Source organism: Halorhodospira sp. 9628, from assembly GCF_022228075.1.
GTDB lineage: Bacteria > Pseudomonadota > Gammaproteobacteria > Nitrococcales > Halorhodospiraceae > Halorhodospira > Halorhodospira halophila_A.
Genome location: NZ_JAJNRF010000014.1, coordinates 1 through 56,629, shown reverse-complemented (window position 1 = coordinate 56,629; position 56,629 = coordinate 1). Strand labels below are relative to the sequence as shown.

The 56,629-nt window shown below is 69.6% G+C and carries 56 protein-coding genes (1 of these 56 cut by a window edge); 30 read left to right on the top strand and 26 right to left on the bottom strand.

The annotated features are described in order from the left end of the window. The 3 genes from htpX to parE form a co-directional block, all read right to left on the bottom strand. Positions 1–61 carry the 5' portion of a protease HtpX gene (gene htpX, locus LRG10_RS11945; RefSeq protein WP_201242287.1) on the bottom strand. It extends 830 nt beyond the left edge of the window, so 61 of the gene's 891 nt are visible here — the first part of the coding sequence; it begins with the start codon at positions 59–61; its stop codon lies off the left edge, out of view. Positions 62–160: 99 nt separating this feature from the next. Continuing rightward, a complete protein-coding gene (gene parC / locus LRG10_RS11940; RefSeq protein WP_238635682.1) occupies positions 161–2,413 on the bottom strand; it encodes a DNA topoisomerase IV subunit A in 2,253 nt (750 codons plus the stop codon). A gap of 85 nt (positions 2,414–2,498) precedes the next feature. Next, entirely contained in the window at positions 2,499–4,409 is a 1,911-nt protein-coding gene (parE, locus tag LRG10_RS11935) for a DNA topoisomerase IV subunit B (RefSeq protein WP_238635681.1), read from the bottom strand. A gap of 194 nt (positions 4,410–4,603) precedes the next feature. Between parE and LRG10_RS11930 the strand changes: the two genes are divergently transcribed. The 9 genes from LRG10_RS11930 (at position 4,604) to LRG10_RS11890 (ending at position 15,009) form a co-directional block, all read left to right on the top strand. Beyond that, positions 4,604–4,867, top strand: coding sequence for an exodeoxyribonuclease VII small subunit (locus tag LRG10_RS11930; protein ID WP_201172064.1), 264 nt, complete (start codon positions 4,604–4,606; stop codon positions 4,865–4,867). Beyond that, positions 4,836–5,759, top strand: coding sequence for a polyprenyl synthetase family protein (locus LRG10_RS11925; RefSeq protein ID WP_201172067.1), 924 nt, complete (start codon positions 4,836–4,838; stop codon positions 5,757–5,759). The genes LRG10_RS11930 and LRG10_RS11925 overlap by 32 nt, the downstream gene beginning before the upstream one ends. A gap of 179 nt (positions 5,760–5,938) precedes the next feature. Beyond that, complete coding sequence (gene folE2, locus LRG10_RS11920; RefSeq protein ID WP_238634003.1) at positions 5,939–6,718, top strand: GTP cyclohydrolase FolE2; 780 nt, start codon at positions 5,939–5,941, stop codon at positions 6,716–6,718. A 215-nt stretch (positions 6,719–6,933) separates the two neighbouring features. Further along, on the top strand, positions 6,934–7,554 hold the full coding sequence (locus LRG10_RS11915; RefSeq protein WP_238634002.1) for a TetR/AcrR family transcriptional regulator: 621 nt from the start codon (positions 6,934–6,936) through the stop codon (positions 7,552–7,554). Next, positions 7,555–8,709, top strand: coding sequence for an efflux RND transporter periplasmic adaptor subunit (locus tag LRG10_RS11910; RefSeq protein WP_201242272.1), 1,155 nt, complete (start codon positions 7,555–7,557; stop codon positions 8,707–8,709). Positions 8,710–8,715: 6 nt separating this feature from the next. Beyond that, positions 8,716–11,811: an efflux RND transporter permease subunit gene (locus LRG10_RS11905; RefSeq protein ID WP_238635680.1), complete on the top strand. Its 3,096-nt coding sequence runs from the start codon at positions 8,716–8,718 to the stop codon at positions 11,809–11,811. Positions 11,812–11,867: 56 nt separating this feature from the next. Then, positions 11,868–13,379, top strand: coding sequence for a TolC family outer membrane protein (locus tag LRG10_RS11900; RefSeq protein WP_238635679.1), 1,512 nt, complete (start codon positions 11,868–11,870; stop codon positions 13,377–13,379). Positions 13,380–13,390: 11 nt separating this feature from the next. Continuing rightward, entirely contained in the window at positions 13,391–13,846 is a 456-nt protein-coding gene (locus LRG10_RS11895; protein ID WP_201172086.1) for a Fur family transcriptional regulator, read from the top strand. After that, positions 13,843–15,009, top strand: a complete 1,167-nt coding sequence (locus LRG10_RS11890) for a cation diffusion facilitator family transporter (RefSeq protein WP_201172089.1) — start codon at positions 13,843–13,845, stop codon at positions 15,007–15,009. The genes LRG10_RS11895 and LRG10_RS11890 overlap by 4 nt, the downstream gene beginning before the upstream one ends. Here the strand turns inward: LRG10_RS11890 and LRG10_RS11885 are convergent. Next, complete coding sequence (locus LRG10_RS11885; RefSeq protein WP_201172096.1) at positions 14,996–15,982, bottom strand: serine/threonine protein kinase; 987 nt, start codon at positions 15,980–15,982, stop codon at positions 14,996–14,998. The genes LRG10_RS11890 and LRG10_RS11885 overlap by 14 nt on opposite strands. A 136-nt stretch (positions 15,983–16,118) precedes the next feature. On the opposite strand from LRG10_RS11885, the gene LRG10_RS11880 reads away from it, so the two are divergent. The 5 genes from LRG10_RS11880 to LRG10_RS11860 all read left to right on the top strand — a co-directional run bounded on the left by LRG10_RS11880 (position 16,119) and on the right by LRG10_RS11860 (position 19,949). Then, positions 16,119–16,427 carry a hypothetical protein gene (locus tag LRG10_RS11880; RefSeq protein ID WP_201172097.1) on the top strand — a complete coding sequence of 103 codons (309 nt, stop codon included), beginning with the start codon at positions 16,119–16,121 and terminating at the stop codon, positions 16,425–16,427. An 81-nt stretch (positions 16,428–16,508) separates the two neighbouring features. Continuing rightward, positions 16,509–17,438 (top strand): M23 family metallopeptidase, encoded by a 930-nt coding sequence (locus LRG10_RS11875; RefSeq protein WP_201172099.1) that lies wholly within the window; start codon positions 16,509–16,511, stop codon positions 17,436–17,438. Then, entirely contained in the window at positions 17,348–18,013 is a 666-nt protein-coding gene (locus LRG10_RS11870) for a polymer-forming cytoskeletal protein (protein WP_201172100.1), read from the top strand. The genes LRG10_RS11875 and LRG10_RS11870 overlap by 91 nt, the downstream gene beginning before the upstream one ends. Positions 18,014–18,128: 115 nt before the next feature. Continuing rightward, positions 18,129–19,286 (top strand): ParM/StbA family protein, encoded by a 1,158-nt coding sequence (locus tag LRG10_RS11865; protein ID WP_201242278.1) that lies wholly within the window; start codon positions 18,129–18,131, stop codon positions 19,284–19,286. Between the two features lie 189 nt (positions 19,287–19,475). Beyond that, positions 19,476–19,949 (top strand): phasin family protein, encoded by a 474-nt coding sequence (locus LRG10_RS11860; protein WP_201172104.1) that lies wholly within the window; start codon positions 19,476–19,478, stop codon positions 19,947–19,949. A gap of 91 nt (positions 19,950–20,040) precedes the next feature. Here LRG10_RS11860 and purD read toward each other — a convergent pair whose 3' ends face one another. From purD to ppa, 7 genes are all read right to left on the bottom strand, one after another. After that, entirely contained in the window at positions 20,041–21,330 is a 1,290-nt protein-coding gene (purD, locus tag LRG10_RS11855) for a phosphoribosylamine--glycine ligase (protein WP_201172106.1), read from the bottom strand. A gap of 22 nt (positions 21,331–21,352) precedes the next feature. Continuing rightward, entirely contained in the window at positions 21,353–22,936 is a 1,584-nt protein-coding gene (gene purH, locus LRG10_RS11850) for a bifunctional phosphoribosylaminoimidazolecarboxamide formyltransferase/IMP cyclohydrolase (RefSeq protein ID WP_201172108.1), read from the bottom strand. Positions 22,937–22,955: 19 nt separating this feature from the next. After that, positions 22,956–23,252, bottom strand: coding sequence for a DNA-binding transcriptional regulator Fis (gene fis / locus LRG10_RS11845; RefSeq protein ID WP_201172119.1), 297 nt, complete (start codon positions 23,250–23,252; stop codon positions 22,956–22,958). A gap of 71 nt (positions 23,253–23,323) precedes the next feature. Then, positions 23,324–24,265 carry a DUF3426 domain-containing protein gene (locus LRG10_RS11840; protein WP_238635678.1) on the bottom strand — a complete coding sequence of 314 codons (942 nt, stop codon included), beginning with the start codon at positions 24,263–24,265 and terminating at the stop codon, positions 23,324–23,326. A gap of 38 nt (positions 24,266–24,303) precedes the next feature. Then, positions 24,304–25,185 carry a 50S ribosomal protein L11 methyltransferase gene (gene prmA / locus LRG10_RS11835; protein ID WP_238635677.1) on the bottom strand — a complete coding sequence of 294 codons (882 nt, stop codon included), beginning with the start codon at positions 25,183–25,185 and terminating at the stop codon, positions 24,304–24,306. Between the two features lie 3 nt (positions 25,186–25,188). Then, the gene (locus LRG10_RS11830; protein WP_201172126.1) at positions 25,189–25,530 is read right to left on the bottom strand and encodes a hypothetical protein; all 342 of its coding nucleotides are present in this window, start codon (positions 25,528–25,530) and stop codon (positions 25,189–25,191) included. An 87-nt stretch (positions 25,531–25,617) separates the two neighbouring features. Next, entirely contained in the window at positions 25,618–26,148 is a 531-nt protein-coding gene (gene ppa, locus LRG10_RS11825; protein WP_201172136.1) for an inorganic diphosphatase, read from the bottom strand. Positions 26,149–26,370: 222 nt separating this feature from the next. Between ppa and LRG10_RS11820 the strand changes: the two genes are divergently transcribed. Genes LRG10_RS11820 through LRG10_RS11805 form a run of 4 tightly spaced genes read left to right on the top strand, consistent with a single transcriptional unit; the run spans position 26,371 to position 29,458 of the window. After that, the gene (locus LRG10_RS11820; protein ID WP_201172139.1) at positions 26,371–26,871 is read left to right on the top strand and encodes a hypothetical protein; all 501 of its coding nucleotides are present in this window, start codon (positions 26,371–26,373) and stop codon (positions 26,869–26,871) included. 12 nt (positions 26,872–26,883) lie between these two features. Then, positions 26,884–28,251 (top strand): UDP-N-acetylmuramate:L-alanyl-gamma-D-glutamyl-meso-diaminopimelate ligase, encoded by a 1,368-nt coding sequence (gene mpl, locus LRG10_RS11815; protein ID WP_238634196.1) that lies wholly within the window; start codon positions 26,884–26,886, stop codon positions 28,249–28,251. Then, complete coding sequence (locus LRG10_RS11810; RefSeq protein ID WP_238635676.1) at positions 28,248–28,856, top strand: flavin prenyltransferase UbiX; 609 nt, start codon at positions 28,248–28,250, stop codon at positions 28,854–28,856. Before mpl ends, LRG10_RS11810 begins: the two co-directional genes overlap by 4 nt. Continuing rightward, positions 28,856–29,458: an LON peptidase substrate-binding domain-containing protein gene (locus tag LRG10_RS11805; RefSeq protein WP_201172154.1), complete on the top strand. Its 603-nt coding sequence runs from the start codon at positions 28,856–28,858 to the stop codon at positions 29,456–29,458. The genes LRG10_RS11810 and LRG10_RS11805 overlap by 1 nt, the downstream gene beginning before the upstream one ends. A gap of 261 nt (positions 29,459–29,719) precedes the next feature. Here LRG10_RS11805 and LRG10_RS11800 read toward each other — a convergent pair whose 3' ends face one another. The 5 genes from LRG10_RS11800 to LRG10_RS11780 form a co-directional block, all read right to left on the bottom strand. Continuing rightward, complete coding sequence (locus tag LRG10_RS11800; protein ID WP_238635675.1) at positions 29,720–31,714, bottom strand: DedA family protein; 1,995 nt, start codon at positions 31,712–31,714, stop codon at positions 29,720–29,722. A gap of 144 nt (positions 31,715–31,858) precedes the next feature. Next, positions 31,859–33,139, bottom strand: coding sequence for a glutamate-1-semialdehyde 2,1-aminomutase (hemL, locus tag LRG10_RS11795; protein WP_201172158.1), 1,281 nt, complete (start codon positions 33,137–33,139; stop codon positions 31,859–31,861). A 42-nt stretch (positions 33,140–33,181) separates the two neighbouring features. Beyond that, the gene (gene thiE, locus LRG10_RS11790; protein WP_201172160.1) at positions 33,182–33,811 is read right to left on the bottom strand and encodes a thiamine phosphate synthase; all 630 of its coding nucleotides are present in this window, start codon (positions 33,809–33,811) and stop codon (positions 33,182–33,184) included. Between the two features lie 7 nt (positions 33,812–33,818). Next, positions 33,819–33,989, bottom strand: coding sequence for a rubredoxin (locus LRG10_RS11785; protein ID WP_201172163.1), 171 nt, complete (start codon positions 33,987–33,989; stop codon positions 33,819–33,821). 33 nt (positions 33,990–34,022) lie between these two features. Beyond that, positions 34,023–35,303, bottom strand: coding sequence for an MFS transporter (locus tag LRG10_RS11780; protein ID WP_201172562.1), 1,281 nt, complete (start codon positions 35,301–35,303; stop codon positions 34,023–34,025). Between the two features lie 149 nt (positions 35,304–35,452). On the opposite strand from LRG10_RS11780, the gene LRG10_RS11775 reads away from it, so the two are divergent. From LRG10_RS11775 to zapD, 10 genes are all read left to right on the top strand, one after another. Further along, positions 35,453–36,742: a DEAD/DEAH box helicase gene (locus LRG10_RS11775; protein ID WP_238634024.1), complete on the top strand. Its 1,290-nt coding sequence runs from the start codon at positions 35,453–35,455 to the stop codon at positions 36,740–36,742. Positions 36,743–36,827: 85 nt separating this feature from the next. Then, complete coding sequence (locus tag LRG10_RS11770) at positions 36,828–37,262, top strand: HPP family protein (RefSeq protein ID WP_201172183.1); 435 nt, start codon at positions 36,828–36,830, stop codon at positions 37,260–37,262. A 21-nt stretch (positions 37,263–37,283) separates the two neighbouring features. Then, the gene (locus LRG10_RS11765) at positions 37,284–38,183 is read left to right on the top strand and encodes a motility protein A (protein WP_238634023.1); all 900 of its coding nucleotides are present in this window, start codon (positions 37,284–37,286) and stop codon (positions 38,181–38,183) included. 15 nt (positions 38,184–38,198) lie between these two features. After that, positions 38,199–38,927 carry an OmpA family protein gene (locus LRG10_RS13290; RefSeq protein WP_201172198.1) on the top strand — a complete coding sequence of 243 codons (729 nt, stop codon included), beginning with the start codon at positions 38,199–38,201 and terminating at the stop codon, positions 38,925–38,927. Between the two features lie 62 nt (positions 38,928–38,989). Continuing rightward, positions 38,990–39,670 carry a rhomboid family intramembrane serine protease gene (locus tag LRG10_RS11755; protein WP_201172200.1) on the top strand — a complete coding sequence of 227 codons (681 nt, stop codon included), beginning with the start codon at positions 38,990–38,992 and terminating at the stop codon, positions 39,668–39,670. Positions 39,671–39,745: 75 nt separating this feature from the next. Continuing rightward, a complete protein-coding gene (locus LRG10_RS11750; protein ID WP_238635674.1) occupies positions 39,746–40,906 on the top strand; it encodes a GspE/PulE family protein in 1,161 nt (386 codons plus the stop codon). Then, positions 40,894–42,084 (top strand): type II secretion system F family protein, encoded by a 1,191-nt coding sequence (locus LRG10_RS11745; RefSeq protein ID WP_238635673.1) that lies wholly within the window; start codon positions 40,894–40,896, stop codon positions 42,082–42,084. The genes LRG10_RS11750 and LRG10_RS11745 overlap by 13 nt, the downstream gene beginning before the upstream one ends. Before the next feature lie 52 nt (positions 42,085–42,136). Then, positions 42,137–42,991 (top strand): A24 family peptidase, encoded by an 855-nt coding sequence (locus LRG10_RS11740; protein ID WP_238635672.1) that lies wholly within the window; start codon positions 42,137–42,139, stop codon positions 42,989–42,991. Beyond that, positions 42,988–43,620, top strand: coding sequence for a dephospho-CoA kinase (coaE, locus tag LRG10_RS11735; RefSeq protein ID WP_201172208.1), 633 nt, complete (start codon positions 42,988–42,990; stop codon positions 43,618–43,620). Before LRG10_RS11740 ends, coaE begins: the two co-directional genes overlap by 4 nt. An 11-nt stretch (positions 43,621–43,631) precedes the next feature. Beyond that, a complete protein-coding gene (gene zapD / locus LRG10_RS11730) occupies positions 43,632–44,417 on the top strand; it encodes a cell division protein ZapD (protein WP_238635671.1) in 786 nt (261 codons plus the stop codon). 13 nt (positions 44,418–44,430) lie between these two features. Here the strand turns inward: zapD and LRG10_RS11725 are convergent, their stop codons facing one another. Genes LRG10_RS11725 through secA form a run of 3 tightly spaced genes read right to left on the bottom strand, consistent with a single transcriptional unit; the run spans position 44,431 to position 49,416 of the window. Beyond that, complete coding sequence (locus LRG10_RS11725) at positions 44,431–45,405, bottom strand: Nudix family hydrolase (RefSeq protein WP_338018464.1); 975 nt, start codon at positions 45,403–45,405, stop codon at positions 44,431–44,433. An 11-nt stretch (positions 45,406–45,416) separates the two neighbouring features. Beyond that, a complete protein-coding gene (argJ, locus tag LRG10_RS11720) occupies positions 45,417–46,619 on the bottom strand; it encodes a bifunctional glutamate N-acetyltransferase/amino-acid acetyltransferase ArgJ (RefSeq protein WP_238635670.1) in 1,203 nt (400 codons plus the stop codon). 1 nt (position 46,620) lies between these two features. Next, positions 46,621–49,416 (bottom strand): preprotein translocase subunit SecA, encoded by a 2,796-nt coding sequence (secA, locus tag LRG10_RS11715; protein WP_238635669.1) that lies wholly within the window; start codon positions 49,414–49,416, stop codon positions 46,621–46,623. A 147-nt stretch (positions 49,417–49,563) separates the two neighbouring features. Between secA and LRG10_RS11710 the strand changes: the two genes are divergently transcribed. Beyond that, entirely contained in the window at positions 49,564–50,052 is a 489-nt protein-coding gene (locus LRG10_RS11710; RefSeq protein ID WP_201172229.1) for a DciA family protein, read from the top strand. Here the strand turns inward: LRG10_RS11710 and mnhG are convergent. The 7 genes from mnhG to LRG10_RS11675 are packed head-to-tail and all read right to left on the bottom strand — an operon-like array spanning position 50,049 to position 55,776. Then, on the bottom strand, positions 50,049–50,435 hold the full coding sequence (gene mnhG, locus LRG10_RS11705; protein ID WP_238635668.1) for a monovalent cation/H(+) antiporter subunit G: 387 nt from the start codon (positions 50,433–50,435) through the stop codon (positions 50,049–50,051). The genes LRG10_RS11710 and mnhG overlap by 4 nt on opposite strands. Continuing rightward, positions 50,428–50,700 (bottom strand): monovalent cation/H+ antiporter complex subunit F, encoded by a 273-nt coding sequence (locus tag LRG10_RS11700; protein WP_201172231.1) that lies wholly within the window; start codon positions 50,698–50,700, stop codon positions 50,428–50,430. The genes mnhG and LRG10_RS11700 overlap by 8 nt, the downstream gene beginning before the upstream one ends. Next, entirely contained in the window at positions 50,700–51,173 is a 474-nt protein-coding gene (locus LRG10_RS11695; protein WP_201172233.1) for a Na+/H+ antiporter subunit E, read from the bottom strand. Before LRG10_RS11695 ends, LRG10_RS11700 begins: the two co-directional genes overlap by 1 nt. Further along, positions 51,170–52,684 (bottom strand): Na+/H+ antiporter subunit D, encoded by a 1,515-nt coding sequence (locus tag LRG10_RS11690; protein WP_201172235.1) that lies wholly within the window; start codon positions 52,682–52,684, stop codon positions 51,170–51,172. Before LRG10_RS11690 ends, LRG10_RS11695 begins: the two co-directional genes overlap by 4 nt. After that, complete coding sequence (locus LRG10_RS11685; protein WP_238635667.1) at positions 52,681–53,028, bottom strand: Na+/H+ antiporter subunit C; 348 nt, start codon at positions 53,026–53,028, stop codon at positions 52,681–52,683. The genes LRG10_RS11690 and LRG10_RS11685 overlap by 4 nt, the downstream gene beginning before the upstream one ends. Before the next feature lie 4 nt (positions 53,029–53,032). Further along, positions 53,033–53,458, bottom strand: a complete 426-nt coding sequence (locus tag LRG10_RS11680) for a Na+/H+ antiporter subunit B (protein WP_201172589.1) — start codon at positions 53,456–53,458, stop codon at positions 53,033–53,035. Then, on the bottom strand, positions 53,458–55,776 hold the full coding sequence (locus LRG10_RS11675) for a putative monovalent cation/H+ antiporter subunit A (RefSeq protein ID WP_238635666.1): 2,319 nt from the start codon (positions 55,774–55,776) through the stop codon (positions 53,458–53,460). Before LRG10_RS11675 ends, LRG10_RS11680 begins: the two co-directional genes overlap by 1 nt. A gap of 154 nt (positions 55,777–55,930) precedes the next feature. On the opposite strand from LRG10_RS11675, the gene LRG10_RS11670 reads away from it, so the two are divergent. Beyond that, a partial coding sequence (locus LRG10_RS11670; RefSeq protein WP_238635665.1) for a hypothetical protein occupies positions 55,931–56,629 on the top strand: 699 nt, incomplete at its 3' end.

Here is a 56,629-nt window from a genome sequence, read left to right as displayed (position 1 = left end):
TGATCGACAGCACCAACACGACGGCGATGTTGGTCGCCAGCAATAACGCGATCCGGGTCAGCATCGTTGAGAACGCTCCTCTTTCGTCAGACTGCGGGATCCACTTCCTGACGCTTGGATTGGGTTCGGCGGCAAAGGTTTCAAGACCCCGTCACCACGCTCAGACGTCGACACGCAGGCCGCGGGCCTGGCGCAGGCCCCGCGGCAGCTGAACGCCACGCCGGCCCCGGGCGGCGCGGAAGGCCTCCAGGTCGTCGCGACTGAGCCGCTTGCCGGTCTTGCCGGCCTCCACCCGCAGCGCAGCGCCGGCGGGCAGCACGGCGACCGCCACCACCACCTCCTCACGGCTGCGCAGGCGCTGGGCCGGGATGCCGATGAGCTTGTTGCCCTTGCCCCGCGCCATCTCCGGGAGCTCCTCGAGGGGGAAGACCAGCAGCCGACCGTCGGAGCTGGCCACCGCCACCTCGGCCCCATCGGCCTCGGCGGGCAACGCCACCGGCGGCAGCACCGCCGCCCCCTCCGGCAGGGTCAGCACGGCCTTGCCCGCGCGGTTGCGCGAGAAGAGCTCCCGCAGGGGGACACGGAAGCCGTAGCCGGCGTCGGAGGCGAGCAGCCAGCGCGACTCCGGGTCGCCGGCGAGCACCGACTGGAAGCGCGCCTTCTCCGGCGGCGTGAGCCGCTTGGTCAGCGGTTCACCTTGGCTGCGCGCCGACGGGAGCGTGTGAGCCGGCACCGCGTAGGCCCGGCCGGTGGAGTCGAGGAAGACCGCCGGCTGGTTGGAGCGCCCCGGGGCGTGATCCAGGTAACCGTCGCCGGCTTTGTAGGACAGCCCGCTCGGATCAACCTCATGCCCCTTGGCCGCGCGCACCCAGCCCTTCTCCGAGAGGACCACGGTCACCGGCTCGCTGGGCATCAGCTCGGTCTCGTCCATGGCCCGCGCCGGGCCGCGGTGGACCAGTGGCGAGCGCCGCTCGTCGCCGTGGGCCTCGGTGTCGCTGAGCAGCTCGCTCTTGACCTGCTCGCGCAGCCGGGCCTCATCGCCGAGGGTGGCGCGCAGCTCGTCGCGCTCGCGCTCCAGATCCCCCTGCTCACCGCGGATCTTCATCTCCTCGAGCCGCGCCAAGTGGCGCAGGCGCAGCTCGAGAATCGCCTCGGCCTGGGCATCACTGAGCCCGAAGCGCTCCATGAGCACCGGCTTGGGCTCGTCCTCCTCGCGGATGATGGCGATGACCTCATCGATGTTCAGATAGGCGGTGAGCAGGCCCTCGAGGATATGCAGCCGGTCCTCCACCTTATCCAGGCGCCAGGCCAGGCGGCGGCGGACCGTCTCGGTGCGGAAGCTCAGCCACTCCGCGAGCAGGTCGCGCAGGGAGAAGACCCGCGGCCGGCCATCGAGGCCGATGACGTTGAGGTGAACCCGGTAGCCGCGCTCGAGATCGGTGGTGGCGAACAGGTGATCCATCACCCGCTCCGGATCCTGGCGCCGGGAGCGCAGCTGGACCACGATGCGCACCGGCGCATCGTGGTCCGACTCATCGCGCAGATCCTCGACCATCGGTAGCTTGCGCGACTGGATCTGGGCCGCGATCTGCTCCATGACCTTGGCGCCGGCCACCTGGTAGGGAAGCGCGTGGATGACGATCTGCGCCTGCTCCCGCTCGTACTCCCAGCGGGCCCGGGCGCGCACGGTGCCGTGACCGCGCTCGTAGATGCCGCGCAGCTCCTCGCGCGGGGTGATCACGTCCGAGGCAGTGGGGAAATCCGGCGCCGGAACGTGCTCGCAGAGTTCAGCGGTGGTGGCCTCGGGATGGTCGAGCAGATGGACGCAGGCGGCAACCACCTCGCGCAGGTTGTGCGGGGGGATGTCCGTGGCCATCCCCACGGCGATCCCCGAACCGCCGTTGAGCAGCACGTTGGGCAGTCGCGCCGGCAGGCGCTCCGGCTCCTGAAGGGCGCCATCGAAATTGGGGATCCACTCCACCGTGCCCTGCCCCAGCTCGCTGAGCAGCACCCGAGCGTAGGGCGTCAGGCGCGCTTCGGTGTAACGCATGGCCGCGAAGGATTTCGGGTCGTCCGGCGAGCCCCAGTTGCCCTGCCCGTCGATCAGCGGGTAGCGGTAAGTGAACGGCTGGGCCATGTGGACCATGGCCTCATAGCAGGCCGCGTCTCCGTGGGGGTGGTACTTGCCCAGCACATCGCCGACGGTGCGCGCCGACTTCTTGTACTTTGCCGCCGCCGAAAGGCCGAGCTCGGACATGGCGTAGACGATCCGCCGCTGCACCGGCTTGAGGCCGTCGGAGACGTGGGGCAGGGCACGATCGAGGATGACGTACATCGAGTAATCGAGGTAGGCCCGCTCCGTGAACTCGCGGAGCGGCTGGGTCTCGAAATCGGAGGCAGCGGGATCGGACATAGTTTTTCAGGATTCAGGTTTAGGGGTTCAGGGCTCAGGGGGCAGCGGTCAGGTTGAACGGATCAGGGGCAGTGGCTACTGGTCCCTAAATGACAATCTCCGCCAAGTTGCCCTTGCTCTCCAGCCACTCCCGGCGCTGGGCGGCGGCGCCGCGACCGAGCAGCATGCCCAGCAGGCGCTCGGTCTCCTCCGGGTCGTCGACGGTGAGCTGCACCAGGCGGCGGGTATCCGGGGCCATGGTGGTCTCGCGCAGCTGGACCGGATTCATCTCGCCCAGGCCCTTGAAGCGGGTCTCCTGCACCTTGCCCTTGATGCGCTCCGCCTCGATGCGGTCGAGGATGCCCTGGCGCTCGTCGCGATCCAGGGCGTAGAAGGTCTGCTTGCCGACATCGATGCGGTAGAGCGGCGGCATGGCCACGTAGACGTGTCCGCCGGCGACCAGGGCCGGGAAGTGGCGCTGGAACAGCGCGCAGAGCAGCGTGGCGATATGCGCCCCATCGGGGTCGGCGTCGGCGAGGACGCAGACCTTGTGGTAGCGCAGCCCGGAGAGGTCGTCGCTGCCCGGATCGACCCCCAGCGCCACGGCGATGTCGTGGACCTCCTGCGAGGCCATGACCTCGTCCGGCGCCACCTCCCAGGTGTTGAGGATCTTGCCACGCAGGGGCATGACCGCCTGGAACTCCCGCTCGCGCGCCTGCTTGGCGGAACCGCCGGCGGAATCGCCCTCGACCAGGAAGAGTTCACTGCGCGCCGGATCCTGCCCGGTGCAGTCGGCCAGCTTGCCCGGCAGCGCCGGCCCGCTGCCGACGCGCTTGCGGGTCACCTTCTTGGCAGCGCGCTGACGGCGCTGCGCGGCGCGCACCACCAGATCGACGATCTGCTCGGCGCTCTGGGTATGCTCGTTGAGCCACAGGCTGAAGGCGTCCTTGATGGCTCCGGAGACGAAGGCGGCGCAGTTGCGCGAGGAGAGCCGCTCCTTGGTCTGCCCGGCGAACTGCGGCTCGTGCATCTTCACCGACAGGACGTAGCTGATGTGCTCCCAGACGTCCTCCGGGGCAATCCGCACGCCGCGCGGCAGCAGGTTGCGCAGCTCGCAGAACTCCCGCAGGGCCTCGGTCAGGCCGGTACGCAGGCCGTTGACGTGGGTGCCGCCCTGGGCGGTGGGGATCAGGTTGACGTAGCTCTCGGCCGGGCCGCTGCCCTCGGGGAGCCAGACCAGGGCGCACTCCATCTCCTCGTGCTCGGAGCCGAGCCGGGCGGTGAACGGCGGATCCGGCAGGTGCTCGTACTCGGCGACGGCGCCGGCCAGGTAGTCGCGCAGACCGTCCTCGTAATACCAGCTCAGCACCTCCGGCTCCTGCCCCTCGCGGCCGGTGGCGTCGCGGAGGACGACCGTCAGCCCCGGGCAGAGCACCGCCTTGGCACGCAGCAGGTGCTCGAGCCGCGCCCGGGAGAAGCGCGGGCTATCGAAGTAGCTGGTATCCGGCCAGAAGCGCAGCGTGGTCCCGGTCTCCCGCGTCTTGCCCACCTGCTCCAACGGCTCGATGCGCTCCCCTGCGGAGAAAGCGATGGTGTGCTCGGCGCCGTCACGGCGGATGTGCACCTGCAGCCGCGTCGACAGGGCATTGACCACCGAGACGCCAACCCCGTGCAGGCCGCCGGAGTAGCGGTAGCTCTTACTGGAGAACTTGCCGCCAGCGTGGAGCCGGCCGAGGATCACCTCCACGGCCGGGACCCCTTCGGTGGGGTGGGTATCCACCGGCATCCCGCGGCCGTCGTCGCTGACCTCCAGCGAACCATCGGCGTGCAGAGTCACCTCGATACGCCGGGCGTGGCCGGCCACCGCCTCGTCGACGCTGTTGTCGATGACCTCCTGTGCCAGGTGGTCGGGGCGGTTGGTCTCGGTGTACATGCCGGGGCGCCGGCGCACCGGCTCCAGGCCGGTGAGGACTTCGATGTCGGTGGCGTCGTAGGTCTGCTGGGTCTTGGTCGTCATCGGATCACGTGGTCGCGGATCGGGCCATTGAGGGTTCGCGCTCAGGGCGAGCAGTTTCCGGCTCCCGGCGGCAACTTACAAGGGAGCCGTGCACCGGATATCCCGTCCCCCTCCGGGGCACGGGCGCGAGCGGGCACCCTGCCGGCTCGACGCTCATTTGACCACCCCTTGCGGCTCCGTTACTTTTCCCCGTCATGAGTGAGAGCGATTCGCAGGAATCCGCCCCCCAGGGCGACCTCCCCGACTTCGAGCGCTCGGTGGCCGAGCTCGAGGCACTGATCGAACGCATGGAGCGTGGCGAGCAGAGCCTCGAGGAGGCGCTGCGCGACTTCGAGCGGGGCATCCACCTGACCCGCCACTGCCAGAAGGCGCTGGGCGCCGCCGAGCAGAAAGTGGCCATCCTACTCGAGAACAGCGAGGACGGTGATGTCGGCCCGTTTCGACCCGACGATTCTTGAAGCCCTGGAGGCGGCACTGCCGCCACTGCGCGAACGCGCGGAGCGGGCCCTGGAGGCGGCCCTGCCCGCCGCTGAAGCCCACCCGACGGGCCTCCACGAGGCCATGCGCTACGCCGTGCTCGGCGGCGGCAAGCGCATGCGCCCGACCCTGGTCTACGCCACCGGCCGGGCCCTGGACTACACCGGCAGTGGGCTGGACGCCCCGGCCTGCGCCGTCGAGATGATCCACGCCTATTCGCTCGTCCACGACGATCTGCCCGCCATGGACGATGACGACATGCGCCGCGGGCAGCCCACCTGCCACCGCGCCTACGACGAACCGACGGCCATCCTGGTCGGCGACGCCCTGCAGGCCCGGGCCTTCGAGCTGCTCGCCGACGGCGAGCGGGAGGACGCCCCGGCCCCGGCCGCCCGCGCCGGGATGGTGCAGGCACTGGCCCGGGCGGCCGGCTCGCGCGGCATGGTCGGCGGCCAGGCCATCGACCTCGCCTCCGTCGGGCGCCGGCTCGACGCCGCCGAGCTCGAGGACATGCACATCCACAAGACCGGGGCCCTGATCCGCGCCAGTGTCCAGCTCGGCGCCCTGGCCAGTGGCCCGACCTGCGCCGCCACCCTCAACGCCCTCGACCGCTACGCCAAGTGCGTCGGTCTCGCCTTCCAGATCCACGACGACGTGCTCGACGTCGAAGGCGACGCCAAGGCCCTGGGCAAGGAGCAGGGCGCCGACGCAGCCCGGGATAAGCCCACCTACCCGTCAATCCTCGGGCTGCGCCAGTCGCGCGAACTGGCCGAGCGGCTGGCTGGCGACGCCATCGATGCCCTCGACGGGCTGGGCCCCGGCGCCGATGTACTGCGCGGACTGGCCGCCTACTGCATCCAGCGCCAGGCCTGAAAGCCCGCCTTCCCGGACAAAAACCCTGCCGAGACCGTCGGGATCGCCCCTTTACAAATATTTAAACTCGTTCCAAATTCAAACCTACCGCTGGAAGCCGAGACCGAGGCCGCAGAATCATGCTGAACCCCACTTGTCACCCGCCGCACACGACGGGCTCAGACACCAGGAACAAGACCATGGAAGACGTCCAGGGACGAGCCGACACCCGGCAGATCGAGATCAACAAGGTCGGCATCAAGGACATCCGCCATCCGGTGCGGGTCCGCGACCGCACGGGGCGGGACCAGCACACCGTGGCCACCTTCAGCATGTACGTGAACCTGCCGCAACACTTCAAGGGCACGCACATGTCGCGGTTCGTCTCGATCCTCGAGGGCCACGACCGCGAGGTGACCGTCGAGTCCTTCCACGAGATGCTCGCCGAGATGACCGACCGGCTCGAGGCCCATTCCGGGCACATCGAGATGGCGTTTCCCTACTTCGTGAACAAGCAGGCGCCGATCACCGGGGTCGAGAGCCTCATGGACTACGAGGTGACCTTCGTCGGCGAGATCCACGGCGACCGGCACGAAACCTGGGTGCGCGTTGCCGTGCCGATCACCACACTCTGCCCTTGCTCCAAGGAGATTGCCGACCGTGGCGCCCACAACCAGCGCTCGCTGGTCATCGTGACGGCCCTCATGGACGGTTTTGTCTGGCTTGAGGAGCTCATCGACCTCGTCGAGCAGGAAGGCTCCTGTGAGCTTTACGGGCTCCTCAAGCGCCCGGACGAAAAACACGTGACGGAGCGCGCCTACGACAACCCGAAGTTCGTCGAGGACGTGGTCCGGGACATCGCCGGCCGCCTCAACGACGATGAGCGCATCGCCGCGTACTCCGTGACCTCCGAGAACTACGAGTCCATCCACAACCACTCCGCGTTTGCGCTCATCGAGCAGGACAAGCGGGGGCGCTGACCGCGCGGCGACACCGCCCCGGCGCGGCCCGGATCAGCTGCCCCGCCCCGCCCGGGGGGCGACCTCCGCCCCCCGGGCGCCCATTTGATACCAATCAATCGCGACCCGTGCATCGACCGCCTTGAGTGCGTAGCATAGTCCTTGTAGAGTCTCTGACCGTTCGGTCGGTTGGCGAGATGACCGCACCCCGGAACCCGACGTAGGACGCGGAGCCCATGCCCGACAACACCGGTCGCACCGAAGCTGCCGAACGGATCGTCGCCGCTGCCAAGCAACTGTTCGCCCGCGAGGGCTACAGCTCGGTGTCGATCCGCGACATCGCCGAGGCCGCCGAAGTCAGCAAGGCCAATGTCTTCCACCACTTCGCCTCCAAAGAGGAGCTCTACGTGGAGACGCTGCGCCGCTGCTGCGAATCGGCCCGGGCGCTGATCCACGCCTTCGCCGAGGAAGAGACCCGTGACCCGGCACAGCAGCTGCGGGCCTTCGTCCGCGCCGACCTGCACCGCGCCCTGGACGACCCCGATGCCACCCGGCTGGTGCTCGCCGAGGCCTTTGACGCCAATCCGTGTCGCGCCCGGACCCTGGTCGACGAGGTCTTCGGTGCCGACTTCCAGCGCATGACAGAGATCTTCTCGCGCGGCCAGCACACCGGCTCCTGGCGCCGGGACACGAACCCGGCGCTGATGGCGTCACTGATGCTCGCCGCCAACACCTTCTACACCGCTCACCGCGAGGTCCTGCGCCAGCTTCCCGGCGTGGACTTCGCCGACGACCCTGATCAGTACGCGGATCACGTCGTCGACATCCTGCTCGACGGGATCCAAAAGGAGGCCTAAGTGACTGACTGGCACATGCTCGATTCGTCCCCCGAGGCGCCGGCCCGGCCACGCCGGCTGCGGACGGTGGTCGCCATCATCGCCCTGGCCCTGCTCGCTGCCGGCTGTGGCGACGATGCCGGCGACAACGACGGGAACGGCGGCGAGGAGGCGCTTTCGGTGACCTGGATCGAGGCCACCGAGGAACAGGTCCGCGAGGTCCGCAACACCGTCGGCAGCGTCGAGGCCAAGTCGCGCCCGCTGCTCGCCGCCGAGGTCGGTGGCGTCATCGATGCCATCCATGTCGACGAGGGCGCCCGCGTCGAGCGCGGCGACCTGCTCGCCGAGATCGACCGCGAGGACTACGTCGACGACCGGGATGCCGCGGCCGCCGATGTGGCCCGGCTGACGGCGATGGTCGGCGTGCAGGAGCGCAACGTGGCCCGCAACCGGGAACTCTACGAGGACGATCACATCTCCGAGGACGAGCTCGACAACGCCGAGGCCGAACTCGAGGCTCGCGAGGAGGAGCTCGCCTCCGCCCTGGCGCAGTTGCGGCGCGCCGAGCGGGACCTGGAGCGGACCCGGATCCGCGCCGTGGTCAGCGGTGCCGTTGATGAACGCCACATCAGCGAGGGCGACTACGTCACCGCCGGCGACTCGGTCTTCCAGCTCATCAATCTGGATCGGCTCAAGGTCCGCCTGCCGGTCTCCGAGAGCCTGGCCCCGCGGCTCGACAGCGGGACAGAGCTGATCCTGCGCAGCCGCTCCGGCCTGCAGCCAGAGCTGGAGACCACCATCTCGGACCTGCGACCCGGCATCCGCGATGCCACCCGCTCGCTGCAGCTGATCGCCGAGGTGGACAACCCCGGCGGCTGGCGCCCCGGGGCCAGCGCCGAGGCGGAGGTGGTGCTCGATGTCCGCGACGGCCTCGTCCTGCCCAACCAGAGCGTCGTGCGCCGCCCCGCCGGCGAGGTGATCTACGTCCTCGGCGAGGACGGCGGCGCCGTCGAGGAGCGCGCCGTGGAGGTCGGCACCCGCTTCGGGGACCGCGCCGAGATCCGCGACGGGCTGGAGCCGGGTGAGCGCGTCGTCCTCGACGGCGCGGGCTTTCTCACCGACGGCGCCGCCGTGGACGCCGCTCCCCACGAAGGCGACGACGCGGACACGGAGTAACGCACCATGACGCTCTCCGAGCTCTCCATACGCCGCCACGTTCTGGCGGTGATGATCAGCGCGCTGATCGTGCTCATCGGCGCGATCGCCTATCAGGATATCGGCACCGACCGCATCCCCAATATCGACTTCCCCATGGTCAGCGTCACCGTCCACCAGGACGGCGCCGACCCGGAGCTGATGGATTCGGCGGTCACCGACGAGGTCGAACGGGCCGTCAACACCGTCCCGGGCATCGACGACATCCAGTCGGTCTCCCTGCCCGGGACCTCGGTGGTCACCATCCAGTTCGATCTGGAAGTGGACGTGGACGTGGCCTTCAACGAGGTCAACGCGAAGGTCTCCGAGATCGTCCAGGACCTGCCCGAGGAAGCGGAGGCACCGGTCGTCGACAAGGTCGAGATGGACGCCCAGCCGATCATGTGGCTCTCCCTGCAGGGAGATCGCACGGCGCAGGATCTCGACCGCTACGCCCGCAACGAGGTCCGCCCGCAGCTCGAGGGCATCACCGGCGTCGGCGAAGTGCAGATCGGCGGCGCCCGGGAGCGGACCATGCGCCTGGAGGTCGACCCCGACCGCATGGCCGCCCACAACGTCGACGTGCAGACGATCATGCGGGCCCTCGAGGAGGAGCACGCCCAGATGCCGGGCGGCTTCCTGGTCGGTGGCGAGACCGAAGAGATGCTCAAGCTCGACGTCGAGTACCACGACGCCGAAGGACTCGAGCAGATGATCGTCGCCGGGGACGGCGACGAACGCGTGCGCTTTAGCGACATCGGCCGGGTCGAGGACGGCCTGGCGGACATGCGCCAGCTGGCCCGGTTCAACGGCGAGCCGACCATCGGCCTGGGCGTGGTCAAGATCTCCGGGGCGAACACCGTCGCCATCATCGACGAGGTCAAGGAACGCCTGGACGATCAGATCCGTCCCCAGCTGCCGCCGGGGCTGGAGCTGCACATCTCCACCGACGAGTCGCAGTTCATCCTCGAGCAGATCGACTCGCTCTACCTGACCATTGCCCTGGGCATCCTCTTCGCTGCCCTGGTGATGTGGCTGTTCCTGCGCAACCTGCGCTCGACGGCCATCGTCTCGCTGGCCATCCCCGTCTCGCTGATGGCGGCCATCGCGGTGATCCACTTCTTCGGCTACACGCTGAACTCGATCACCATGCTCGGCATGCTGCTGCTCATCGGCGTGGTGGTGGACGACGCCATCGTGGTGCTGGAGAACATCTACCGCCACCGCCAGCAGTACCGGGAAGGCCCCATGGCGTCGGCGATTTCCGGCTCCAACGAGGTTTTCTTCGCGGTCATCGCCTCCACCCTGACGCTGATCTCGATCTTCGGTTCGGTGATCTTCATGGAGGCGATCATCGGTCGGTTCTTCGAATCGTTCGCGGTGGTGGTCGCCTTCGGCGTGCTCGCTTCGAGCATTGTTGCCCTGACCCTGATCCCGATGCTCGCCTCCCGCTTCCTCCACGTACCGGAGCAGGAGGGGGCCTTCTACCGGGCCCTGGAGCAGGGCTTCAAGGCCATCGAGCGGGTCTATCGGTGGGCGCTCGGCTACATCCTGCGTTTCCGGTGGACGACGCTCGGCCTGGCGGCGGTCTTCGCCGTCACCGTCGCGGTGGTCATCGCCCCGCGCCTGGGCGGCGAGTTCGCCCCGGACGAGGACACCGGGGAGTTCATGGTCAATTTCCAGACGCCGCTCGGCTCCGGGATCGAGTACACCGACCGGCAGATGCGCGAGGTCGAGGCTATCCTTGAGGCGCAGCCGGAGGTGGATCGCTACTTCTCGGCCATCGGCATCGGCGACCGCGGGCAGGTCAACCGCGGCATCGCCTTCGTCCGCATGGTCGACCGCGACGAGCGGGACGCTTCGCAGCAGGAGGTGGTGCAGCGGATCCGCCCCAAGCTCGCCGAACTGCCCGGGGTACGCGCCTTCGCCTCCGACGTGCCCTTCGTCCCCGGCCAGCGCGGCGAGCCCCTGCAGTTCGTGGTCACCGGACCCAACGTCGAGGAACTCGGCGATCACGCGCGGGCGATCCAGGAGCGCCTGGAGGCAGTCGACGGCATGGGCAGCATCGACCTGGACCTGGATCTGGAGCTGCCCCAGGTGGAGGTCGAGGTGGATCGGGAGCAAGCCCGGAGTCTGGGCCTGAACGCCCACGACATCGCCCAGACCATCAACGTGCTTGCCGGCGGCTTCGATGTGGCCCGCTTCGACGACGGCCCCGGGGGCCAGGACGGGCGGCGCTACGACATCCGCCTCAAGGCCCAGGAGGACATGATCCGCGACATCGACGACCTGCAGCGGATCCAGCTCCTCTCTGAGCACGGCGAGATGGTGCCGCTGGAGGCGGTGACCACCATGGAGGAGACCTTGGGGCCGGCGGCGATCACCCGCCACAACCTCTCTTACTCGGCGGAGTTCTACGCCGACCCGGAACTACCACTGGCCGAGGCCGTCGAGGAGCTCAACGCCGTGGCCGACGACGTCCTGCCGCTGAACTTCGACGTGGAGCTGGTCGGCCAGGCCGAGGAGATGGAACGGGCCGTCGCCGCCATGCTCTTCGTGCTCTTCCTGGCGGCGACGCTCGTCTATATCGTGCTGGCCAGCCAGTTCAACTCCTTCGTCCAGCCACTGCTGATCATGGCGGCACAGCCGCTGGCGCTGATCGGCGGACTGCTCGGTCTCTGGGTGGGCGGCTTCACGCTGAACATCTACTCGATGATCGGCATGGTGTTGCTCATGGGCCTGGTCACCAAGAACGGCATCCTACTGGTGGATCTAACCAACCAGTACCGCGAGAAGCGGGATCTCTCGATCAACGAGGCCCTGGCCGAGGCGTGCCCCATCCGTCTGCGCCCGGTCCTGATGACCTCGCTGACGCTGATCCTGGCGCTGATCCCGGCGGCGGCCGGCCTGGGTGCCGGGGCCGAGACCAATGCACCGATGGCAGCGGCGATCATCGGCGGTATGATCACGGCCATGCTGCTCACCCTGGCTGTAATACCGGCGGCCTACTCCCTGCTCGAGGGCTACCTCGCGCGGCGGGGCTGGGGCCGGCTGAGCAAGATCGCCGAGGACTACTTCGGATGAGGGGCGGCCCCGGGGGCCTGACGGCCCCCAAGCCCCTGCGAAAAGGACCAACGCCCATGAAGCGAGGCAACACGAGAGCGCAGTTCAGGCTCGCCCCCCGGTTCACCGGCTGGACCCTGGCCGCCCTACTGGCGCTGCCCGGGGCCATCGCCGCCGGTGACAACGGCAACAACGACAACGACGCCGCGGAGGCGGTGGTCGACGCCCCGGTCCCGGTGGAGGACGACGAGGACGCCCTGGCGCCGGCGGAGGTCAAGGAGCGAGACCCGCAACAGGACCTGCTGCAGGTGTACCGGCTGGCCCTGGAGGCGGACCGCAGCCTGGCCGCCGCCCTCAACCGGCGCCGCGCCGCCGACGAGGAGATCGCCCAGGCCCGCTCGCAGTTCCTGCCACAGATCACCGCCTCGGCGGGCTACGAGGACCGCGAGACTGCGATCGACATCGACGGGCAAGCCGATTTCGACGACGAGAGCCGCGGCTGGGACGCCTCGCTGTCGCTGACCCAGCCGATCTTCCGGCGCGGCAACTTCATCGACCTGGAGCGGGCCCGTACCGCCGTGGACCGGGCCGACGTGGAGCTCTCCCTGGCCGAGCAGGCACTGGTGGTGGATGTCACCGAGGCCTACTTCGACGTCCTGCTGGCCCAGGACGAGCAGGCCCTGGTCGAGGCCGAGCTGGCCGCCGTCGAGAGCCAGCTGCGCCGGGCCGAGCGGGCCCTGGAGGTGGGGACCGGCACCCAGACCGACGTCGACGAGGCGCGGGCCGCATTCGACCGGGTGCGCGCCGAGCAGGTGGCCGTGGACAACCAGGTGGAGGTCGCCCAGCAGGCACTGCGCCGGCTGACCGGCGAACTGCCCGGCGAGCTGGCCGGCCTGGGCGAGACGTTCGAGCCCAAGCCGGTGGAGCCCACCGACACCGACCACTGGGTGGACCTGGCCCAGCGCTACAACCTGGAGGTCCAGCTCGCCGAGCGCGACGACCAGTTGGCCCGACACGATGTCGAAAGCCAGCGGGCCGATCGCTGGCCGGAAGTAGAGCTCGAGGCGAGCTACCGCCATTTCGACGGCGAGGAGACCTTCCGGCAGGGTTCGGCCGCGACGGATCCGGAGACCCTTGACCAGATTCAGGACACGCGGACCATCCGCTTACAGGCTTCCATCCCTCTATTCACCGGCGGGGCCATCTCCAGCCGGGTGCGCCAGGCCGAGGCGGAGCGCACCGCGGCCAGCGACGACCTGGCCGATCAGCGCCGGGCCGCTGCCCTGGACGCCCGTTCCGCCTTCCTCGGCCTGACCTCGGAGCTGGAGCGAGTCCGGGCGCTGGAGCAGGCCCTCGTCTCGGCGCGCAGCAACGAGGCCTCGGTGCGTCGCGGCCAGGAGGTAGGTACCCGCACCACCACCGACGTCCTCGACGCCCAGAGCCAACGCTTCGAGACCAAGCGCGACCTGGCTGCGGCGCGTTATGATTACCTGCTGAACTTCGTGCAGCTGCAGGTGGCCGCCGGACTGGCGGTGGACGAGACGGTCATCCGCGAGGTCAACGAACAGCTGCAATCGGTTTCCCGATAACCCCGGATCCCATGAAACAAGCAGCGTGCACGACGACCACGGACGAAGCCCTGCAGGCCCTGCGTGACGCGGGGCTGCGCCTGACCCAGCCGCGGCGGCAGATCGTCGCCACCCTGGTGGCCGCCGATACCCCGCTGAGCCCGCGCGAGCTGCATCAGCAGCTCGGGTCTACGGCGTGCGACCCGGTGACGGTCTACCGCTGCCTGACCGACTTCGAACGCCTCGGGCTCGTGCACCGCCACGAGTTCGGGGACGGCTCCACCCGCTACCAGCTGGTGGAGGCCGACGGCAGCCACCAGCACTACGTCATCTGCCGGCACTGCCAGCGCAAGGACCCCATCCACGCCTGCCCGGCGGACCTCGAAGCCGCGGTGCGCGCCCGCGGCTACGCCGGGGTCAGCCACACCCTGGAGTTCTTCGGCGTGTGCCCGGACTGCCAGCAGGGATCCGATCAGGAGCCGCGGTGAGCGCCTCCCGAGCCACGCGCACTGCCGAGGATCCTGCACGGGCCAAGCGCCGGGTCACCCTGATCGGCGGGGTGATCAATCTCTTCCTCGGCTCCGGTAAGATCGTCGCCGGCTGGCTGGGGCAATCCCAGGCCTTGGTCGTGGACGGGGTCCACTCCCTCTCGGACCTGGCCTCCGACGCCCTGGTGTACGTGGCCGCCACCTACGGGAGCCAAGAAGCGGACAGCGACCACCCGTACGGCCACGCCCGCATCGAGACGGCGGCGACCGCCGGCATCGGCGCGGTGCTCCTGCTGGTGGCCGCCGGGTTCATCTACGACGCGGTACAGCGGCTACTCGTCGCCCCGGAGTCGCTCTGGGTGCCGGGCTGGCTTGCCCTCGGCGCAGCGCTGGCGTCGCTGGTCATCAAGGAGGGCCTCTACCACTACACCCGGTGGGTGGCCAACCGGGCGCACTCGAACCTCATCCACGCCAATGCCTGGCACCACCGCTCCGATGCCCTCTCCTCCGTGGTGGTCATCGGCGGCATCATCGGCGTATTCCTGGGGCTACCGTGGCTGGACGCCGTCGCCGCCATCGTGGTGGCACTGATGCTCGCCCACGTGGGGATCCGCTTCGCCTGGCGCTCGGTCTGCGAGCTGGTCGATACCGGCCTCGATCCGGAGCAGGTGGCGCGCATCGAGGGACTGGTCGGCGAGATCGACGGGGTTCGCGACGTTCACGGCCTGCGCAGCCGGCACATGGCCGAGGAGGCACTGATCGACCTGCACATCCAGGTGGACCCGCGGCTGAGCGTCTCCGAGGGCCACCGGATCAGTGAGGCCGTGCGCCGGCGCCTCATCGAGGACATCGGCGTGGTCACGGAAGTGCTGGTGCACGTCGACCACGAGCCGCCGCACTGGGACGAGGCCACCGCCGCCCTGCCCCTGCGCAGCAAGGTCGAGCGCGACCTACAGACCGCCTGGTCGGGCATCCAGGGGGGCGACAGCGTCGAGCGCGTCGACCTGCACTATATGGAGGGACGCCTGGAGGTGGAACTCCACCTGCCCTGGGGCCCGGACTGCGACACTACCGCCCTGCACCAACGTGCCACCCAGCTGGCCGCAGCCGCCGAGGGCCTGGCCTACGTCAGCGCCTGTCGGGTCCACTTCATCGGACGCTGAGCGGGGGCTCGGCCAAAGCAGCCAGTTGCTCGCGCAGCGCCAACATGTGTTCCTCCCAGTAGCGGGGCTCGGCGAACCAGGGGAAGGCCTGCGGGAACGCCGGATCCTCCCAGCGCTCCGCCAGCCAGGCGGCGTGGCGCATCAGCCGCAGGGTGCGCAGGGGCTCGATCAGGTGCAGCTCGCGCGGGTCGAGCTCACAAAAGGTCCGGTACCCCTCCAGGACCGCCTCGAGGAACGACTCCTGCTCGGCCCGCTCGCCGGGAAGCAGCATCCAGAGATCCTGGACGGCCGGCCCGGTGCAGGTGTCATCCAGGTCCACCAGATGGAACCCGGCCTCGGTCTGCAGCACGTTCCCCGGGTGGAAATCGCCGTGCACGCGGATCGGGCGCACCGCCCCGGCACGCTCCCAGCAGGCGCTCACCGCCTCGAGGAGATCCTCGGTAAGGGTGGCGTAGGCCTCCTCCAGGTGCGGCGGCAGCCAGTTGCCGGCCAGCAGCCGGTCCCGGACCCGCCGGCCGTGATCCCCCGGGTCGAGGGCGGGACGATGGGTGAAGGCACCGCCCCCGCCGACGACATGGATGCGACCCAGGTAGGCGCCCAGGCGGCGAAGCACGTCGCGGTTGTCCACCTCCAGCATGCGCCCGCCCCGCATGGGATACAGGGCGATGCGGAAGCCGTGGCTGTGGGCCAGGGTGCTCGCTCCACAGCGCATGGGCGCCACCACCGGCACCTCGGCGGCGACCAGCTCCTCGCTGAAGGCGTGCTCCTCGAGGATCTGCGCATCGTCCCAGCGCCCGGGGCGGTAGAATTTGGCCACCACGGCCGGGCCGTCCTCCACCCCGACCATGTAGACCCGGTTCTCGTAGCTGTTCAGTGCCAGCAACCGGCCGTCGCTGCGCACGCCGCCGACGGCCTCGACGGCATCGAGGACGGTGTCGGGACCGAGGGTCTCGAACGGGTGGCGCGTATCCATGAACCGGCTCCTACAGCTGGGTGTGGGCGACGACGGTCGTCCGGGGGACGGCCCCGGCCCCGCAGTCAGGGTAGCCCGCGGGCTGGTCGGCCGGCTATCCTTGGCCCTTTGAAAGGTCAAGCAGGTGGGAAACCCCATGCGCATGCAGAACGTCGAACGCGGGCCGATCGCGCGGGTCGCGGGCGTCATCGGGGCCATCGCCGTCATCGCCCTGGCGGCAACGCTCGGGATCGTCGTGCTGGCGGTGATGCTCGGTCTGGCCCTCATCGGTGCCGTGATCATCGCCGCCCGCACGTGGTGGCTACGCCGCCAGATGCGTCGCGCCGCCGCCCGCGGCGAAGGCTTCGACCCGGCACGCCGATCCGGCACGCCGACCCGTGGCCGGATCATCGAGGGCGAGTACAGCCGCGGCTCAGAGGACGATCCGCGTCATCCGCGGCGCTGAGTTGAGCCCGCCCCGGCAAAAGCGGCAGGAACCGCCGCGCCCCCGGGAGCGACCCGTTCGCCATAGGGGAGCAGAGACGGCGTGAAGGATCGTTTCACGGTCACCATCACCGACTTCCGCGGCGCCCGCCACTATTCGCTGCACCAGATCGCCAAGCGCTTCGCGCTGGCCCTGGCCGGCGGCTTGGCGCTTGTGCTGCTCGCAGGCGCCCTCGCCCTCCATGCGCTCAACGACAAGATCACCGAACTGAACCAGGTCCGCGCCGACAAGGCCGAGGCCGCCCGCCAGATCGAGCGGCGCAACGAGGAACTCCGCGAGCTGGTCAGCGAGCGGGAGCAAGAGATCCACCGCATGGATCTCGAGCTCGGCCACATCGAGACCCTGGTCGGACTCGATCCCCAGCCGGAGGCCAAGCGCCGCGAGCGGCTCGACACCGCCGGCCAGACGGCGCTCGAGAAGGCGCTGATGTTGCGAACCATCCCCAGCGGCTGGCCCCTCCAAGAGGAGTCACGAATCACCAGCGGCTACGGCTGGCGGACCCATCCGGTGACCGGCGAGCGCTCGTTCCACGCCGCGGTCGATCTGCGCGCACCGGTGGGCGAGAAGATCGTCGCCACCGCCGACGGGGTAGTCAACTTTGCGGCCAAGCACCAGGGCAGCGGGCTCGGCAAGCTGGTCATCCTCGCCCACGATTTCGGTTTCCAGACCCACTACGCCCACCTGAGCCGGATCGAGGTGGAGACCGGCGAGTTCGTCGAAGAGGGCGATGTCATTGCCCGCTCCGGGGCCACCGGCAATGTCAACGGCCCCCATCTGCACTACGAGATCTGGCACACCCAGCGCAAGCTGAACCCGGAACCGTTTCTGGACTGGAGCCTGGAGAACTATGAAGAGCTCTTTGAAGAAGAGGGCCGCGTAAAATGGGAATCATTGGCAAAGGGGATCAATCGAAGAGCCGAAGCCCTGGAACGACAGTTATCTGCGACGGCACGCGACTGGTCGGAGAACTGACCCTGGAGTCGAACCTGCACCTGGACGGGCAGATCAAGGGCACCATCGTCTCGGACCATGACGTGAGTATCGGCCACACCGGCCGCTTCGAGGGCAATATCAAGGCCCACCGTCTGCTGGTCAGTGGCTACGTGGAAGGCGTGATCGACTGCGCCAGCCTCGAGATCGTCGCCGAGGGGCGCGTCTTCGGCGAGCTCCACAGCGACGACTTCATCATCGAGGCCGGCGGCCAGTTCCTCGGCGAGAGCCATCCGCGGCGCGAGGTGCCACTGGCCGCCTTGCAGCATGAAGCCGGCCGGGAGTCGCAACTGACCGGGCCGGAACAGGCGCAGGCGCCAGCACAGGCGGAGACCGGGGCCGATACCGAGGCCGGGGCCACCCCGACGACGGACACCCCGCCCGAGCCCGAACCGGAACCGCCGCGTGCCGACCCCAGGCCCGAGCCGCACCGGGAGGAAGCGCACGGCCCGGCGGAGGAACCTGAGCAAGCGCAGGGAAGGCAGGAGCAGGAAGAAGAGGAGCCGTCGCGCAATGTCCGCCCCCAGCCGAGGCAGACGTTCTGGGGGCGGCGCTGATCTGTGGCGGGCCCGCCGGCGGCGTGTGCTAGCATGGCCGGTATCCGCCTGGGGGATTCAGGGTTTCTGAGCGCCCAGACAGAGACGGCGAACGGGCAACAGAGGGGGAGACGCCGTGGAACGTTGTATTGGCCTGGACATGGGGTACGGGTTCATCAAGATCGATGACGGCCGCGAGGGGCACGTATTCCCCAGCGTCGTCGGCGAGGGCGAGTCGGGCATGCCGATGTCCCTGGGCGTGGCCCAGCGCAGCGGCAGCAGCGAGCTGCGCATCACCTACGGTGGTAAGAGCTATCTGCTGGGCGACTACGCCATCCGCCACTCGCGCCTGGCGCACCGGGGACTGTCGCCGACCCGCGCGGAGGGGGACGACCTCAAGATCCTCTTCCTCGGCGCCCTCAGCCTCTACGCCCGCGAGACGGTGAACAACTTCCACGTGGTCACCGGCCTGCCACCAGGCCGCATGCACATGGCCGACGACCTGGTCCGCCAGCTGCGCGGCGACCACGAGGTCATCCGCCACGTCGGCCCGAGCCGCTTCGGGGTCAGCATTCGGCTCGAGAACATCGAGGTGGTCCCGCAGCCGGTGGGCAGCTTCTGGGCCGAGGTCCTCGACGACCGCGGGCAGATCCGCGGCGATCACCCGCTGCTCAACGGCCGCGTCGGCATCATGGACATCGGCTTCCGCACCAGCGACTTTGCCACCGTGATCGACGGCGAGTACTCCCCGGGCTTCTGCAAGACGGTGCCGCTGGGGATCTCCTTCGGCTACGAGGAGATCGCCCAGGAACTCTCCACCCAGTACGGGCTCGAGCGCGAGCAGTACACGCTGGACGAGGCCATCATCCAGGGCCAGGTCAACGTCAACGGGCGACCGGTAGACATCGTCGAGCTCCGCGACCGCATCTTCGGCGACATCGCCACCAAACTGCTGGTCGAGGCCCGCTCGATGTGGCAGATCCAAGAGTACGACCACATCATCATCACCGGTGGCGGTGGCCGGGTGCTCGAGCGCTACCTCCGGCCCGAGCTCTCCCAGGCCCAGCTGGCGCAGGACTCCGTCACCGCCAATGCCCGCGGCTACTTCAACTGGGCCTATTTCAACGCCCAGCAGCGCGCCGCGGAGATGGGCCACGCCGCCGAGCAGGAGGCCCCGCAGGAGGACTACCGTTCCGGCAGCTACGGCACCGGCAGTACCACCTACAGCCGCGGGGGCGACAGCGGCGGGGACGGCGCGGCCGTGCCGCCAGCCCGCAGCGGCAGCGAGGGCTGACCGCCTCCCGCTGGGGCCCACGCCCCGGCGAGCGGATCGGACCGAGGGGCCGCGCCGCCTGGCGCGGCCCCTTTTTGTTTGGCGTGGGTCAATCTGCTGTTGCAACGCAACACGGGTGGTGCTATGTTGCATCGCACAAGGCATGGCGAGCGGTCATGCCTCGAGCAGCTTCAACAAGGAGAGAGACCCATGCAAGACCAGCTCAACAAGACCATGCAGCAGTTCCAGAAGATGATGGAGCCGAGCCGCAAGCTCAACGCGCTGCTCCTCGACCACGCCGAGAAGGTCGCTCACCTGAACCTGGAGGCGGCGCGCTCCTACACCGACCTGGCCATGGAGCAGATGCGCAAGGCCATGGAGGTCCGTGATCCGGAGAGCTTCCAGAACTACCTGAACGACCAGGGCAAGGTCGTGCAGACGATGAGCAACAAGTTCACCGAGAACGCCAGCACCCTGGCCGACATCAGCAAGAACATGGGCGAGGAAGTGCAGAAGATCGCCCAGGAGAACGTCACGGCCATGACCGAGACGATGCAGGGCCAGGCCGAGAAGGCCACCGGCAAGGGCCGCAGCGCGGGCAGCAGTGCCAGCGGTGGTGCCTCGGCGGGTGGCAGCGGCAGTGGCTCCGCCGCCTCCGGCAGCAGCAGCAAGAAGTCCGCGTAACCCCTCCGGGGATTCGCGACAACGGAGCCGGTGCCCCGCGGGGCGCCGGCTCCGTTTCGTTCAGCCCCCTCAACGGGGCACCGGGGGGGGTTCAGCCGGTTTCCCGGGCAATGGCCCGGGCACCGATGTCCCGCCGGTAAAACACCCCCTCCCAGTGGATGGCGGCGACACCGCGATAAGCGGCCTGTTGCGCAGCAGCCACACGCTCGCCCAGGGCGCAGCAGCAGAGCACCCGACCGCCGTTGGTCACCACCCGGCCGTCGGCGTCGAGGGTCGTGCCCCCGTGGAAGACCTTGCAGCCGGTGTGCTCGGCGTCGTCGAGCCCTTCAATGACATCGCCCCGCTCCACCGGCCCCGGATAGCCGGCCGCCGCCATCACCACGCCGACCGCCGGGCGCGGATCCCAGCTCAGCGCCACCTCCGGCAGCCGGCCGTCGAGGGCAGCCCGGCAGAGCTCGGCGAAGTCCGCATCCAGGCGCATCAGCAGGGGTTGCGCCTCCGGGTCGCCCAGGCGGCAGTTGTACTCGAGGACGCGCGGATGGCCCTCGTCGTCGATCATCAGCCCGGCGTAGAGAAACCCCTTGTAGGGCCGCCCCTCGGCGGCCAGCCCGCGGACCGTGGGCCGGATCACCTCGTCCATGACCCGCTGGTAGAGCCGTTCATCCATCAGCGGCGCCGGCGAGTACGCGCCCATCCCCCCGGTGTTCGGACCCTCATCACCGTCGTCCCGCGGTTTGTGATCCTGAGAGCTGGCCATCGCCACCACATGCTCGCCGTCGACCAGGGCGATGAAGCTCAGCTCCTCGCCCTGCAGGCACTCCTCGACCACGACGCGCGCACCGGCGTCCCCGAAGGCCTGGCCTGAGAGCATGCGCTCGGCGGCCAGCAGGGCGGCATCCTTGGTCGCCGCCACCTCGACACCCTTGCCCGAGGCCAGCCCATCGGCCTTGATGACCATCGGCGCGGGGTGTTCCCGGATGTAGTCGGTGGCCGCGCCCAGATCGTCAAAGGTCCGGTAGGCCGCCGTGGGGATCCCGTGACGGGCCATGAAGGCCTTGGCGAAGGCCTTGGAGCCCTCCAGCTCCGCGGCGGCCGCGGTCGGGCCCAGACAGGGGAGCCCCGCCTCCTGGAACGCGTCCACCACCCCGGCCACCAGCGGTGCCTCGGGCCCAACCACCGTAAAGGCCACCGCTTGTTCCCGGGCCTGCTGGACCAGCGCCGGGACGTCCTCCGCGCCAACCTGGATGTTCCGGACCCCGGGCTCGCGGGCGGTGCCGGCGTTACCGGGGGCGACGAGCACCTCTTCGACCTGCGCCGAGCGCGCCAGGGCCCAGGCCATGGCGTGCTCGCGACCGCCCCCTCCGATAACCAGTACCTTCATCCTCTACCTCGCTTGGCCGCGTTCAGTGGCGGAAGTGGCGCATCCCGGTGAAGACCATGGCCAGGCCATGCTCGTCGGCGGCGTCGATCACCTCTTGGTCGCGCATCGAGCCACCGGGCTGGATGAGCGCCGCGGCACCGGCCTCGGCGGCCTGATCGACTCCGTCCCGGAACGGGAAGAAGGCGTCGGAGGCGAGCACCGAGCCCTGCAGGGCGAGCCCCGCATCCGACGCCTTCTCGCAGGCGATCCGGGTACTGAACACGCGGCTCATCTGCCCGGCCCCCACACCGAGGGTGCGCTGCCCGCCCGCAAAGACGATGGCGTTGGACTTGACGTGCCGCACCACTTCCCAGGCGAAGCGCAGGTCGGCCCATTCGGCGTCGGTGGGCTGACGCCGGGTGACCACCCGCAGGTCGGCCGGATCGACCACTGCGGTGTCTCGATCCTGGACCAGGAGACCGCCGCGCACCCGCTTGAGCTCCAGATCTGCGCCAGCCTTCCGCGGCCAGCGGCCGGTCTGCAGCACGCGCACGTTGGCCTTGGCGGAGAAGCGCGACAGGGCCTCGTCGGTGACCGCCGGGGCAATGACCACCTCCACGAACTGGCGATCCAGGATGGCACCGGCCAACTCGGCGTCGACGGTGTCGTTGAAGGCGATGATGCCACCGAAGGCCGAGGTCGGGTCGACCTCGAAGGCCCGGTCGTAGGCCTCGCGCAGGGTCTCGGCACAGGCCACACCGCAGGGGTTGGCATGCTTGACGATGACACAGGCCGGCGCCTCGAACCCCTTGACGCACTCCAGCGCGGCATCGGTATCGGCGACGTTGTTGTAGGACAGGGCCTTGCCCTGGAGCTGGCGCGCCGTGGCGACGCTGGCCTCACCGGGGGTGACGTCACGGTAGAAGGCAGCGGACTGATGCGGGTTCTCGCCATAGCGCATATCCGCGATCTTCTCCACCTGCAACGTCCAGATACCCGGGAAATCGCCCTGCTGCTCACCCTGCTCGTCGCGCTGGCTCAGGTAGGCGGCGATGGCGCCATCGTAGCGTGCGGTGTGGCTGAACGCCCGGGTTGCCAGGTGGTGACGCAGGGCCCGGCTGGTCCCGCCCAGGCGCTGGACTTCGTCCAGGACCCGATCGTAGGCGGCAGCCTCGGTGACCACCGCCACATCGGTGTGGTTCTTGGCCGCGGCACGGATCATGGCCGGCCCGCCGACGTCGATGTTCTCGATGGCCTCGGCCAGCGTGCAATCCTCGGCGGCGACGGCCTGCTCGAAGGGGTAGAGGTTCACGCAGAGCAGGTCGATGGGCCCGATGCCGTGCTCGTCCATGACCGCGTCGTCCGTGCCGCGCCGCCCCAGCAGCCCGCCGTGGATGCGCGGATGCAGGGTCTTGACCCGGCCATCCATGATCTCCGGGAAGCCGGTCTCGGCCGAAACCTCACGCACCGGGATACCGGCCTCGCCCAGCAGGCGGGCCGTACCACCGGTCGAGAGGATCTCGACGCCTTGCTCATGCAGGGCCCGGGCGAAGCCCTCCACCCCGCTCTTGTCGGAAACGCTGATCAAGGCCCGCCGCAGGGGCCGCACGCCGTCGTTGGTCGCCATATTGGATTGTCCGGGTTGTTCAGTTGTAGTCGATGCCGTGATCGCGCAGCTTCTTGCGCAGGGTCGCCCGATTAAGGCCGAGCAGCTGCGCAGCCCGCGTCTGATTGCCAGAGCAGTAGTCCATCACCGACTCGAGGAGCGGAACCTCCACCTCGTTGAGCACGAGCCGATAGAGACCATTGCAGTCGTGCCCGTCCAGCTCCCTGAAATAGTCATCCAGGGCGCGACTGACCGCCTCGCGGATGGGCCCCCCCACCTCGCCGTCGCCGCCCCTGCCAGGACCCTGTCCGGGACCGGGTCCCTTGCCGTCCTGCATGCATCACCCCCATTCATGTCTGTCTGGAAGGATAACAGAGCCGACCGGCGGCCCCCCGGGCCCTGGCGGCCCTACTCGACCGGTCGGAATGACAGCGAGAAACTCTCGGCCCCGCCGTCGGGCTCTGCCACGTAGAGTTCCACCGGGATCCGAGCCCCCGGCTCCATGCCCGCGCCCAGGCGCGCCCGCAGACGGCTGTCGGCCACGTAGTCCTCAGGGCGAACCCAGCGCTCGCCGGTCACGTGGCCGTCCAGATCCCGCAGTGTCAGCCGCATCTCGGGATAGGGCAGGCGCCGCTCGCCGGTGTGCACCAGCACCCCGCCGAGCATCAGCGCATCGTCCCGACGCGGATCCGGCTCCAGCCAGCGCTCCTCGACCTCGATGACGTCGTAGCTCGCCGCGGTCTCCAGCTGGCAGTCGTACACGGCGCAGACCGCCGAGAGCCACGCCCGCGTCCCGGGCAGCTCGAGCAGCTGCGCGCGGTAGAGGTACGAGCCATGGACCAGGGCCGCCGCCAAAACCAGCACGCCAGCGGCGGTCATCCAGAGGCGCCGCTTGGGCCTCGTGCCAGCCCCCGGGGCGCGGGCGGGACGCTGCCCGGCACGCAGCTCGGCCAGGACCTGCTCCCAGTCGGCCTCGGACCCCCCCGGTTCGGCTGCCCGATCCGCCGCCTCCGGGCCGGAACCTGCGCGCTCCCCCGCGGTCGAGCGCTCACCGACGAGGGCCTGCAGGTCCACCGGCCGATCGCCGCTGTCGTCGGGCAGCAGTCGGCCGATGGCCGACATCTGCGGTCCCAGGGCGGGGATGCGCACCTCGTCCCCACCGGCGGACCGGGACGGCGGGGCCCCGTCGGTCGTCGCGGCACCCGGCTCGCCGGGCAAGTCCTCGCTCAGCGCCTGAACCGCGTCGAAGGTGGTCTGGCACAGGCCACAGGTAACCCGACCGCGCGCCTGGCGAAGCTGCCACGCACGCAGCGCGAAGATCGTCCCGCATCCAGGGCACTGGGTGTACACGGGCTTCCCTCGTTGTTGGAAAATCCGGCGACCGACGTTCAGGCGGTGCGGGTGCCGCTGACCAGCACCCAGTCGCCGCGAGTCTGCAGCGCATCCCAGGCGATGCTGCCCTGGAAGGCATCCATGACCTGCTGCTCCTGCCCCAGGAGGATCCCGGAGAGCGCCAGGCGCCCACCGACGCGAACGCCGCTACGCAGCTCACCGGCCAGCTCCACCAGCGTCGATGCAAGGATATTGGCGACGAGGAAATCGGCGCAATACGCCGGCCGCTGATCGACGGCGTACGCCGGGACCCAATCGGCGACACCGTTGCGCTCGGCGTTGTCGCGGCTGGCGATCACTGCCTGGGGGTCGTTATCGACGGCCATGCAGCGGGCCGCGCCCAGACGTACCGCAGCCACGGCCAGGACGCCAGAGCCGGCGCCGAAATCGAGGCCGTCACGCCCCTGGATCGGCTCGCCATCAAGCCACTGCAGGCACAGCGCCGTGGTCTCGTGGGTGCCGGTGCCGAAGGCCAGCCCCGGGTCGAGGTGGATGGCCACGGCGTCGCGCGGCAGCTCCGGCTCGCTCCCGGTGGGGACGATCCAAAGCCGCTCGCCGAAGGCCATGGGGCGGAAGTGGTCGAGCCACTCGCGCTCCCAGGCACGATCCTCCAGCGTCTCCGCCTGCCAGCCTTGCAGACGTTCGCCCAGCTGCCCGGCGAGCAGCTTGTAAAGGTCCTCGGGATCGGTCCCGGCAGGAAACAGCGCGGCAACTCGAACCCTCTCCCACATCGGGTGCTCGCCCACGCCGGGCTCGAGGAGCACGGTGCCGTCATCGGCCTGGTAGGTCTGGGACAGCGCCCCGGCCAGTTCCAGGGCGCCATCCACGGCATCGAGGTCGCCGGCGGCGACCTCCAGCGTCACCTGCAGCTGCGCCACGACTCAGGAACCTTGTCGCGGGGTCGGGGGAACCACGAAGCAGGCGGCCTGCTCGCGGGTATAGAAGCAGCCGTCGCGCTCGAACCCGGAGACCACCCTCTGCTTCACCGCGATGACCCGACCGCGGTCGTCGCGTTCGCTGATCAGCTCCTCGGGCAGACCGTCGAGGCGGTGAAAGGGGGCCGGCTGCCCGTTCCCGCTGCAGGAGAGGTAGATCGTCCCCGTCTCGGTGTCCAGGAAGGCCGGGCGGAAGCCGTGGTCCCGGTTGCAAGCGCTGACGCCACCGGTCCCCTGGAACGTGGCGTTCTCACACTTGAGTCGCTCTGCCGTAAGGGCGCGAGCCATCGCTCACCACCTCCGAACGTCGATACCGCTTCACGGGTTATCGGCCGCTCCACTGGCCCCCTGAGTCGGGCAACGCTCCCTGCGTTGCTACTGATTCCGGTAGTTGGACACCGCGTGCTCGATCTCGGCTCGCGCGGCGTCGGCGCCCTTCCAGTCGCGCACCTGAACCCACTTGCCGGGCTCAAGATCCTTGTAGTGCTCAAAGAAGTGGCTAATCTCCTGCAGCAGGCGCGGCGGCAGGTCGTCGGGCCCCTTCACCTCGCTGTAGTCGGTGGTCAGCTTGTCCACCGGAACCGCAATCAGCTTGGCATCCTCGCCGGACTCGTCCGCCATCTCCAGCACACCCACCGGGCGGCAGCGGATCACCGAGCCGGGCTGCAACGGCAGGGGGGTGATGACCAGGGCGTCTACCGGATCGCCATCATCGGCCAGCGTCTGCGGCACAAAGCCGTAGTTGCACGGATAGTGCATGGCCGTGGCCATGATGCGATCGACGGTGAGCGCACCCGTCTCCTTATCCACTTCGTACTTCACGGGGCCGCCGTGGAGCGGGATCTCGATGACGACGTTGATATCGTCCGGAATCGACCGCCCGGCGGGCACGGAATCGAGGCTCATGCAGTTACTCCGTTCAGTAGAGGACGTTTGCGTATCGAGGAACGGTTCGACAGGGGCGAACTGTAACGCCGTTGCTGCGCCGCGGCAAGCAAGGCCGCGGCGCAACCGGCCGCCCCGTAAGGGGCCCTATGCCAGCGCACCCCGGCGTCGACGTCAACCGGCGGCATCGTGCCGCCATGCCATGCGGTATGATTGGGCCGAACAACCACCCAGGGGGAGAGCATGGGTCCTTTGCTGCAGAAACTGGTGGGGATCTGCCTCTTTCGCGACGGTCCCCAGGATCTGCCCTACTCGGCCACGCACCTGCTCGGGTTGATCGGGGCGAGCATGATCCTAACCTACATCGCCGCGGACAACCTCCCGGACACGGGCACCGTCGGCCTGCAGGTGGTGGTCGCGACCGGCTTCAGCCTGGCCTTCCTCTACGCCCTGCTCCTGCTGCGCGGACTAACGCCGCGCTTCACCCAGAGCGCCACGGCGATGTTCGGCACCGACGTGCTGATCGGCATCCCGGTCACACTGATGACCTTCCCCATCGCCGCCTACGGCGCGGAGCAGGCCCAGGGCGCCGCCGCCGGCATCCTCTTGCTCTGGTTCTGGCAGGTGGCCATCCTCGGGCACATCTTCCGGCATACGCTGGAGATGCGCCTGGCGCTCGGCATCCTCCTGGCGCTGGCGTACAGCTTCCTCAGCTTTCAGGTGGTCCAGCTGGCCGCCGACTGATCGGGACGGTCCATGAAGATACACATCCTCGGTATATGCGGCACGTTCATGGGCGGCGTCGCCCTCCTCGCCCGGGAGAGCGGGCACGCGGTGGACGGCAGCGACAGCGCGGCGTGGCCACCGATGAGCGACATCCTCGACCAGGCGGGCGTCCCGGTCCGACCCGGCTACGACGCCGCCCACCTGGAACCCGCCCCGGACCGGGTGGTCATCGGCAACGCCCTCTCCCGCGGCAACCCGGCTGTCGAGCACATCCTGGACCGCGGGCTGCCCTACCAGTCCGGTCCCGCGTGGCTGGCAGAGAACGTCCTCAACGGCCGCTGCGTGGTAGCCATCGCCGGCACCCACGGCAAGACCACCACCGCCTCGATGACTGCTTGGGCCCTGGAGCGCTGCGGCCTCGACCCGGGCTATCTGATCGGCGGCGCCCCGGGGTTCAGCGAGCGCTCCGCCCGGCTAGGCACCGGTTCGCCCTTCGTGGTGGAGGCCGACGAGTACGACACGGCCTTCTTCGACAAGCGCGCCAAGGTCGTCCACTACCAGCCCCGCGTCCTGCTGCTGAACAATCTGGAGTACGACCACGCCGACATCTACCCGGATCTGGAGGCCATCGCCACGCAGCTCCACCATGCGGTGCGTACCGTCCCCGGCAACGGCCGCGTGCTCATCAACGGCGATGACCCCAACCTGCCCGCCGTCGTCGCGCGCGGCTGCTGGTCGCGGCTGGAGCGAATCGGCTTTGGCGCCGACAATGACTGGCGCATCACCGCCGACGACGGCCCTGACGCCGGCGCCGTACTCCTGCACCGGCGCACTCCGCTCGGCCCGCTGCATCCGCCGCAGCCGGGCCGCCACAACCTGGCCAATGCCGCGGCGGCGGTGGCGGCTGCCGCCGGGGCCGGGGCAGATCCGACCACCGCCCTGGAAGCCGTGAACGCCTTCCCCGGCGTCCGCCGCCGGCTGGAGGTGCGCGGCCGCGTCGGCGGGGTCGAGGTCATCGACGACTTCGCCCACCACCCCAGCGCCGTGGCCGCCACCCTGGAGGCCCTGGCCGCCCCGGGGCGGCGACTGCTGGCCGTGCTGGAGCCGCGCTCGAACACCATGCGCCTGGGCATCCACCGCCGGCAGCTGGCCGACGCCCTGGCCCGCGCCGACCACGCCTTCGTGTTGACCCCACCGGACCTGCCCTGGTCCGTCCCCGAGGCCCTGGCACCACTGGGAGGGCGCCTGCATACCGCCGCCGAGGTCGACCACCTGGCCCGGCTCGCCCTGGCCGAGGCGCGCCCTGGCGACCGCCTGGTGGTGATGAGCAACGGCGCCTTCGGCAACATCCACGAGCGACTGCTGGCCGGCCTGGAGGCCGGGAGCGCCCCGGCATGAGCGGGGTCAGCGTCGCCCTAACCGGGGCCTCTGGCCTGCAGTACGGTCTGCGCCTGGTGCAGACCCTCGCCGGGGCGGGCGAGACCGTCCATCTGCTGGTCTCCGATGCTGCCCGGGTGGTTGCCGGACTGGAGACGGACACGCCGCTACCCCGGCGCAGCGCCGAGTTGCACCGCCAACTGGTCGGGGCCCTAGACATCGATCCGGCGCGGCTCCACGTCTACAGTGATCAGCAGTGGACCGCACCCCTGGCTTCCGGCTCGGCAGCCCCGCAACGCATGGTGGTCTGCCCCTGCACCACCGGCACCCTGGCGGCGATCGCCGGCGGACACTCGGACAGCCTGATCGAGCGCGCCGCCGATGTGGTACTCAAGGAGCGCGGTCAACTGGTGGTGGTTCCGCGGGAGACCCCGCTCTCGGCGATCCACCTGGAGCATATGCTGTCCCTGACGCGGCTCGGCGTGGTGGTCCTGCCGGCCAACCCGGGGTTCTACCATCGGCCGCAGCGGGTCGAGGACCTGATCGACTTCGTCGTGGCACGGATCCTGGACCACTTGGATGTGGCCCACGACCTGGGCCCCCGCTGGGGCAAGGAGAGCGACTGATGGACGATGAGCTGCCGCTGTTCCCTCTGCGTACAGTGCTTTTCCCGGGTGGGCGACTGGAGCTGCGCATCTTCGAGCGCCGCTATCTGGATCTGGTCACCTACTGCCTGCGCAACGACAACACCGGCTTCGGCATCTGCCTGATCGAGAATGGCGGCGAGGCGGGGCTGCCGGCCCGTCCCCACGCCGTGGGGACGGAGGTGCGCATCATCGACTGGGACCAGCGCAGCGACGGTCTGCTGGGGATCACCGTCGAGGGACAGCGGCGCTTCGAGATCCTTGAGCGGCAGACCCCGACGGGGAAGGTGCAACAGGCGCAGGTGCGCTGGCTGACCGACCCGCCGGCGCCGCAACTGGACGCCGAGCTCCGCCCGCTGGCCGATCTGCTGGAGCGAATCCTCGATCAGATCGGCGGCCTGTACGGGGCCATGCCCCGCCAGCTCGATGATGCCGGCTGGGTCAGCGCGCGGCTATCGGAGCTGTTGCCGATCCCCACCGAGGCGAAGCAGCAGCTGCTGGAGATCGACGCCCCGGAGGAGCGCCTGGAGCTGCTGCGCCGGGCCCTGGAGCAGGACTCGCCGCCCCGCGGCGACGCCGACTAGCCCCACGCACCGGGCGTTGCGGTGTGCCCCCCGAGGCCGGGGCCTTTGAGCGTGCCGAGCCGCGCAGCCCCGGCGGGGGGCCAGCGCGAACCTTTCCGGTTCGCGCTGGTCAGCGAGGTTTTGTCCGAGCGGCGCGACCGCGCCGCGAGTTAAGCGAGCGGCCCCGCCGGGGCGAGCAGCGCAGGGGACCCCGCCGCCAGGCGGGGCGCGCTCATCAGGCCCCGGCCTCGGGGGGCACACCGCAACGCCCGGCGGGGGGGGTCAGCGACCAGCGTCGCCGGACAGGGCCCGGGCGGGCAAGATGCGGATCGGCTGTGCCGGCTCCAGGATGCGTAGATCCCCCGTGGTCAACAGCCGATCCACCACACGGATGCGCTCACCGGGTGTCACCGGCCGAGACTGGATCGCCGCCACCGGCCAGCCGCTCTGGAGGCGCTCCACCTCCAGGCTGACCAGCCACACCGATGCCGCCTCGCCCGTGACGCTCATCGGCGCCGGCCACAGGCGCAGTACCAACCGTCGCTCCGAATCGGCCGGTATCACCCGAATCAGCGCCGGCAGACGCCCCCGGTACCAGCGCGGCAGCGGCGCCATTCGGTACAGATCCGGCTCCGGCTGCAACCAGCGCAACGCCCCGTAGAGGCGGCGCTGGGGCTCCTGCCAGCCGGCTTCATCGAGCCGGGCAACCAGTGTCTCCGGCTCCGCCAACCACTGCAGGTCCACCGCACGGCGGCCGCCGTCAAGCCAACGCAGTTCCCGTCCGAACGGGTGCGCCGGCCCCACCTCCAGCCACTCGGCAACCGTCAGCTCCGGCGGATCGGCCTGGGCGACGAAGCGCTGGCGCTCCTCGGGGAGGATCAACGCCGCCTTCACCACCACCCCAGCCACCAGGACCAGGGCCACGATGGCCGGCAAGGTTCGCTCCGGAAGGCGCCGCTGTGAAGCCGTGCGCGCCAGCACCACCAGCCCGGCGATGACCACGCCCAGCAGCAGGCCGCCCACCGCATCCGCCAGCCACAAATCCCCGACCACCACACCGCCGATTGCGGCCAGCAGCGGGATCCCCACCCCCACCACCTGCACCGGGCGGCGCAGCGGCCCGTAGGCCACCGTGGCCAGGACCCCTGAGGCCAGGACCAGCGTCGTGAAGCCGGCCAGCGCCGGCGACGGGAAGGCCAGCGGTGGGGCGCCGCGGTAGAGCGTGGCGGTGCTCAAGTTGCCACTGACCACCCCCAGCAGCACCGCCAACAGGGCCGCTGCAGGGACGATCAGGCCGAGCACGGCGGCCACCCGCAGGCGACCGCCCCAGGCCACCCAGGCCACCCCGGCCAGCCAGGCCGGCACCCAGGCCTGCGGCTCGAGGAGCAGGGCCGGCATGACGAAAGCCGCGCGCAGGCCGGTATCCAGTTCGCTCATCAGCACCGCCAGCAGCGCCTCGTCCACCAGCGTTGGCCCGCCCCACCACCCCTGGTACAGGGTCAGCACCATCAGGGCGAGCAGCGCCGCCCACCAGATCCACCCGGCGCCATAACTGAATGCGCGCAGGGCGTGGCGCGGACCACTAAGCACCTGGGCGGCCACCGGATGAACCCGTCCCCAGGCCCGGGCCCGCCAGGCGATCAGGGCCGCCGCCCGGCGCAGGCGCGGCGCGATCAGGTGGCGCGCCAGCCACCAGCCGGCCCAAACAGCGATCAGGGCGATCAGCAGCAGCGCCCCAAGGCGCAGCGACACCGATGCGGCCACGGCCAGCGAGGCGCCGAAGACCATCCCTGGCAGCAGGTAGGCCGGCGCCCAGAGCACCGCCGAGACCAGGTTCACGAGCAGGAAGGGCCGCGGCGGCATGTTCATCATGCCGGCGATGGCCGGGATGATCCCCCGCACCGGGCCCACGAAACGTCCAAAGAAGAGGCTCTTGCCACCGTGAGCAGCGAAGAAGGCGTCCCCCTTGGCGAGGGCACCGGGGTAGCGGCGCAGCGGCCAGTAGGTGCGCAGCCGATCGCCGAAGTGGCGACCGAGCCAATAGCTGATGGAGTCGCCGACGAAAGCCCCGGAAAAGGCGGCGACCAGACTCGGCCATAGCTCCAGATGCCCGGTGCCCACCAAGGCCCCCGCGAAGAACAGCAGCGTGGCACCGGGGACGATCAGACCGGCCACCACCACCCCCTCGCAGAGGGCGATGAGGAAGATGACCAAGGTGGCCCAGCCCGGGTGGGCCGCCACCCAGTCGAGCAGACCGGCGATCCAGGAGAGATCCATCAGTTCGCTGCTCCAGGCTGTCGGTCCCCGCTCGGGACAGACCTGCCCGCAGATAAAAAGATCCGGAGGGGCCGCAGCCCCGCCGGATCCGTGGATGCGCAGGTCCGGGCCGGCAGCGGCCCACCCGCGCGCGCCCGCACCCGCCTAGACGCGGGCGAAGGCACGCTCGGCGGCGTCCAGGGTCTCCTGCACCGCCGTGTCGTCGTGGGCCAGCGAGACGAAGCCGGCCTCGAAGGCCGCCGGCGCCAGGTAGACGCCCTCTTCCAGCATGGCGTGGAAGAAGCGGTTGAACGCCTCGAGGTCGCAGGCCTTGACCTGGTCGAAGCGGGTGACCGGCGCGTCTTCCGTGAAGAACAGGCCGAACATGCTCCCGGCCTGGTTCGTGGCCAGCGGGATGCCGGCGGCATCGGCCCGCTCCTTGATGCCGTCGACCACGCGCGTGGTGGTCTGCTCCAGACCCTCGAACGCCCCCGGGGCGGTGATCCGCTCCAGGGTCGCCAGCCCAGCGGCCATGGTCACCGGATTGCCGGAGAGCGTCCCGGCTTGGTAGACGCCACCGGTGGGGGCCAACCCTTCCATGATCTCGCGCCGGCCGCCGAAGGCGCCCACCGGCATGCCGCCGCCGACCACCTTACCCAGGCAGGTCAGGTCCGGGGTGATGCCGTAGCGCCCCTGGGCGCACTGCGGCCCGACGCGGAAGCCGGTCATGACCTCATCGAAGATCAGCAGGGCGTCGGTGCGGTCGCAGACCTCGCGCAGCTTCTCCAGGAAACCGGGCACCGGCGGCACGCAGTTCATGTTGCCGGCCACCGGCTCGACGATCACCGCGGCGATCTCGCTACCATGCTCGTTGAAGCACTGCTCCACCGCCTCGATGTCGTTGTAGGGCACGGTCAGGGTCTCGGCGACCACAGCCTCCGGGACGCCGGGGCACCCGGGCACGCCCAGGGTCAGGGCCCCGGAACCGGCCTGGGCCAGCAGCGCGTCGACGTGGCCGTGGTAATTGCCCTGGAACTTGACGATCTTGTCGCGCCCGGTGAAGCCACGAGCCAGGCGCAGGGCGCTCATGGTCGCCTCCGTGCCGGAGTTGACCAGGCGCACCATCTCCAGCGACGGCACGTGCTGGCAGAGGGTGCGGGCCATCTCCACCTCAAGTTCCACCGGGGTCCCGAAGGACAGCCCACGCGCGGCGGTCTCCTGCACGCGCCGGACGATCTCGGGATCCGCGTGACCGGCGACCAGCGGCCCCCAAGAGCAGACGTAGTCGACGTAGCGCTTGCCGTCCACGTCCCACATGTACGGCCCCTCGCCGCGCTCGAAGAAGATCGGTTCGCCGCCGACCCCCTTGAACGCGCGCACCGGGGAGTTGACACCGCCGGGGATCAGCTCCCGGGCCTGCTGGAACAACTGATGGGTGCGCTGCATGGGTACTCCTCTTGTCTTGTGATTCGGTCTCGGGACGGGATTCTACCGACTGCGCTGCCACTGGGCGACGAGCTGCCGGGCCGCCGCCTCCGCATCCTCGGCGGCGAATAGCGCGCTGACCACGGCAGCGGCGTCGGCCCCTGCGGCGGCCACCTCGTGGAGGTTCCCGGCGTCGATCCCGCCGATGGCGACGGTCGGACAGCCCGTGGCCTCGCGCCCGGTGCGCAGCAGCTCCATGGGCGCCAGGCCGGACTCCGGCTTAGTCGGCGAGGGGAAGACACTGCCGAAGGCCACGTAGTCCGCCCCCTCGGCCACCAGCCGGCGGGCCCGCTCCAGGTCGTCGTAGCACGATACGCCGATCCAGGCGGCATCGCCCAGCCGCTGCCGGGCCGCTGTCACGGAGCCGTCGTCGCGGCCCAGGTGGACCCCGTGGGCCCCGACGGCCTCGGCCAGGGCCACGTCATCATTGACCAGGAATAGGGCATCCGCGTCCGCGCAGAGCCGACGCAGCGCCGTCGCCTCACGCCGCCGACGCTCGCCGTCGTCACCCTTATCGCGGTACTGGACGATCCCCACCCCGCCGCGCAGCACGGCCGCCACGGCATCCTCGAGATCGGGGCGGGGCTGGGTCACCGCGTAGACCCCCGTCAGTTGACTTGCTCGCTTCTCCACGTCGACCTCACACCTCCATCGGCTCGAAGGCCTCCTTGCCGGCGCTGCACTCCGGGCAGAGGAAGCCCTCCGGCAGATCCTCAAAGGCAGTCCCCGGCTCGATCCCCTCGTCCGGGACCCCCTGACTCTCGTCGTACATCCAGCCACACACGGTACAAACCCAGACACGCTCGGCCACGACGGCCCCTCCCTGTATCGATTCCGACCCGCCTCACTCTACCAAAGCCTGTCCCCGTGCCCGACCCCGCGCCTCGTCGACCCCCAGGGCGACCAGGAAGGCACCGGCGAACAGCACCGCACACAGCAGGATCGCCGACTGCAGGCCGACGGCCGCCTGCAGCGCACCAACGCCGACCAAGCCGCCGGCGGCGGCCAGCTTGGTCGCCAACCCCCAGAACCCGAAGAACTCCGCGGCACGCCCCGGCGGTGCGAACAGGCCCACCAGCGTCCGCCCGGCGGACTGGCACGAGCCCAAGGCCAGGCCGGCAGCCACCCCGGCGGCGAGGAACACGTACTGTGCCTGCCACTGCGTGCCCAGCCAGCGGTTGAGCGCTTCGGTCAGCTCCGGCGTGAGCCAGATCAGCAGGATCGCCACCACCCACATCACCAGGGTCACCATGTAGGTGCGCTTGGCACCGAAACGATCCTGGGTCAGGCCGAAGCCGATGGCACCGGCCGCCGCCGAGAACTGGGTCACCACGAACATGATCAGCCGGGCCCGCTCGTCCCAGCCGATCACCTGGGCCCCGTAGATGAAGGCGTAGGCGATGACGATGGCCAGCCCCGACATGGCCATCAGCAGTGAGACCATAAACACGGCCAGATCGCGCAGGTAGCCGAGGCTGCGCAGGGTGCGCCCGACACGCTCGGCACCGAGCCGGATATAGCCCCGCCCGGCCGGCAGCCGGCGCGCCTGGCCGCGCTCGCGCAGCCACAGGAAGGTGGGGATGGCACAGATCAGGAAGAACGCGGCGGCGAAGGGCCCCACCCAGCGGATGCGGTCGAAGTTCTCCTCACTGACCTCGCCGAGGACCAGCACCGTGAACGCGGTGGCGAACAGCCCGCCGATGTAGCCCAGCGACCAGCCCAGCCCCGAGACCCGGCCCATCTCCCGCGGCCCGGCGATATCCGGCAGGAAACCGGCGATGAACGCCTCGCCCATGGAGTAGGCGTAACTGGAGATCACGATCAGCACGAAACCGAGGACGACGTATCCCGGCTCCACCCAGTAGAGCGCCGCGGTGGCGGCGACGGTGGTGATATAGCTGAGGAAAAGGAAGCGGCGCTTGGCCGCCGCGTAATCCATGACCGCGCCGAAGATCGGCGCGGTGGCCACCACGCCCAGATAGCTCAGCGCCAGCGCCGTGCTCCACAGCAGGTTGCCCAGCCGGTAGTCGTCGCCGCCGTCGCCGACGATCACCCGTGTGAACAGGTCGCCGTAGATGACGGTGATGATCAGCAGGGTGTAGGCCTGATTGGCGAAATCGAACATCGCCCAGCCGAACACCTCGCGCCGCGGCGCCCTGCTCGTTGCCCAGACCACGGGACCTCCCGCCAATCGGCCACCTTACGCCGGACACCGTACAGGGAGAGCCGCCCGGCGGCTAGCGGGCGGCGGCGGAGTCCGGTACCCTGAACGGCATGAGCGAAACTCACCTGACCGATCAGCGTTTTACCGACCTACCCATCCACGACGCGGTGCTCGACGGACTCGATGACGCGGGCCTGACCCACTGCACCCCGATCCAGGCGGAGACCCTGCCCCGGACGCTGGCCGGCGGCAACATCGCCGGCGAGGCGCAGACCGGAACCGGCAAGACCGCCGCCTTTGTCATCGCCACCCTCCACCATCTGATGAGCCATCCGGTGGACGAGGACGCCGTCGGCCCCTGGGCGATCATGCTCGCCCCGACCCGCGAGCTGGCCCTGCAGATCTACCACGACGCCGAGCAGATCGGTGCCTACACCGGCCTGAAGTTCGCCGCCGTCTACGGTGGCACCGGCTACGATTCGCAGCGCCAGCAGCTCCAGGACGGGGTCGATGTCATCATCGGCACACCCGGGCGGATCATCGACTTTTACAAGCAGAAGGTCTTCAGCCTGCGCAACATCGAGGTGGTGGTCCTTGACGAGGCCGATCGCATGTTCGACCTCGGCTTCATCTCGGACATCCGCTTCCTGCTCCGGCGCATGCCCCGGGCCGAGCAGCGGCTCAACCTGCTGTTCTCCGCCACCCTCTCCTACCGGGTCATGGAGCTGGCCTGGGAGCACATGGGCGACCCACCCCGGGTGGCGGTAGAGAGCGAGCAGCGCACCGCCGATCACGTCCGCCAGACGCTCTACCACGTGGCCAAGGAGGACAAGACCTCCTTCGTGGTCGGGCTGCTGCAGCACATCGACCCACGGCGTACCCTGATCTTCGCCAACACCAAGCGCGCCGCCGAGCGCCTGGTGGGCTACCTCAAGGGCAACGGCATCGAGGCGGCGGTCATCTCCGGCGACATCCCGCAGAACAAGCGCGAACAGCTGCTTGAACGCTTCCGCAGCGGCGATCTGCCGGTGCTGGTCGGCACCGACGTGGCCGCTCGCGGGCTGCACATCGACGCCGTCAGCCACGTCATCAACTTCGACCTGCCCAACGATCCGGAGGACTACGTCCACCGCATCGGGCGCACGGCGCGTGCCGGCGAGAGCGGCGATGCCATCTCCCTGGCCTGCGATGAATACGTCTTCTCGCTGCCGGACATCGAGGCGTACCTGACCGAGAAGATCCCCTCGGCGCCGCCGCCGCAGGAGTATTTCGCCGAGCTGGCGCCGCCGAAGATGCCGCGCAAGCCGCGCAACGGCGGAGGCCCGCGCCGTTCCGGGGGGCAGAGCGGACGTGGACCGTCTTCGCGCCGGCGCAGCAGCGGGGCGCGGAGTTCGCGCTGAGGCGTCTGGTCTCGCCCCGCGCGGGCGTGTCATAGTCGGAGGCGAGGGGCGCGACCGCCGGGGCAGACAAGGCGAACGGGAGACCATGTACGACTTCCTCAGCTACCGCGTAAGCGATTACATGACCACGGCGCCGAAGACGGTGGGCCACGAGACCCCGCTGCGCGAGCTCCAGCGCCTGTTCGACGCCCACGACTTCAACGGCGTGCCCGTGGTGGACGAGCAGCAGCGGCTGCTCGGGCTGGCCACCAAGCTCGACCTGCTCAAGGCGTTCACCTTCACCCCGGACGCCATGGTGCCGCGCTACGACGCCATCATGGAGCGTCCGGTCCACGAGGTCATGACCCGCGAGCCCATCACGGTGCCACCGGACCTGCCCCTGACCCGCGTCCTGCAGCGCATGGTGGACATGCGCACCAAGGGGTTCCCGGTGGTCGATGACGAAGGTCGCGTGGTCGGCGTGATCGCCCGCGAGGATCTGCTTGGCGCCCTGCGGGACGCCACCAGCAGCACCGGCTAGGCAGCAGAGGGCCGCACCCCCATGAACCCGTCTACCCTGGTCGGCATCATCGGCGGGTTGATCCTGGTCGGCTCCGTGCTGTTCATCGCCGCGGAAGAGGCGCTGGTCTTCCTCAACTTCCCCGGCTTGGCGATCGTCATCGGCGGCACCCTGGCCGCCACCTTCCTCGCCTACCCCATGGACGAGGTCCTGCGGGTCTTCCGCCTGGTGTGGATCGTCATCCGCAACGAGCGCGTCTACACCCGCGACGACATGGAGGAGCTGATCCGCATCTCGCAGCTCTGGTTCAAGGGTGACGTGCGGGCGGTGGAGGACGCGCTGGAGAACGTGGCCAACCCCTTCCTGCGCACCGGGGTGCAGCTGCTCATCGACCTGACACCGGAGGAGGACATCCTCGACCTGCTGCAGTGGCGCATCCAGCGGCTGCGCGCCAAGGAACACGCCGAGGCGCAGATCTTCCGGGTCATGGCCTCCTTTGCGCCGGCGTTCGGCATGATCGGCACCCTGGTGGGGCTGATCAACATGATGTTCATCCTCGACGACGGCGACATCGCCCAGATCGGCCAGCAGATGGGCGTGGCACTGCTGACCACGTTCTATGGCATCCTCCTCGCCAACCTCGTCCTCAAGCCCATCGCGGTGAAGCTCGAGCGGCGCACCGAGCAGCGGCTGGTGACCCTGAACATGATCCTCCAGGGCATCTCGCTGATGTGCCAGAAGCGCAACCCGACCCTCATGCGCGAGACGCTGCACTCGTTCATCGCCCAGTACAAGGACGAGATCCGGGACCCGGACCTGATCCAGCAGCTCGAGGAGACCAGCCAGCGCGCCGCGGCCGCCGCCAACTCCCCGACTGGCGGCCAGGGCGGTGGCAGGCCGGAGGCGCGCGGCGGCGACCGCCCCGCCGGCGCCGAGCGCTGACCCCGGGGGCAAATCGTGGCCGAGCAGACCCCCAGCAACCGCCGCACCCGACAGTTCAACCGGCAGGTCCAACCGGAGGGCGACAAGGAGGAGGACAACAGCTGGCTGCTGGTCTACCTCGACGTCATCACCCTCCTGCTGATCGTTTTCGTCATCCTCCTCGCACTGCTCGAGCCGGAGGAGGACGATGACCGCGAGGGCCTCGGCGACGGCGTCCTGGAGGGGCGCGAGCATATCCTCGAGGGTGACCCCAGCGTGCTCGAGGGGCTGCCGGCCCCGCTGGATGAGCCCGACCCCGTTGAAGTCCCCGCGGAACTCGAGGAGGCCGGCATCCAGGCCGTGGGCGAGGAGGAGACCCTCACCTTCCGGCTCGACGACGCCGTACTCTTCGAGACCGGACGGGCCGAACTCCAGGCTGAAGGCCAGGACGCCATCGACGAGCTGGTCCCGATCCTCGAGGCCACCGGGGTGCGCCTGTCGGTGGAGGGGCATACCGACAACATCCCCATCGCCACCGAGCAGTTCCCGTCGAACTGGGAGCTCTCCTCGGCGCGGGCCAGTGCCGTTCTGCGCTACCTCGAGCAACAGGGCCTGGACCCGCGACGGATGCGCGCCATCGGCTACGGCGACATCCGCCCGATCGCCGACAACGAGACCGCCGAGGGGCGCGCCGAAAACCGCCGGGTGGAGATCACCCTGCACTTCGGCACCGATAGCCCGCCGGAAGATCTGCCGCTGCCGTAGGCAAGCAGCCGGGCACCGGCGATACTGACCCCTGGAGACCGACTGGAGACCCGAGCCCCGAGATGGACAACGCTGGCCCGCCCACCCTGTCGAACTTTCCGCCGGTCATCGGCTTCCTGCTGACGGCGAACATCCTCATCTTCCTGCTGCAGATCGTGATCGGGCCGCAACTGCTGATCACCGTCTTCGGACTCTGGCCGCTGACCGGGGGGCTGGACCTACCCCCGACCATGGGGCCGCTACCCGATTTCCAAATCTGGCAGCTGCTCACCTACGGCTTCCTGCACGGCGGGCTGCTGCACCTGTTCGTGAACCTCTTCGCCATGTGGATCCTCGGCGTCCACCTGGAGTACGCGTGGGGCTCACGGACCTTCGCGCTCTACTTCTTCATCTGCGTCATCGGCGCCGGTCTGGTCCAGCTGTTCGTCGCCACCCAGGCAGCGGCGGATGGCCAGATCTACCCGACCGTCGGCGCCTCGGGCGGGGTGTTCGGCATCCTCCTGGCCTTCGGCATGATGTTCCCCAACTACCGGCTGATGCTGCTCATCCCGCCAATCCCGATCAAGGCGAAGTACTTCGTCATCGGCTACGGCGCGTTCGAGTTGTTCGCCGGCATCACCGGCACGGTGGCCGGCATCGCCCACTTCGCCCACCTCGGCGGCATGGTGGTCGGCTTCCTGCTGATCCAGTACTGGCGCGGCAAGCTGCCGATCAAACCGCGGTACCAGCGCTTCCACTGGTAGGCCCCTTCCCCCGTCGGGGCCGACCGGTCTACGCTGGAGCTTCGCTTCAGGGACGAAGCCGAAGGAGAACGCATCATGGACGACGATCGTGCCACGGTCCGCCTCGTGGACCGTCTCCTGGCCGACGCCGTGCGGCGTCGGGCCTCGGACATCCACCTTCAGCCGGAAGCCGACCGGATCCGCGTGCGCCTGCGTATCGACGGCCTGCTGCGCGAAGCCGAGGCCCCGCCGGCCGCCCTACACGGGCGCATCGCCGCGCGCATCAAACTGCTCGCTGGGATGGACGTCGCCGAGCAGCGCCTGCCGCAGGACGGTCGCCTGGAAGCCCGCGACGGTGACGGCCACCGCGTGCAGTTCCGCGTCGCCAGCTGCCCCGGGGTCCACGGCGAAAAGCTGGTCTTGCGCCTGATCGAGCAGGACGCCCCGACCACCCTCGAGGCCCTGGGCCTGCCCGATCCCGCCCGGCAGGCCCTGGAGGCGGCCCTTGACCGCCCCGACGGCCTGATCCTGGTCACCGGACCCACCGGCTCCGGCAAGACGGCGACGCTGCACGCTGCGCTGCGCCGGCTGAACACCCCCGAGCGCAACATCTGCGCCGTCGAGGATCCCGTGGAACTGGACACCCCCGGGGTGACCCACGTGGCCGTCAACCGCCGCGCCGGCATCGACTTCGCCCGGGCCTTGCGCGCCTTCCTGCGCCAGGACCCGGACGTGATCATGGTCGGCGAGATCCGCGACGCCGAGACCGCAGCCATCGCCGTCAAGGCGGCGCAGACCGGTCACCTGGTCCTCTCCACCCTGCACACGCGCAGCGCCCCCGGGGCGGTAGAGCGCCTGGCACAGATGGGCTTGCCTGGCCACGATCTGGCCTCCAGCCTCTCCCTGGTGGTGGCACAGCGCCTGGTGCGCCGCCTCTGCCCGACCTGCCGCGACGCCACGAGTTCGCCGGCGCAACCGGCAGCGGCGGAACCGCCCGGCGACTACGCCCGCCGCGGCTGTTCACAGTGTCAGGACGGCTACTGCGGGCGACGCGGTATCTTCCAGGTCATGCCACTCACGCGGACGGTGGCCGATGCCGTACTCGCCGGGGCCTCGGCCCGCGAGATCGAGACACGCGCCCGGGCGGACGGCATCCCGGACCTGCACGACGCCGGTTGGCCGCTGGTGGAGGCCGGCGAGACCAGCGCCACCGAGCTGCGTCGGGTCACCCACGAGGCCGACTCTTGGCCCGCCTGAGCTGGCGTGGCCTCGACCGCGGCGGGCGTCGCCTGGGCGGAAGCTGCCACGCCGATTCACCGGCCGCCCTGCGTTACGCCCTGGCCGAGTGGGGGGTGGCGGTGACCGACGTGCGGCGCCAACCGGCCCGACCCCGGCGGCGCCGCACGCGCAGCGTCGAGCGCGCCGCCGCCCTCCGCCGGCTGGCCTCGGTGCTGGAGGCCGGGGCGCCGTTGAGCGAGGCCCTGCGCGTGGCGGCGGCCCAGGCCCCCACACCGGCGCTGCGCCAGGGGTTGCGCGGGGTGCGCCACGCGGTCGAGCGTGGCACCGATCCGGCCACCGCCTTCCGCAGTCAGTTTCCGGGGCTGCGCCCGGTCCATGGCGCCCTGCTCGCCGCCGGCACGTGGACCGGCGACCTACCCGCAGCCCTCGGCAGCGTCGCCACCGAGATCGAGCGCGAGGCGGCCATCGTCGCACTGCTGCGCCGCGCCCTCAGCTACCCGGCGGTGGTGGCGACAGCCGCCCTGGCCTTGATCAGCCTGCTGCTGACGGCGGTGGTCCCCCGCTTCGAGGGCTTGTTCCAACAGGGGGGCGAGCCCCTGCCGGCCCCAACACGGGCCGTGCTGACCGCTTCCGAGCTTTTCGCCGTGGCGGCACCAGTGGTGGTGCTCGGCGGCCTGGCAGCAGGCATGGCCCTCACAATGGCGGTGCGCCGTCATCCGGTCCGACGGCAGCGACTCACCGCACTCGTTGCCCGCCTGCCCTGGCTCGGCGGCCTCCTGCTCGAGGCGGCACTGGCCCGCTGGGCAGCCACCCTGGCGCGCCTGTACGGTGCCGGTGTACCCCTGCTCGAAGCCCTGCCGCGCGCGGCCGATGCGGCCGGGGGCGCCGGCCTGGGGCCGCGCCTGAGCCGACTGCACAAACGCATCGAGGCGGGCGAGCCACTGGCCGCGGCCCTGCGCGAGCACCTTCCCGAGGCGCGGGAGATCAGCCAGCTGGTGGCCATCGGCGAGAACAGCGGACGCCTCGAGGAGATGCTCCACGACGCCGCGAGGCTGCATCAGCAGCGGCTGGAGGAGCGCCTTCAGCGCGCCGGCGCCCTGCTCGAGCCGGCCCTGATCGTCCTGCTCGGTGTCATCACCGCCGGGGTGGTCGGCGCACTCTACCTGCCGATCTTTCGCATGGGCACGACACTGTGATCCGCCCCCCCCTACAATGGGCGCCCGTTACCCGGCACAGGCGCGGAGAGCCATGGAGACGTGGAATCAGTTACCCGAATGGATCATCTGGGGCGGTGCCGGCCTGCTCGGCCTGCTGGTGGGCAGCTTCCTCAATGTGGTTGTCCACCGCCTGCCGGCTATGCTCGAGCGGCGCTGGAGCCACGAGGCCCGGGACATCCTCGGTACCGAGTCGGAGGGCGCCGCAGAGACGACCTACCACCTGGGCTGGCCGCCGTCGCACTGCCCCCAATGCCAGCGCCGCCTGCGGGCGTGGGAGAACATCCCGCTGCTGAGCTACCTGCTCCAGCGCGGGTGCTGCCGCGGCTGCCGGGCTCGCATCCCGGCGCGCTACCCGATCATCGAGGCGCTCACCGGCATTGCCACGGCGACGGTCGTGGCCAGCCACGGGCTCTCCCCGCTGATCATCGGCCCGCTGCTACTGACCTGGGTCCTGATCGCTGCGGCGGCCATCGACTATGAACACTACCTCCTCCCGGACGCGCTGACCCTGCCGGTGCTCTGGCTCGGCCTGACCTGGAGCATCGTCGACCCCGGCTCACCGACACCCACCGATGCCATCCTCGGTGCCGTGGCGGGCTACCTAGCGCTGTGGGCCATCTTCCACGGTCACCGCCTGGTCACCGGGCGCGAGGGCATGGGCTACGGCGACTTCAAGCTGACCGCCGCCCTCGGGGCCTGGCTGGGCTGGCAGGCCCTACCGGCCCTGGTGCTCTTCGCCGCCCTGACCGGGCTGGCAGTGGCGGTGCTGCTCGCCGTGCGCAGCCGCCCCCTCGGCCAGCCCCTGCCCTTCGGCCCGGCGCTGGCCGTGGCCGGCTGGCTGCTGCTGGTGCTGTCGCCCGCCGGCGTGGCCTGGCAGCTGGTATGACAACGCGCGCGAAGACCCGGTGCATCGGACTGACCGGCGGCATCGCCAGCGGCAAGAGCACGGTGGCGGGACTCTTCGCCGCCCGCGGCGTGCCGGTGATCGACACCGACCTGCTGGCCCGCGAGGTGGTGGCGCCCGGCACCGAGGGCCTCGCCGCCGTCGTCGCGACCTTCGGCGCGGCTGTGCTCACGGAGGCCGGCCAGCTCGATCGCGCCGCCCTGGGTCGGCGCATCTTCGCCGACGACGAGGCCCGACGCACCCTCGAGGCCATCCTCCACCCACGCATCCGGCAGCGGTTGCGGGCCAGACTGGCGTGCCTGCGTGCCCCTTATGCCGTCGCAGTGGTACCTTTATTGGTTGAGACTGGCATGGACCGCGACATGGACGCGGTGGTGGTGGTCGACCTGCCAGAGGCCCAACAGCGCGAGCGACTCATGGCCCGCGATGGCCTCGGGCAGGAAACGGCCGAGCAACGACTGGCCAGCCAGGCGAGCCGCAGCCAGCGCCTGGCCGTGGCCGATTACGTCATCGACAACAGCCGTGCGCGCGGCTCACTGGCCGGGCAGGTGGCCGAGGTGCACCGCCAGCTGCTGGCCCGGGCCCGCCGCGCACCCCCCGATCAGGAGTGAGACGCACCGCGATGAGTGACAAGAACCAGGACTGGGTCGTCTACGAGCACCCGCTGAATGAACGCCTGCGCACGCTGCTGCGGCTGGAATTCCTCATGGAGACCGCCAGTGCCGCCATGGAGCGCGAGCAGATCATCGACAGCCGCATGGCGGTGGAGGCGTTCATCCACACCCTCAACGTCCTCGAGCGTGGCGAAGTGCGCTCGGAGGTCATCAAGGAACTCGACCGACTCTCCACCGAGACCGCCTACATGGGCGCCCGTGGCGTCTGGTCCGCTTCCCGGGTCCAGGAGGAGACCGACCGCTGCCGGCAACTGCTGCGCCGCGTCGGCGAGCCCGACGCAGCCCTGGGCCAAGAGCTGCGCGAGGACGAGCTGCTGGGGCTGATCACCCAGCGCTTTGGCGTCGGCGCCGGCACCTGCAACTTCGACCTGCCCAGCTACCACCGCTGGCTGAGCCGCCCCTACGACGAGCGGCGGGCCGACATGCAGCGCTGGTACGACAGCTTCGCGGACCTGCGCGCAGCGGTCACCTTTGCCCTACGTGTCCAGCGCGATGCCGGCGCGTTCGCCGACGAGGTGGCCGAGGGCGGCTCCTGGCAGCAGCGCACCCCCTACGACAGCCGGGTCACACAGATGCTGCGCCTCCAGGCTCCGATCGAGAACGGCGTCATCCCCGAGATCAGCGGCAACCGCCACCTGGTCACCATCCGCTTCCTGCGCCAGCCGGATACCCGCAGCCGACCGGAACCGGTGGGTACCGACGTCTCCTTCCGAATGGCGCGCTGTACGCTCTAGACCGGCGCCCACCTTACACGCCGGCCCCGGCGTGATCCGCCAGCAGGCCACGGATGGCCGCCACACCCTGCCCACCGCAGCTACGCGCCCGCGCGATATCGGCCGGCCCCACGCCGCCGAGGGCGTAGACCGGCAGGCGCGCCCCGGCCACCCACTCGGCAAAACACGCCCATCCCATACCGGTCTGCTCGGGGTGGCTGGCCGTCCACTGCACGGGCGAAAGCACGGCAAAATCGGCGCCGCAGGCGGCGGCGCGCTCCAGCTCGCCGGCATCGTGGCAGGAGGCACCGACCCAGCGCGCCCAGTGCGGGCGCTCTGGCCCAGCTGCCAGCGCGCGGCTGCTCCAGTGCACGCCGTCGGCCCACACCGCCCGGGCCTGCTCCGCCGGCGCGTTGGCCAGCAGCCTCGCCCCGTGGGCGTCACAACGCGCACGCAGGGCGCGCCCCAGGCGCACCCAGGCCGCCGGATCCAGATCCGGGCGACGCAGCTGGACCAGGCGTACGCCCAACGCCAGGGCCGCGTCCACGCGGTCCAGCCAGGCAGCCTCATCGGTTGGCTTTGCGGGCGTGATCAGGTAGCGATCGGGGAGCTGCAGCGAGCGGATGATCGGCCAGTTGGCAGCCGGCCACGCCCGACCGCCCATCTCCTCGGCGGTGAGCCAGTCCAGGCTCTGACCCTCGCGGCCGTGGGGCTGCCCGGACCACTCGGCAACATCGAGGACGTGAAGCACCACCCGTCGATGGCCGTACGTCCACGGGACACGGATGCGCAGGGCCCCCGGTTGGATCCGGATGCCCAGCTCCTCGGCCAGTTCGCGGACCAGGGCCGCGGCCACCGACTCGCCCGGCTCGATCTTGCCCCCGGGGAACTCCCACAGACCGCCGTGATCCAAGTGCTTCGGCCGACACTGGACGAGCACGCGGCCATCACCGCCGCGAAGCACCCCAGCGGCCACGTGGATCGGTTCGGGGACGACGCCGCCTGCCACCCGGGTCTCGCTCAGGTCCGGTACTCGGCGTTGATGCGGACGTATTCCGCGGTGAGGTCGCAGGTCCACACGGTGGCGGCCGCCCCACCGCGGCCGAGGTCCACCCCTAGGCGCACCTCAGAGCCGGCCAGATACGCGGCGGCGGCCGCCTCGTCGTAGTCGGGGGCAACCGCACCGCGCTGGGCAACCACCTGGTCGCCGATGGACAGGACCACGGCATCGACGTCGAGGTCGTCGATGCCTGCCCGGCCGACGGCCGCGAGGATCCGGCCCCAGTTGGGGTCGGCCGCGGCGAGGGCGGTCTTGACCAGCGGCGACTCCGCCACCGTAAAGGCCACCCGCTCGGCCTCGGCGGTATCTTGCGCCCCCTCGACCGCGACATCCACCAGCCGCGTTGCCCCCTCGCCGTCGGCGGCGATGGCCCGGGCCAGATCGATGCAGACCGCCTCGACGGCGGCCTGGAAGCGCTCGAAGTCGCCCCCCTCATCGGGCACGCGGGGCCCCTGCCCGGTGGCAGCCAACAGGCAGGCGTCGTTGGTGGAGGTGTCTCCGTCGACGGTGACCCGGTTGAACGATCGCTCGGTGGCGCGGCGCAGGCAGTCGGCCAGGGCCGCATCGGAGATCTCGGCATCGGTGGCCAGGAAGGCGAGCATGGTGGCCATGTCCGGGCGGATCATCCCCGCCCCCTTGGCGATCCCGGTCACCGTGCAGGTACCGCCGGCCAGCGTCACCTGGTAGCTGGCGATCTTCTCCCGGGTGTCCGTGGTCTGGATACCAACCGCCGCCGCCTGCCAACCGTTTTCCTCCAGCGCCTCGAACGCCCCGGGGATGCCGGCAGTGATGCGCTCGACGGGCAGCGGCTCACCGATCACGCCGGTGGAAAAGGGGACCACGGCCTCGACGGCGCATCCGGCCTGCTCGGCCACGCCACGGCAACAGGCCAGGGCGTCGGCCTCGCCACGCTCGCCGGTCCCGGCGTTGGCGTAGCCGGTGTTGATCAGCAGATAACGCGGCGCGGTGGCGGCCAGATGGCGCTCGGCGATGCGCACCGGAGCAGCCCGGAAGCGGTTGCGGGTGAACACCGCCGCGGCACGCCCCGTCTCGGGCAAGGCCATGACCACCAGATCCGGCCGCCCGGGCTTGCGGATACCGGCCGAGACCGTACCAAGGCGGAACCCGGGCACTGGATGGATCACCGCATCTGCGCCCGACATCTCAGAGCTTCCCGCAGCAGTGCTTGTACTTCTTGCCGGAGCCACAGGGGCAGGACTCGTTGCGCCCGACCTTGGGGCCCTCGCGGGCCACGGTCTCCTGCCCCCGCCCCCCGGCGGCCTGCTGCCGGCTATCGCCGCCGCGCGCGCCCTCGCCCTCGGCCGCCGAGGCGCTCCCCCCGGCGGCAGTCACGGCGCCTGCGGCGGCGGAGGCCGGCGCGGCATGGCGCATCTGCATACGCTCCGCCTCCTGCCGGCGCTGCTCCTCGACGGCCTCCACGTCCTCCTCGGCGCGGACCTGGACGCGCAGCAGCACGCCGACGGCGTCGCGTTTCAGGCCCTCGAGCATCTCCTGGAACATGGCGAAGGCGTCCTTCTTGAACTCCTGCTTCGGGTTGCGCTGGGCATAGCCGCGCAGCCCCACCCCCTGGCGCAGGTAGTCCATGGCGGCCAGGTGCTCCTTCCAGTGCTTGTCCAGAACCTGGAGCATCACCGCCTTCTCGAAGTGGCGCACGACGCTGGCACCCGCCTCGGCCTCCTTGGCCCGGTAGGCCTTCTCGATCTCGGACTGGATGCGCTCGCGCAGGGTCTCCTCGTGGAGGCTGTCGTCCTCGTCGAGCCAGCGCTGGACGGGCAGTTCCTGGCCGAACTCCTCCTTGAGGGTACGCTCCAGCCCGGCGACGTCCCATTGCTCGTCGATGGACCCCGGCGGGATGTACTCGGAGATCACCTTGTCGACCACGTCCTGGCGGATGGCGTCCACCGTCTCGGAGACGTCATCGGCCTCGAGCAGCTCGTTGCGCTGCTCGTAGACCACCTTTCGCTGGTCGTTGGCGACGTCGTCGAACTCCAGCAGGTGCTTGCGCATGTCGAAGTTGTGCGCCTCGACCTTGCGCTGGGCGTTCTCGATCACCCGCGAGACCATGCCCGACTCGATGGCCTCGCCGTGCTCCATGCCAAGCTTCTGGAGCATGCCGGACATGCGCTCCGAGGCGAAGATGCGCAGCAGCGAATCCTCCAGCGACAGGTAGAAGCGCGACGACCCCGGATCGCCCTGACGCCCGGAGCGCCCACGCAACTGGTTGTCGATGCGGCGGGATTCGTGGCGCTCGGTACCGATCACGTGCAGACCACCGGCATTCACCACCCGGTCGTGGCGGTCCTGCCACTCGGCCTTGCGCCGCTCCACCTCGGCCGGGTCGGGGTCATCGCCGAGCTCGGCCAGCTCTTGGTCCAGGTTGCCGCCGAGGACGATGTCCGTGCCGCGACCGGCCATGTTGGTGGCGATGGTCACCGCACCCGGCCGGCCGGCGTCGGCGATGATCTGCGCCTCGCTCTCGTTGTGCTTGGCGTTGAGCACGTTGTGCTCCACGCCGGCCTCCTTGAGCGCCTTGGACAGGCGCTCCGAGGCCTCGATGGAGGTGGTGCCCACGAGCACGGGCTGGTCGCGCTGCACGCAGTCCTTGATATCCGCAATGATCGCCTCGTACTTCTCGTCGGCGGTGCGGTAGACCAGGTCGTGATGATCGGCGCGGACCATCGGCCGGTGGGTGGGGATGGAGAGCACCTCCAGGCTGTAAATATGCTGGAACTCGAAGGCCTCGGTATCCGCCGTGCCGGTCATACCAGCCAGCTTGTCGTAGAGCCGGAAGTAATTCTGGAAAGTGATCGACGCCAGGGTCTGGTTCTCGGCCTGGACGGGCAGGCCCTCCTTGGCCTCCACTGCCTGGTGCAGACCCTCGGACCAGCGCCGGCCGGGCATGGCGCGCCCGGTGAACTCGTCGACGATGACCACCTGGTTGTCACGGATCAGGTAGTGGACGTCGCGCTCGTAGAGGGTATGGGCCCGCAGCGCCGCATTGAGATGGTGGACCACGTTGATGTTGCGCGCATCGTAGAGCGAGTCGTTCTCGCCGATGAGCCCCTCCTCGCGCAGCAGCTCCTCGGCCCGGTCATGGCCCCCTTCGGTGAGATACACCTGGCGGGCCTTCTCATCTACGTAGTAGTCACCCGGTCCCAGCTCCGGGGTCTCCTCGGGGCGCTCCTCGGGCTTCTGCGCCTGCAGGCGCGGCACCAGCCGGGACATCGCCTCGTAGAGCTCGCCGGCCTGCTCCGCCGGGCCGGAGATGATCAGCGGCGTGCGGGCCTCGTCGATGAGGATGGAATCGACCTCGTCGACCAGCGCGTAGTAGAGATCCCGCTGGACCTTGTCCTCCTTGCGGAAGGCCATGTTGTCGCGCAGGTAGTCGAAGCCGAACTCGTTGTTGGTGCCGTACGTGATATCGGCCTGGTAGGCGGCGATCTTCTCCTCGCGGGGCTGGCGCGGCACCACCACGCCCACCTCCATGCCGAGGAACCGGTAGAGCCGGCCCATCCACTCGGCGTCACGGCGGGCCAGGTAGTCGTTGACAGTCACCACGTGGACGCCGCGACCGGTCAGGGCGTTGAGGTAGACCGGCAACGTGGCGACGAGGGTCTTGCCCTCGCCCGTTTTCATCTCCGAGATGTTGCCGTCGTGCAGGACCATGCCGCCGAGCAGCTGAACATCGAAGTGGCGCAGGCCCAGCACCCGGCGCGAGGCCTCGCGCACGACGGCAAACGCCTCCTCGAGGAGATCGTCCAGGGTCTCGCCCTGCGCGAGCCGCGCCTTGAACGCCTCGGTCCTTGCCTGAAGCTGCTCGTCGGATAGCTTCTGCAGCTCCGGCTCGTGCGCGTTGATGGCCTCGATCCGCTTGCGCAGACGCTTCAGCGCACGATCGTTACGGGTTCCGAAGACGCGTTTGGCGATGGCTGAAAACATGGGCACTCGATACAGATTTCCGGCGAAGTCAAGTCCAACAGGATACAGATAATCGGTGCGGGAGGGTAAGGCGTCGGCCGCCGATTCAGCCCACCGGGGCGCGGTCCCCCTTGCATCCGAGCGCCGGGGACCGGAGACTCCGACGACATGAGCGACCCGAAACGCTTCAACCCGGCCCGCCCTCCGCGCCGTGAGGGCAAACTGCACCGGATCGCGCCGCGCCTGGCACAGCGCCCCGGGCCGTTGCGCGCCGTCATCGACCACGCCCGTGGGCTGGAGCGGCTCGGGCGGCGGCTGCAGCGGAACCTGCCGCCGGAGACGCAGGGCCACTGGCGCCTAGCCCGACTGGATGAGGAGGAGATGGTCTTGATCGCCGACGGCAGCGGCTGGGGAACGCGGCTTCGTTACCTGTCGCGCCAGCTCCAGGACGCCGCCGAGGCGATCTCCGGGCAGCGGCCGCGGCGGGTGACCGTGCGCGTCGCCCCGGCCTCGTCGGCCCCGCGCAAGCTCCAGGGACCCGGGCCGCTCAGCGAGCAGGCCGCCAACACCCTGCGCCGGGCCGCCGCCACCAGCAGCGACCCGGCGCTGCGCGAGGCCCTGGAACGGCTCGCCTCACGGCGGCGCGACGAGGACTAGTGCTCGTCCCGATCCTCGAGCCCACTGCGCAGGACGTGGGTCTCGGGGTCGTAGTGGTGGCGCAGTTCATCCTTGATCGTCCCGTCCCACAGCGGCACACCGACGAAGTAGCCGGCCCGGCCGATGACGTGGGCGGCCACCGGGGCGGTGAGCACGATGAAGACGATGATCGCCACCGCCCGTGCCGTCACCGAGGCGTCGGCGAAGTGCACCGCCACCCCGGCGATGATCAGCGCCGCCCCCAGGGCGCCGGCCTTGGTCGTGGCGTGCATCCGGGTGAGCAGATCCGGCAGGCGGTACAGGCCCACCGCAGCGATGAGCATCAACCCGCCGCCGAGCAACAACAGGACCGAGGCGATCAGCTCCTGCAGGAAATCAGTCATCCCGCGGCCCCCCTTTCTCCAGATACCGGGCGAACCCCACCGCGGCCATGAAGGCGAGCAGGGCCAAGACGATGGCCACGTCGATGAAGTGGTCAACACCGGTGTGGATGGCGTAGACGCCGATGAACCCGACCAGGATCGAGGCGATCAGCTCCAGCGCCACGACCCGATTGGGCAGCATCGGTCCCTTGGCCAGGCGCACGAAGGCCAGCACCAGCGACGCCGAGAGCATGGCAAAGACGAGGGTTGCGGCAATCCCGAGCATCAGCGCATCACCTCCAGCACCCGGCGCTCCAGCTCCTTGACCTCATCCAGCAGCGCCTCCTCATCCTCGATGTACATGGCGTGGATGTAGAGCACCCGCCGGTCGGTGGAGACGTCCAGCGACAGCGTCCCCGGGGTCAGGCTGATCAGGTTGGCAACCACCGTAATCTCGCCGTCCGTGCGAGCCTCCAGCGGGACACCGATCACCCCCGGCCGCATGCCCCACTCCGGCGTGACCACATCGTAGGCGACCCGGGCGTTGGCCTTGATCAGCTCCCAGATGTAAAAGAACACGAAACGGATGAACCGCGGCACCCGCTGGCCGTAGCCGGCGAACGCCGGCAGCTGGTTCTGCATCACGGCGATGGCGCCATAGCCGAGCAGGAAGCCGAACAGGGCATTGACCGCACTGAAGTTGGCGGTCAGCACCACCCAGACCATGGCCAGGACGACGTTCCAGGCGAATGGGATCACTGCGCACCCTCCTCCAGCACGGCGTCGATGTAGACCTGCGGATCAAGCAGCTGCTTGGCGGAGGCCTCGGCCAGCTCGTAGAGCGGCTGCGCGTAAAGACCGATGAACAGGGTCAGCAGCGCCAGCCCGGCGATCGGCAGATACATGGCCCACAGGCCCGGGTCGCGCCGCTCGCCGGTGAGCACCGAGGTGTCCTGCACATGCTCGGGCACCCCGTGCCAGAACGCCTCCTGCCAGATCTTGGTCATCGAGTAGAGGGTCAGCAGGCCGGTGAGCAGGGCCACAAAGACGATCCCCCAGGAAGCCTGCTCGACGCCGGCCCAGATGACGATCAGCTTGGCGATGAACCCGGACAACGGCGGCAGGCCGGCCAGCGACAGCGCCGGCACGGCGAAGAGCAGCCCCAGGAACGGCCGGTGCTTGTAGAGCCCGCCCAGGTCGCGCAGCTCGTAGCTGCCCAGCATCCGGTAGGCCACACCGGCGACCAGGAAGAGGTTGGTCTTCACGATGATGTGGTGCGCGATGTAGAAGACACCGCCGATCAGGGCCAACGGCGTGAACAGCGCCAGGCCCATGATCATGTAGCCGATCTGGCTGATGATGTGGAACGAGAGGATGCGGCGCACCTCGTAGTGGTACGCGGCACCCAGCACGCCGGTGATCATCGTGAAGCCGGCCGCCCAAAGCAGGATCTCGTGGGTGTAGGCGACCTCCTGCGTGAAGATCAGCGTAAACACCCGGTACAGGGCGTAGACACCGACCTTGGTCAGCAGGCCGGCGAACAGCGCCGAGATGGCGATCGGCGGCGTGTGGTAACTCGCCGGCAGCCAGAAGAAGAGCGGGAAGGCACCGGCCTTGATGCCGAAGGAGACCATGTACATGGCCGCCAGCACGGTGACCAGCCCGGGCTGATCCACCTCGGCGAGCTTCACCGCCATGTCGGCCATGTTCAGGGTGCCGACCAGGCCGTAGGTGATGCCCACCGCCGAGAGGAAGATCATCGACGAGAGCAGGTTGAGGGTGACGTACTTGATCGCCCCCTCCATCTGCGCCCGCTCGCCGCCGAGGATCAGCAGCGCGAACGAGGCGACGAGCATCACCTCGAACCAGACGTAGAGGTTGAAGACGTCGCCGGTCAGGAAGGCGCCGGCCACACCGGCGAGCAGCAGGTGCAGCAGCGGCCAGTGGCCGTAGTGCTCGTGCCCGCGCGGCGTGGTGGCCGTAGAGTACACGGCGGTGGCGAAGCCCATGATGCCGGTGAGCACCGCCATGATGGCGCCCAACAGGTCGGCGACCAGGGTGATGCCGAAGGGCGCCTTCCAGTCGCCCATGTGCATCACCACCACGCCCTCGTGCCAGACCGTGTGCAGCAGCCACAGGGTGCTGGCCAGCAGCGCGCCGGTGCCGAGCACCCCCAGCCAGCGCTGCACGGTCAGGTGGCGGTGGACCGCCAGCGAGACGGCGCCCAGCAGCAGGGGCAGCAGTACCGGTATGGCGACTTGCAGACTCACGTGTCCGTATCCTTCATCTGATCCAGATCGTCGGCCTGCACCACCTGATACGCCTTGTTGATCAGCACCAGCGCAAAGGCCAGCACGCCGAAGGCGATCACGATGGCGGTCAGGATGAGGGCCATGGGCAGCGGATCACCCACCGCGCCCAACGGCCCGTCGGCGCCCTCGGGGATCAGCGGCGGCGCCCCCCGCGTCATCCCCGCGGCGGTGAAGAACAGCAGGTTCGCCGCGTTGGAGAGCAGGATCAGGCCGATGACCAGCTTGACGATGGAACGGCGCAGCATCATGTAGATGGCGGCGGCGAACATGATGCCCACCAGGACGGCCATTAACGGTTCCATAGCCTTACTCCTCCGCCTCCGCCAGGCTCACCACGATGGCCAGCACCGAGCCGAGCACGGTGAGGTAGACCCCGACGTCGAAGATCAGCGGCGTGTTGATGCTCACCTCCCCGATCAGCGGGATCTCCGGATACCACCACAGCGCCTTGAAGAAGGGCTCGCCGATGAAGATCGGCGGTACGGCGGCCAGGGTGCCGATGACCAGGCCGACCCCGGCGATGGTCCGTGCATCCACCCGCAGCACCTGCTGCGTGGCCGGCACGCCGAAGGCGAACAGGTAGAGGATGAACGCCGAGGAGGCCACCAGCCCGGCGATGAAACCGCCGCCGGGCAGGTCGTGACCGCGCAGCAGCATGAAGATGGAGAACAGCAGCTGCAGCGGCAGCAACAGCCGCGCCATCGTCGAGAGGATCAGGGACCCGGGCTGGATCATTGGTTGTCCTCCTTCTCGGCGGGACTGCTCTCACCGGTCACCCGGTACTTGACCATGGCGTAGACGCCGATGGCGGCCAGAGCGACGACGAAGATCTCGCCCAGGGTGTCCAGCGCCCGATAGTCCACCAGGATCACGTTGACCACGTTGCGGCCGTGGGCCAGCGGCACACTCTCATCCAGGTGGTAGGCCGAGATCGGCTCGGCGAACTGGACATCGATGGTGATCAGCAGCAGCGAGGTCACCAGCACGCCCATCACCGCGGCCACCACGCCGTCGCGCACCCGCTGCTGCGGCGTGGAGAAGTTCATGAAGCCGGGCAGCCGGAAGAGCACCAGGACCAGCAGGATCACCGTCAGGGTCTCCACCAGGATCTGCGTGATGCCCAGATCCGGGGCGCTGAACAGGATGAAAATCAGCGCCACGGTGAAGCCCATCACGCCCAGCGACGCCACCGCCCCCAGCCGCGAGTTGGTCACGCAGGCGAAGAGCACCGAGGCGATCAGCACACCGGCGATGATCCACTCGTAGAAGTAGACCTCGAGGCCGGCGCCGAAGCCCCCGTCGTAGCGGGTGGCGAGGGTGTAACCGACCAGAAGTACAGTGGTCAGCACCGTGGTGGTGATGTAGTGGCGCAGGTAACCGTTCTGCAGCACGCGGGTCTGCCAGTCCGCACTCCAGACCAGGGCGTCGAGGGTGCGAAAGTAACCGGCCTCCGGGCCGCGCTCATAGAGCCAGTCGTACCGGGCCATCGCCTCGCGCACCTGATCCCAGCGGGTGAACAGGAAGGCGCCGGCGGCAATGGCGAACAGCGACATGACCAGCGGCAGATTGACCCCGTGCCAGAGCGAGAGGCTCACCGAGATCTGCTCACCGGCCAGCGATGAGGCCACGGCACCGATCAGTCCCTCGGGAATGAACGGGAACACCCCGAAGAGCAGGCTCAGGACACCGAGGACCGCCGGCCCGGCGAGCATCCCCGGCGGCGCCTCGTGGGGCTCCTTCGGGGTCTCGGTGCGCTCGCCGAAGAACGGCCGGATGGCCACGATGCCGGCGACAATGACCACGAGCACGGCGGTGCCCAGGGCGAGCAGGGCCAGCACCGCGGAGAGGTAGGGCGCCTCCAGCACCGACTCAAGCATCAGCTCCTTGCCGAGGAAGCCGAACAGCGGCGGGATGCCGGCCAGTGACAGGGCCGAGACCGCGGCCAGCACCGCCGTCTTCGGCATGGCGTGGCGCAGGCCGCCCATCTTGAGGACGTCCTTGGTGCCGGTCTCGTGGTCGAGGGCGCCGGCGACCAGGAACAGGGCGCCCTTGTAGAGCGAGTGCGCCAGCAGGAAGGCGCCGAAGGCGATCATCGCCCCCTCGGTACCGATGCCGGCGAGCATGGTCAGCGTACCCAGGGCCATCACCGTGGAGTTGGCCAGCACCCCCTTGATCCCGGTGCTGCGCACGGCGAAGTAGGCGCCGGTGAACATGGTGATGGCGCCGACCAGCGGCAGCAGCGTCATCCACAGCGTGGTGTCACCCAGTGCCGGGTGCAGCTTGGCCAGCAGGAAGACGCCGGCCTTCACCATGGTGGCCGAGTGCAGGTAGGCCGACACCGGGGTCGGCGCGGCCATGGCCCGCGGCAACCAGAAGTGGAACGGCACCTGGGCCGACTTGGTGAAGGCGCCGAGGAGGATCAGCAGGGTCAGCGGCACGTACCACTCGTGCTCGCGGATCACATCGCCCTGCTTCAGGAGCTCGGAGATCGTGTAGGTGTCGCCGACGATCCCCAGCATGATGAAACCGGCGAGCAGCGCCAAACCACCGCCAACGGTCACCAGCAGACCCTGCAGGGCGTAGCGCCGCGCCTTGGCATCCTCGTTGTCGTAGCCGATCAGCATGTACGAGGTAATGCTGGTCAGCTCCCAGAAGATGAACAGGGTGATGAGGTTATCGGAGAGCACCAAGCCCAGCATCGACGCCATGAAGGCGAGGATGTGGACGTAGAAGCGCGGCTGACGCTCGTCGCCATCCAGGTAATCGCTGGCGTAGAGCAGGACGAAGGTGCCGATCCCCGAGATCAGCAGGGCGAAGAGCAGCGACAGCCCGTCCACGTAAAAGGACAGGTTGACGTCGAGCCCGGGCACCCAGGTGTACTCCATCCACACCGTCTCGCCGCCGACAATCTGCGGCAGGAAGGTGGCAAAATAGAGGGTGAGCACCGCGGGCAGCGCGGCGAAGGCCCAGCCGGCGCGGCGGCCCAGGACGGGCTGCAGCCACGGCACGAGGGCGGCGAGCACGAATCCGGAAAGTACTGCAGCAAGCATGCGAGGCCGATCTCCTGACGGTCTCGTCGGCAGACAACGGTTCTGGAAGATACCCGATGCTCCGGGGGCTGACAAGTTGGCGCAGCTGCAGCGGCGCCGGTAACCCCTTGAGTCGCCTTCTCACATCTGCCCGTCGCGGGTATCCTCCCGACCCATGAGCGAAGCCGATATGACCGAGCACCCCCCGGACAATGTCGTCTACCTCGCCCGCACCGAACGCGGTCAGGGTCGGGCGATCCCCGGTCGGATCGAGCGGCTGCGCCGCCACGTCGAGGGCCGTCTGGTGGGATCGCTGCGTCAGGGCCTGCACGAGGCGCAGGAGCGGCTCCACGAGCTGGCCGGCGGCGGCGAGCAGGGTGACGCCTACCGCCAAGACATGCAGATGGTCCGACTGCACCGCCACGACATGGAAGAGGTCTTGCGCGCCGGTCTCGAGTACCGCTTCGCCGGGCTCATCGACCCGGCGGCCGTTGACCCGCCACCCACCCCGGCGCACCACAGCGCGGCGGCGCGCATTCTGACCGATCTGCGCAGCCGCACCGCAGCGACGACCGAGCCGACCACCCGCGCCCTGGACGCCGCCCTCCCCACGGTGCGCGTGCGCGAGCCGCTCAACCCGCTGGCCGCAGCGCAGGTGGCCGACCTGCTGCTGCGTGTCCAGCAACGCCCGCCGCTCGCCGCCCCGGCACAGGAGGTGGTGCTCGAAACGCTCGGGGACGCCGTGGGCCGCATGCTGCCGGATCTACACCGCGAGGCGGTGGCGCAGCTCACCGGCGACGGCGCGGCGGACCCCGCCGGGCCGTCGGGGGCGCCCACCGGCCCCGCCGAAACCCGAATAGCAGCCCGCGCCGGG

What these genes read in the sequence shown, in the direction of transcription:
- hemL (WP_201172158.1), bottom strand. Translation starts at nt 33,139, where the DNA reads ATGCAGCGCACCCATCAGTTGTTCCAGCAGGCCCGGGAGCTGATCCCC.
- fis (WP_201172119.1), bottom strand. Translation starts at nt 23,252, where the DNA reads ATGCAGGACGGCAAGGGACCCGGTCCCGGACAGGGTCCTGGCAGGGGC.
- LRG10_RS11905 (WP_238635680.1), top strand. Translation starts at nt 8,716, where the DNA reads ATGACGCTCTCCGAGCTCTCCATACGCCGCCACGTTCTGGCGGTGATG.
- LRG10_RS11880 (WP_201172097.1), top strand. Translation starts at nt 16,119, where the DNA reads ATGCGCATGCAGAACGTCGAACGCGGGCCGATCGCGCGGGTCGCGGGC.
- LRG10_RS11700 (WP_201172231.1), bottom strand. Translation starts at nt 50,700, where the DNA reads ATGCTCGGGATTGCCGCAACCCTCGTCTTTGCCATGCTCTCGGCGTCG.
- LRG10_RS11710 (WP_201172229.1), top strand. Translation starts at nt 49,564, where the DNA reads ATGAGCGACCCGAAACGCTTCAACCCGGCCCGCCCTCCGCGCCGTGAG.
- LRG10_RS11830 (WP_201172126.1), bottom strand. Translation starts at nt 25,530, where the DNA reads ATGGCTCGCGCCCTTACGGCAGAGCGACTCAAGTGTGAGAACGCCACG.
- LRG10_RS11780 (WP_201172562.1), bottom strand. Translation starts at nt 35,303, where the DNA reads ATGTTCGATTTCGCCAATCAGGCCTACACCCTGCTGATCATCACCGTC.
- LRG10_RS11675 (WP_238635666.1), bottom strand. Translation starts at nt 55,776, where the DNA reads ATGCTTGCTGCAGTACTTTCCGGATTCGTGCTCGCCGCCCTCGTGCCG.
- mnhG (WP_238635668.1), bottom strand. Translation starts at nt 50,435, where the DNA reads ATGACTGATTTCCTGCAGGAGCTGATCGCCTCGGTCCTGTTGTTGCTC.
- purH (WP_201172108.1), bottom strand. Translation starts at nt 22,936, where the DNA reads ATGGCGACCAACGACGGCGTGCGGCCCCTGCGGCGGGCCTTGATCAGC.
- secA (WP_238635669.1), bottom strand. Translation starts at nt 49,416, where the DNA reads ATGTTTTCAGCCATCGCCAAACGCGTCTTCGGAACCCGTAACGATCGT.
- LRG10_RS11860 (WP_201172104.1), top strand. Translation starts at nt 19,476, where the DNA reads ATGCAAGACCAGCTCAACAAGACCATGCAGCAGTTCCAGAAGATGATG.
- ppa (WP_201172136.1), bottom strand. Translation starts at nt 26,148, where the DNA reads ATGAGCCTCGATTCCGTGCCCGCCGGGCGGTCGATTCCGGACGATATC.
- LRG10_RS11925 (WP_201172067.1), top strand. Translation starts at nt 4,836, where the DNA reads ATGTCGGCCCGTTTCGACCCGACGATTCTTGAAGCCCTGGAGGCGGCA.
- LRG10_RS11800 (WP_238635675.1), bottom strand. Translation starts at nt 31,714, where the DNA reads ATGGATCTCTCCTGGATCGCCGGTCTGCTCGACTGGGTGGCGGCCCAC.
- folE2 (WP_238634003.1), top strand. Translation starts at nt 5,939, where the DNA reads ATGGAAGACGTCCAGGGACGAGCCGACACCCGGCAGATCGAGATCAAC.
- LRG10_RS11740 (WP_238635672.1), top strand. Translation starts at nt 42,137, where the DNA reads ATGGAGACGTGGAATCAGTTACCCGAATGGATCATCTGGGGCGGTGCC.
- purD (WP_201172106.1), bottom strand. Translation starts at nt 21,330, where the DNA reads ATGAAGGTACTGGTTATCGGAGGGGGCGGTCGCGAGCACGCCATGGCC.
- argJ (WP_238635670.1), bottom strand. Translation starts at nt 46,619, where the DNA reads ATGTCGGGCGCAGATGCGGTGATCCATCCAGTGCCCGGGTTCCGCCTT.
- LRG10_RS11870 (WP_201172100.1), top strand. Translation starts at nt 17,348, where the DNA reads ATGGGAATCATTGGCAAAGGGGATCAATCGAAGAGCCGAAGCCCTGGA.
- coaE (WP_201172208.1), top strand. Translation starts at nt 42,988, where the DNA reads ATGACAACGCGCGCGAAGACCCGGTGCATCGGACTGACCGGCGGCATC.
- LRG10_RS11755 (WP_201172200.1), top strand. Translation starts at nt 38,990, where the DNA reads ATGGACAACGCTGGCCCGCCCACCCTGTCGAACTTTCCGCCGGTCATC.
- LRG10_RS11885 (WP_201172096.1), bottom strand. Translation starts at nt 15,982, where the DNA reads ATGGATACGCGCCACCCGTTCGAGACCCTCGGTCCCGACACCGTCCTC.
- LRG10_RS11685 (WP_238635667.1), bottom strand. Translation starts at nt 53,028, where the DNA reads ATGGAACCGTTAATGGCCGTCCTGGTGGGCATCATGTTCGCCGCCGCC.
- LRG10_RS11820 (WP_201172139.1), top strand. Translation starts at nt 26,371, where the DNA reads ATGGGTCCTTTGCTGCAGAAACTGGTGGGGATCTGCCTCTTTCGCGAC.
- LRG10_RS11810 (WP_238635676.1), top strand. Translation starts at nt 28,248, where the DNA reads ATGAGCGGGGTCAGCGTCGCCCTAACCGGGGCCTCTGGCCTGCAGTAC.
- LRG10_RS11895 (WP_201172086.1), top strand. Translation starts at nt 13,391, where the DNA reads ATGAAACAAGCAGCGTGCACGACGACCACGGACGAAGCCCTGCAGGCC.
- LRG10_RS11765 (WP_238634023.1), top strand. Translation starts at nt 37,284, where the DNA reads ATGAACCCGTCTACCCTGGTCGGCATCATCGGCGGGTTGATCCTGGTC.
- LRG10_RS11930 (WP_201172064.1), top strand. Translation starts at nt 4,604, where the DNA reads ATGAGTGAGAGCGATTCGCAGGAATCCGCCCCCCAGGGCGACCTCCCC.
- LRG10_RS11775 (WP_238634024.1), top strand. Translation starts at nt 35,453, where the DNA reads ATGAGCGAAACTCACCTGACCGATCAGCGTTTTACCGACCTACCCATC.
- LRG10_RS11805 (WP_201172154.1), top strand. Translation starts at nt 28,856, where the DNA reads ATGGACGATGAGCTGCCGCTGTTCCCTCTGCGTACAGTGCTTTTCCCG.
- parC (WP_238635682.1), bottom strand. Translation starts at nt 2,413, where the DNA reads ATGTCCGATCCCGCTGCCTCCGATTTCGAGACCCAGCCGCTCCGCGAG.
- LRG10_RS11900 (WP_238635679.1), top strand. Translation starts at nt 11,868, where the DNA reads ATGAAGCGAGGCAACACGAGAGCGCAGTTCAGGCTCGCCCCCCGGTTC.
- LRG10_RS11915 (WP_238634002.1), top strand. Translation starts at nt 6,934, where the DNA reads ATGCCCGACAACACCGGTCGCACCGAAGCTGCCGAACGGATCGTCGCC.
- LRG10_RS11770 (WP_201172183.1), top strand. Translation starts at nt 36,828, where the DNA reads ATGTACGACTTCCTCAGCTACCGCGTAAGCGATTACATGACCACGGCG.
- LRG10_RS11750 (WP_238635674.1), top strand. Translation starts at nt 39,746, where the DNA reads ATGGACGACGATCGTGCCACGGTCCGCCTCGTGGACCGTCTCCTGGCC.
- parE (WP_238635681.1), bottom strand. Translation starts at nt 4,409, where the DNA reads ATGACGACCAAGACCCAGCAGACCTACGACGCCACCGACATCGAAGTC.
- mpl (WP_238634196.1), top strand. Translation starts at nt 26,884, where the DNA reads ATGAAGATACACATCCTCGGTATATGCGGCACGTTCATGGGCGGCGTC.
- zapD (WP_238635671.1), top strand. Translation starts at nt 43,632, where the DNA reads ATGAGTGACAAGAACCAGGACTGGGTCGTCTACGAGCACCCGCTGAAT.